Genomic DNA, 45,728 nt, shown 5'->3' with positions numbered 1-45,728 from the left:
AGCTCACCCACCGAGATCGATAGGTCTGATCGTAACAGGTTCTCACCGAAGTAATCGTAGAAGATCCGCCCGACTGGTGATTTAAGGAAGGCGATGCCGCCCGCATGGCCAGGGGTGTGCCAGGAATATTCATACACTTTGGCAAATTCCATCAGTGCTTTGGTTAGCGGAGGCGGCAGCTCATCACGGTAGCGGACGACCGCGGCATACACCCGCCCAGCGATGAAAATGGTGGTGTCTTCAAGCAGCCAGACCAGCTCATCCACGCTGTGCATGACTCCGACCTGGAAGTTGGAGGTGTCATCCCGTTGGATCAGCAGGAAGATGGGTACATTGATATTGCGCGAGCGAATTAGTTTGATCAATTTTTTCGCTTGCGTATGGTCGGTATCTTCATCACCGAAGGTCCAATCCAACAAGATCACCTGGCAGGATGGATCGGACAGGATCACCGAGCTTCCATCTTCAGGTGATGTTGCTTCGATGACTTCCATGTCCATATTGCGCAGCTCCTGGACTAAGGCGCGCAACGCCCGCCCGGTCACCGTCTGCGCTGCGAGCTCATCGTTGATGATGAGGGCTTTCATTGCAATGAAGTGTTCACCAGTAACCATACGTTAACTCCTTAGATCTCTCCCTGTATGTGGATGAAGAGTAAGTAATGAATTGATTTTATTGGCAATCTGACCAGGTAGTGAATTTTAACATAAGCATCTCGGTTCTTGGGAGATTGAGGGTTTTCCGAAGGAACCCGTTTTGGGAGGTTGAGCAAGGGGAGTCTCTTTCGAACCCAAGCGAGGTTGGGTTTTTAGTAAATGCGACACCATCAAGACCTACGACCCTTCAAATGTTTATAAATGATGAGGTGTCATTGCGTTCATCCCCGTGTTCTTAAGGGGAGAATCCCCGCTGGTTTTCGGGGAATCAGCATGGTTTTATCCCACGAAACAATCTCTGATTAAGCTCATCAGCCACCAGGAACGGGAGTATTGCTGCCCCGATGAGGAAGATAGCGTCGTCGCTTTGCTCCTCGCTATGACATCAGAAATGTTTTGAGTTTCGTAGAGTACACTTCAAAAACCCCGCTGTTTATCGGGGAAGGAGCATGGTATTTGTCCGACGAGACAATCTATGATTAAGCTTGGCAGCCACCAGGAACGGGAGAATTTGTACCCGGTGAGGAAGATGGCTTCGTTGCTTTGCTCCTGGCGATGACATCAGAAAGGTTTTGGGTTTCGCAGAGTACACCCACCCGACTTACACTGGTTTACCTTGCATTTTTGTAAGGTTGATTTGAGGAGGGCAAATGGATATAAGAAATCGCCTTCGGGTATGATTAACATCCGGCACGAAGCTTGCACAGATAGATACGACAGCAGGAAGAGACCTGCTGGTCCGAGTGACCTCATTCCAGCCTGGAGATTCATGGATGCCTAAAAAGCCGGTTTCAAACGATCAGGGGGGCTCCGCTGAAAAGCCTAAAGCGACCAATGTGAAGACCAATAACAGCGACTCAACGCTGGGGGTGCACTACCGCACGTTGGTTGAACAGGTGCCGGCGATCATCTATACCGACTCGGCTGAGAAAATCTTCCAGACGCTGTACATCAGCCCACAGCTTAAAACCATCACCGGTTATGAGCCTGAGGAGTGGATCAACGATGATACGTTGTGGGAGAACATGATCCACCCGGACGACCGGCAACGCGTGCTGGAAGAATATACGCGTACCTATGCATCCGATCAACCCTCCATCTCGGAATATCGGCTGATTACCCGCGATGGGCACACCATCTGGGTGAGCGATGAAACCCGCCTGGTGCGCGACCGCAAAGGCAAACCTTTGTTCTGGCAGGGGGTGATGGTGGATATCACTGCCCGCAAGCGCGCTGAGCAAATGCAGGCGGCGATCTATCGCATCTCGCAGGCGGTAGTCACCAGCACCGGCCTGGATGAGCTATTCCGCTCGATCCACCTGATCCTGGGTGAACAGATGCCGGTCCTGAACCTGTACATCGCCCTGTATGATCCGGTCAGCGACCTGATCAGCTACCCGTATTATGTAGACCAGTACGACATGCCTCCCCAGCCATCCAAACCCGAACACGGGCTGACGGAGTATGTGCTGCGCACCAGGAAACCCCTGTGGGCCACTGGCGAGGTGTTCACTCAGCTGGTGCTCAACGGGGATGCAGATGTCATCGGCACCGACTCGGTGGATTGGATCGGCGTGCCACTGGTGGTTGCCGAGCGGGTCATCGGGGTGATGGTCACTCAGAGCTACACACCGGGCATCGTCTACAACCAGGAGCAGTATGAGCTGATGCAGTTTGTCTCCACCCAGGTGGCAACCGCGATTGAGCGCAAGCTTGATCAGCAGAGCATCACCGATGCCCTCGAATACAACAAAACATTGATCGAGTCTTCCGCACTGGGGATCGGCACGTATGATGCAGCCGGGCGATGCATCCTGGTGAATGAAGCCTTCGCCCGGATCATGGGGATGCCGCGTGAGCAGCTGCTCAGTCAGAATTACAATGCGATCGAAACCTGGAAGACCTCGGGGCTGTTGGCCCTGGCCCTGGAAGCCACCACCAGTGGGAAGGAAGCCCGGGGTGAGATCCACACCACCAGCATGTTCGCCAAGGAGACCTGGCTGGACTGCCGGTTCACACCTTTTTATTCGAATGCTGAACCGCACCTGTTGCTTTACATTGATGACATCACCGAAGCCAAGCAAGCCGAAGTAAACCTCAAAATATATGCTGAGAAACTCGAGCAAAGCAACCGTGACCTGCAGGAGTTCGCCTATATCGCTTCACATGACCTGCAAGAACCGCTGCGTAAAGTGCTGGCATTCAGCGACCGGTTGGCAAACAAGTATGGCAGCGCATTAGACGAGACGGGTTTTGATTATCTAAAACGCATGCGTGAAGCCAGCCAGCGCATGCAAACCTTGATCAATGACCTGTTGACCTTTTCTCGGGTATCCACTCGAGCCCAGCCGTTCACCCGGTTGGACCTGAACCTGATCCTCCAGGACGTGATCTCCGACCTGGAGCACCAGCTTGAGCGCACGCGTGGCCGGGTAGAGGCAGGAGAGATGCCTGAGATCGACGCCGACCCAACCCAGATGCACCAGCTGTTGCAGAACCTGATCAATAACGGCCTGAAATTCCATCGCGAGCACGTGCCGCCTCAGATCCAGGTATCCTCTTATAACTCAGGAGGCAAGTGCCACATTTACGTGAAGGACAACGGGATCGGTTTCGAGCTGCAGTACCTCGACCGCATCTTTAAACCCTTCCAGCGCTTGCACAGCCGGCAAGAATACGAAGGCAGCGGCATGGGGTTGGCTATCTGCCGTCGCATCGTCGAGCGCCACAGCGGTGAGATCACCGCCACCAGCACACCCGGGATGGGATCCACTTTTATCATTGTCCTGCCCATCCATCAAACCAATGGAGAGACAAGCTATGAGTAAAAACCCGAAACCAGTTGTATTCCTGATGGCGGATGATGACCCGGATGACCGCCTGCTGATCAAGGAAGCTTTCGAAGAGAGCCTGATCCACAACAAAATCTACTTCGTCGAAGATGGGGTCGAGCTGATGGATTACCTGCGCTGGCAGGGAGAATTTTCAGACCCGACCTCGGCCCCCGTCCCTGACCTGATCCTGCTGGACCTTAACATGCCCCGCAAGGACGGCCGGGAAGCCCTGGCGGAGATCAAGAGCGACCCACGTCTGCGTTACATCCCTGTGGTGGTGCTGACCACCTCCAAGGCTGAAGAAGACATCATGCGTAGCTACGACATTGGGGCTGCCAGCTACATCACCAAACCTGTTACGTTCGACGGCCTGGTCGAAGCCATCCGTGGCCTCGGACAGTATTGGGTACAAATCGTCCGCCTGCCCATCAAGGAAAAAGCATAAATATATGACCAACCAGAGCCCAGTCATTACCATCCTCACCGCCGAAGACGATGCGGAATATCGTCTGTTGCTCCAGGAAGCGTTTAAGGCCTGCCTTCAGGAGAATCCAGTTTTCTTCGTGGATGATGGTATTGACCTTTTACAGTTCCTGCACCGCCAGGGCAAGTATGCCAATTCAAAAAATACTCCCCGACCAGACTTGATCCTGCTCGACTTGAACATGCCACGCAAGGATGGCCGGAGCACATTGATTGAGCTTAAAGCTGATCCGGAGCTGCGCGGCATCCCGGTGGTGATACTCACGGTCTCGGACGCTGAAGATGACATCCTGGAAACTTATAATCAAGGTGGGGCGGGTTACATCATCAAACCACAATCTTTCGAGGAGTTGGTTGAGGTGATCAAGGGCATCACACAGTATTGGTTCGATGTCGTCGAGCTGATCAATGGTGAAAGCCTGATCAATGTACATCACCGCCACCATCCGCTGCCTTACACACCTGAGGCGATTTAAAGTTATTCGTGACGAAATTAACCGGTTATCAGTCATGGAAATGTAAGGAGGCCGATAAACTTCATGGATCCTGAACCCAGTACCGTACGAGTATTGCTCATCGAAGATGATGAGGACGACTATATCCTGATCAGGGAATACCTGCGGGAAAGCGATAGCCCAAATACTTTTAGCACTGACTGGGTGCAGACCTATCAGGATGGCTTAAAGGAAATCGAGCGGGGTGAACACGATGTATACCTGATTGACCATTTCCTGGGGGCAGATTCTGGGCTGGAGTTATTGAAGGAGGCGGTGAAGGCCGGCTGCCAGGACCCGTTGATCATCATCACCGGCCAGTCCAGGCGAGAAATCGACCACGCGGCATTGAAAGCCGGGGCAATGGATTACCTGGAGAAAGGTAACCTGAACGGGCAGGTATTGGAACGCTCCATCCGTTATGCGCTGGAGCAAACCCGCTTGTTAAAACAGATCCACAATCTGGCCGTACGGGATGCACTGACTGGTCTGTTTAACCGGCGGGAGTTACACCGTTTTATAGATTATGAGATCATCAAAAGCAAGCGCTACCACCACTCATTTTCTATCTTGCTGATGGATGTGGACAATTTCAAGGAAATCAACGACCGGTTCGGTCACCGCACCGGAGACGAGGTATTGACCAGGGTAGCGGACGTGTTGAACACCAGCATGCGCGCCTGTGACCTGCCCTGCCGCTATGGGGGTGACGAGTTCATTGTCGTGCTACCGGAGACGCCCGCTTCACAGGCGATTTACGGTGCCGAGCGTCTGCGCAAGGCGGTCGAAATCCTGGATATTCATTCCCTCAATAATGAAATGCCCATTGAGAAGGTCACGGTCACGCTGAGCATCGGGATCGCTGGCTACCCGGAAGATTCCGAATTGAGCGACCGGCTGATCGAGCAAGCCGATAAGGCCCTTTACCAGGCCAAGCATCTGGGATGCAACCAGGTCGTGCAGTATACACCGTAGGAAAGGACCCACCGCCACCCTTATGGCTGCCAAGCAAATCCACGCCTTGCTGATCGAAGATGACCCGGATGATATCATGTTGCTTAAGGAAGCACTGGTGGATATCGGCCTGGGCAAGATCCGCCTGGATTGCGCTGACCGGCTATCCAGGGGCCTGATCCAGCTGGGTGCGCAGGAGTATGACGTGATCCTGCTTGATCTGAACTTACCCGATAGCCGGGGGTTGGATACGCTGACCACCACAGTTAAGCGCTTCCCGCGTATCCCCGTGGTAGTGCTGAGTGGCCTGGCGGACGATGCCATCACCGTTGAAGCTGTGCGGCGAGGTGCACAGGATTACATCGTGAAGGGCGATATCAGCGGACCGCTCGTGCTGCGGGTGGTGCGCTACGCCATCGAGCGCAAGCAGGTGGAAGCCGTCATCCGGGCCAGTGAGACACGCTACCGCACCCTGGTGGAGACTTCACCCAATGGCATCACGCTGTCGGACCTGGAAGGCAAGCTGCTGCTCTGCAACCAGCAGGCCGCCAACCTGTACGGTTATAACAGCCCGGAAGCCATGCTGGGCAGCAATTTCTTCAAGTTCGTATCACCCCCTGACCGGCAACCTGCTGCCCATAATATCCGCAAAACGTTGAATGAAGGCAAGGTGACCACGGGTGAATACACCCTGATGAGCAGAGATGGCCGGCAGTTCCCAGCTGAGATCAGCACGGCCGTGCAATGCAACACATCCGGGACGCCGGTGGGGTTCATCAGCGTCATCCATGATATCACCGAGCGCAAGAAAGCCGTGGATGCCGAGAGACAGGTGGTGATGCTCGAAAATGAGTTCCTTTCGAGCGTGGCGCGCGAGCTGCGCACCCCTTTGCTCAGTCTGCTGGGCTATTTTAAACAAGCGCACACTGCCAATCAGGGCAGCACGGATGCCCAGCTGGTAGGCTTTCAGCATGCCGGCAGGGACCTGGGAAACCTGCTGGACATGGTCAACCAGCTATCCGATTTTTCGCAGCTGGAGAGCGGTACATTGACCCTGGACCATGCCAGGGTGGATATGGCCAGGCTGATCAATGATGTGATCGCTTCCGTCCGCGAGCAAGCCGGCGGAAAACGAGTGGCACTGATGTGCGCCCCCATGGAAGCACTGGTCGCCGAAGTGGATGCCGACCGCATCCGGCGGGTGCTTACCAAGCTGGTGCAGAATGCCATCAATCACTCCGACCAGGGCGGGACGGTTTTAGTGACCGGCAAGACGTTGAAGAACAAAATTTTGATCAACGTGATCGATGAAGGGCGCGGCATTGATCCCGAGGACTGCGAGCATTTGTTTGAAAAGTATTACCAGGTCGACCATCCACTCAGCCGGACAGAATTAGGTATTAGTGTGGGGTTGTTCACTGCCCGGCAGATCGTAGAAGCGCATGGAGGCACGTTGACCATGAGCAGCCAGGTGCAGGGGGGCAACACGTTCAGCATGAGCCTGCCTGTGGAGAGGAAGAAGTAACCACGAAGGCCATGCAGGTGTTTTTGTCATTGTGAGCGAGCGTAGTTGTAGGTTGGGTTGAGAGTACTGTGCGAAACCCAACGACCACAGAAGGAGTGTTGGGTTCGGGCAAAAGCATCCCTCAACCGGTAAAGTGCATACCAGGTCACCCCAACCTACAAAACTCCCTAAAGACACTCTCAGCGGTTCTGGTTGGATAGCGCCATCCATACTCAATTCACAAGGCAAGCGTCGATCGCCTGCTGGCCAATCGCCTTCGCCACGGAGATGCGGTGGTGACCGTCGCGCACATAGTAGCTGGCGCCTACCTGCAGCAGCTCAACTGGAGGCATGCTGGAACCTCGCAGGATTGCGGTGAGGATGCTGATCCAGCGCGTTCGACAGTACTGCTTGAGCGGGTTGAAGTCCAGGTCGAAGTCGGTGCTGCGGCCCAATGTGCCCTTGATCTGGCGGATGGGGACGGAAACGATGCGGGAGGCAGACCGGTGACTTTCGACTGGTTGTGAAGCCAGCAACTCCAGCTGACGCGTGCGACCGATGAGCCTGGCCCACAGCTGGTCGCGCCGGCCACGGTTGTACGCCTGTTCGAAAGCCTTGCCCGCCAGGATGCTCGGGTCGATGGCGCCGAATGCCAGGTTTTCAATTCCGTTCAATGTTGTTCCCAGGTTCGCAATCATGGTCATCTCCTATCTCTCATCGTCGTTGATGATCACAGTTTACGAAACCCGCGTTTCGCTGCTGTATTCCTGGCAAGGTTAAAATGAGCCGGGCGCGTTTCGGTTCGCGTTTCGGTTTTTATCGTAATTAAAGCAGCCAGACCTGAAAATCTGATGAGTAGCTGAAACTTATCTTATAATTACCCTATGCACCCCTTGAAAATCGCCCTGCTCGGACCGCCCGAGATCAGCCTGGATAACGCCCAGGTGGTAACCGACCGGCACAAGGCCATCGCTTTGCTGGCATACCTGGCCGTGCAACCCAAACCTCAGCGACGCGATGCATTGGCTGCCCTGTTATGGCCCGATTATCCGCGTACTAGCGCCTTCGCCTACCTGAGGCGCACCTTGTGGGAGCTGAACCAGATGTTAGGCAAAGGCTGGGTGGGGGCCGATCGTGAGAAGGTATGGCTCGCGCAGCTACCCCAGCTACAGGTGGATGTGGTAGCCTTTGAGCGCGTGATTGGCTCACCCAAAGCTGACCTCGAAGCGCTGTCCAGTGCAGCCAGCCTGTACCGCGGCGATTTCCTGCAGGGCCTGGTAGTGGCTGACACAGCTCCATTCGAGGAATGGCAGCTGACCCAGGTTGAACATTACCGCCGGGAATTCGTCCAATTGCTCGAGAAGCTTGTGGAAGCCTTGGAGCGAAACAACGACTATGCGCAAGCTCTACCGTATGCCCAACGCTGGCTGGCGCTTGACCGCCTGGACGAAGCTGCCTACCGGGCAGTGATACGGCAATATTACGGCCTGGGAGACCGCAGTGCAGCACTGAAGGTCTATCAGGAATGCCAGGCGACCCTTCAGAATACGCTGGGTGTCGACCCCCAAGCAGAAACCCGCCTCTTGTATGAGGCAATCCTGAAGGGCGAAAAACCAGCCAGGGCAATCCCGGCTGTCCAGGCACCTGCCGTGCCAGGCAACCTGCCCACGCCAGCCACCCCCTTCATCGGGCGCAAGGAAGAGCTTGGACGGGTGTTGCAGCTGATGCAAGACCCGGCCGTGCGCTTGTTGACCCTCACTGGCCCGGGTGGGACGGGTAAAACACGCCTGTCGATCGAGGCGGCGGCAAAGCTTGACCGTTCTTTTTCCGATGGGATCTGGTTCATCCCGCTGGCTGCCGTGAGAACCTTGCAAGGCTTGGTTATGGCGATGGCCTCCAGCCTGGGATTCTCCTTCTACCAGGGGGAGGAGAATTTTAACCAACAGCTGCTGGACTACCTGCGCCATAAACGCATGCTAATCATCCTGGATAACTTTGAACAGATCGTTAGCAACAGCCGCGACCTGATCGTGGAAATCGTTCAATCAGCTCCGCAAGTAAAGCTGGTGGTTACTTCACGCGAGCGCATCAACCTGCAAGCCGAGCAGGTGCAGCAGGTGGTTGGTTTACGCAGCCCTGAGCTGCAAGCGATCACGGGGTTATCTGACCCGGCCACGTTGGACGAGGAGTACGAAGCACTCCAGTTGTTTTACGATCGCGCCAGGCGTGTGCGGCCAGGTTTCCAGCTCTCACGCCAGAACCTGGTGGATGCTGCCCGCATCTGCCAGCTGGTGGAAGGCTCTCCCTTGGGGATTGAGCTGGCAGCCGCCTGGTTGGAGGTGACGCCCCCAGCAGACATCGCCAGGGAGATCGAGCACAGCCTGGACTTTTTGGAAAGCGCGGCGGGTGACTTGCCTGACCGCCAACGCAGCTTGAGGGCGGTGTTTGAGACTTCATGGAGATTGCTGGAAGCCTCTGAGCAGCAAGCCTTCCAGCGCTTGTGTGTCTTTCGGGGGAGCTTTTCCAGGCAGGCCGCGGAAGCTGTGTGCGGCTGTAGCCTGCCAACCTTGCTGAGGTTGGTGCACCAATCCTGGCTACAGCAGCGGGATGATGGACGGTATCAGCTTCACGAGGTACTCAGGCAGTACGGGAAAGAGCGCTTGCAGGCCGACCAGCAGGAATGTCAACAGACGAGGGATCGCCATGCAGAATACTTCGCCGAATACCTGCACCAACATGCCCAGGCCCTGCAGACTTCCTCCCAGCGACAGGCCCTGGACGCCTTGAAACTGGATATCGACAGCAATATCCCTGAAGCCTTGGAACATCTGGTGGCTACGCAGAAATTCGACACGATCGTCGAAAAAATGCTGACGGGATTACTCCATTACTCGATGATCCGGGGTACCACAGAAGATATCATCCCTGTGTTGAGAGCCGCTCACCAATCGATTACCCCCCGGGATAACGGAAAAGCCCTGATCCAAGCGGCGATCCTGGAAACCGCGGAAATCTACTTCACCTTGAACCGGACGGATACCACCGGCAACCTTAATCAGCGTACACACAGGTTATTGGAGTTGGTCAATGAAGCCGGCATTCATGCGCAGATGGGTATGTGGTACACCGTGCTGGTCAGCCTCTACGGCTTCAATGTGAATTTTGAAGAAGGGTCGATGCAGTATCTCAGGATCATGCAAGGTATTGACGAGGCGACAAATACCTGGGAAGCCGGCTACGGCTACCTGGATGCCAGCCAATTCTGCGGGGTTGAGAACCGGGAACTGCGTCAAAGCTACCTGGAGAAAGCCCTGACCGCCTTCAAGGGCATCGGTGTGCTGCATGAGCAAGGGGTGACCCTGCTTGACCTGGGGATGCTGGCCGCCATGGAGATGGATTATTCGCGGGCGATCGAGTACACCCTGCAAGCCCAGGGTTATTTCGAAAAGGTCCAGAACCAGTGGGGGGTGGATCGTACCTGGATGAACCTGGCCGATTTTTATATCTACTCGGGGAAAATCGAGCAAGGCATCCATGCCTTTGATGAGACACGCCGTTTTAATGAAAAGTCAGGCAACCGGCACGCCCTGGGGATCGACCTTTCGTGGGAAAGCATGGCCGTGTCACGCTTCGGCAAGCTGGAAGATGCCCTCGAGCTACGCCGCAGGAGCCTGGAGGTAGCTCTTGAAGTAGGCAATCCGCATGATATCGCCTGGCACACCTGGGAGCTGGGCGAGATTTACCGCTTGATGCACGAGCTGCAACAAGCCAGGCAGTGTTACGATGAAGCCTTGTCACAATTCGAAGCGCTGAACGATATGCTGGGCCTTGCATTTTATGAGCGGGGTTATGGCGATCTGGCCATAATGCGTCAGGATTGGAGCGAAGCCAGGCTCCGGTTCATAAAAGCCCTGGAATACCAGGAGCAAGAACTTCGCCCATTCAGGGGTTGGGGGTTGATCTATTTCCATAGCAGGCTATCGACTGCATTGGTGAGATTGGGTGATCACCAGGCGGCAGCCCAGCAGCTTAATGAGGCCCTAAAGCTGGTGAACAGCTGGCCTTATCCGGATATGATGGCCATGATCCTGGCGGGAATCGCCGAATACCTGGCAGCCGGAGGTGAGGCTACGCAGGCAATTGAGATCGCCACCTGCGTGATGGAGCAACCCACCACCTGGAACGAGGTTAAAAACCAGGCGCGTCTGCCGTTGAGAAGCTGGCTGACAGCTTACCGCAAAGTGAGCACCAGGAAGCGCAGCAACGCGGCTCTACTGAGCAACCCGACCAGCTCATCCAGCGCTATCTAAACAGCCCGATCTTCAGCTAAGGCAGACAGCTTCTGTGGGCGTCCGATAAGGCAAAGTTATATATTTTCTCCTGGTGCCCGTTGTCCCTAAAAAACAGCGGTGATGACCACAAAGATATCATAGGAATAAGTAGCATTTCGGTGAAAGAGTATCATTCACCAGTTTGACAACTTAAAACCAAGGTCATATAATTCAAATTCAGATAACTTTTGTCCGTTTAATTGGGCCACACGCAGGCTGGGATGAGCACACCGATAGAATTCATGATTGAGGGATGGGGTATTGATGAATAATCCAGAGTATCAGGGAATTACACAGCCAAGCAAAGCGGTCATCAAATGGCTGCTCGATTCTGATCCTGCGATTCGCTGGCAGGTGATGCATGACCTGACCAGGGAACCACCTGAGCTAGTTCAAGCAGAGCGCCAGCGGGTCGGAACTGAAGGTTGGGGAGCCCAGCTGCTGGCCTACCAGGGGGCAGATGGCAGGTGGGATGGGAAACCCTTTATCGTGGAATGGGCCACAACGTTTTATGCCTTGCTGCTTTTAAAGGATATGGGGCTTGACCCGCAGAGCGAGCCCGCCCAGAAGGCAGTGGGTCTCGTTCGCCAGAAAGTCACCTGGGGTGAGGAATTTAATGATTCCCCATTCTTCGAAGGTGAGGTGGAGCCCTGTATCAACGGCAGGGTGCTTGCGCTGGGCGCGTATTTCGGTGGGGCAAGCGAGCGGCTGGTTGACCGGCTGCTCGGCGAGCAGCTTGAAGATGGGGGCTGGAATTGCGAAGCCCCACCCAGCGTGCGATCATCGTTTCATACGACCATTTGCGTGCTGGATGGCCTGCTGGCGTACGAGCAAGCTGGGGGTGCCAATCCTACGGTCACCCAGGCTCGCCTGCGAGCACAGGAGTATCTCCTGGAGCGCCATATGTTCCGCAGGCTATCCAACGGCAAGGTGGTCGACCCTAAGTGGCTGCGCTTTTCGTACCCGCCCACCTGGCACTACGATGTGCTGCGCGGACTGGATTACCTGCGCAGTGCCGGGGTCCAACCTGATTCGCGAGTGGCTGAGGCCGTGGGGCTGGTGGCGAAGAAGCAGCACCAAAATGGACGCTGGCCGCTGCAAAACCCTCACACCGACCAGGTAAACTTCGTCATGGAAGGCCCGGTAGGCACTGCCAGCCGGTGGAACACGCTGCGCGCCTTGCGCGTGTTGGGCTGGTATTACGGGGCAGACGGAACCTTATCCTAAGGGATAACCTGGGCAGCAAGTTAGGGGCGGGTCTTTGATTGGGATTCCAATATTGACGATACCAAGAGATGTAGGGATCATTAGCTGGATGACCACCAAGCGCCCCACCTCGTCCCCATCAACGGGACGGGGGATGGAAGGTGACGCTGAAGCATAGGGGCAATCTGCTTGAAGCTCTCCCACTGGTTTACCACCAGGCCCAGGGGTAGACCTCAGCCAGTCCGCGCATCACCTCCCAGCCAAGCTTTTTCCCGTTCTCGCCATTGGTCATCCAGACCACACCCTGCTCGCTTTCCAGGCAGCTCAGCATAAAGCTATGAAAGCCTTCATTCCAGCCCGGGTGCCCGAAGCGGGTCAGACCGTCCTGGATAACGACGTTAAATCCCAGCCCACCGATACTCTTTACGGGGGTCAGCATTTGGCGGGTCATCGGCGCGGATAGCACCCGGTTGAACTCATCCTTATATGAGCGAAGGACCTCAGCGACCAGGCACGCCAGGTCGGATGGCGTGGACCATAAGCTAGCAGGGGCTTGTTCGGGATAGGTGTGCCATTTCCCTGGCACCGGTTTACCTGTTCTGCGATGGGCTGTGGCTGCCCGTGGCAGGTATCCTTGCGGCAGGCAGGGATCGAATGTGCTGTTTAGCATCCCTAAATTGTCGAAAATGATTTCCTTTGCCAGAGCCGCCAATGGCTTGCCGGTGACATCTTCAATCAGTTGCTGGGTCACCATATACCCGCCACCTGAATATCGAAAAGCTTTTCCAGGCGCCTGCATCACTCGCACGGGCCTGGAGTTGGCGGGGGGCTCGCCATCCAGGATCTGCAGTAAGCGAGGTAGGTCTCTGCCGGCGAGATAACCGGTATAGCCACGAATATTTATCCCGGCGGTGTGCGAGAGCAGGCCACGCAGGGTGACCTTGCGGCATGTCCCATCGTGGCGCATCTGGGTGTATTTACTCGGCGGGACTTTCCAGGAGCGCAATCCATCGTTGATGTCCGCATCCAGATCCAGCACTCCCGCTTCAACCAGGCGCAGTGCGACCATGGCCGTGACCGGTTTACTGATCGAAGCGGCTTGAAAGATGGTATTTGGTGTGATTGGTTTTTCACTTCCTGCTTCCACAACGCCGTATCCCTTGGCAAAGGCATGCCCCTCCCGATCGATAAAAGCAATGCTAAACCCGGGTACGTTATGAAATGCCATGCGCTGATCCAGTTCCGCTTTCACCGGCGGGTGATCCCCGCCGGGGTCAGTCACCAATAAACCATGTTCAATTGCGTGTAATGCTTGCTCGAGATCAGCCATATTCGCCTCCTTAGATCAGAGACCATTATACAGGCAGCAAGATTGGTGGAGAGATTTTTATTTTAAATAATATTGTCCACCCTGGTACAAAGGAAATCGTCTGGCAAGCAAAAAAAAATGCCTATCGAACGGTGTGGTCATCAACAGCTGGGCTTAACGCCAGGTCAACAATCTGGTTATTCGGCTGTACCCATGAGGAGAGCAAGCCTCAGTCTTAAAAATATAAAATTATCTCGATAAATTAATACAAAGGGGCTGACTCATAGAAAAATGGGTCAGCCCCTTTTAAGGTCTGGTTCCTGCCTATCAGTTCTTATTTACAAATGGCAGGTAGATCGTTCGAATGTGTATTTCAGTACTTGCTGAAGCAGAGCTAGTTATGCCATTCCACCACAGGTCGGCGGAGTTGACCACCTGACCGCCTCGTGCAGTCACCCTGACATCGAAGGAAATTGTGACCGATGAGACGATTTCACCTTCCAGGCGAAACGAATAGTCTGAACCATAACTGTTAATGTTCCACCCAGGTAGCAAACCAAATCCTCCTCCCGGGTTGTTCTGTTGTGCAGCGACGCCCCACTTCGGTAGCGTGGTACCTTGCCAACCGTATTGACCGTAAGACGAGAAATTTAAAGAAGCGTAATACACCAACCACCAGTTCCCAGGTGGCAGGTTTATGGGAGTATTAAGGCTTAGAAGCACGCTGCGTTGATCAACTGAGCCCAGAACTACCTGAGGATCTGTAGGAGGTAGCGTGATGCTCCAGAATTCAGCCCCATCGCCGGGGACTCCTGCTGGTTTACCACCGGCATCTTCGTAGATAAACCAATGGATGGCTGTTGCGTTGTGCAGATCAACAGGGCTATTCCAACCCCCGGCAGTTAGAATTGCCTCAATACTCCATGACCCGGCGTTCTGGAAGTCATCCGCAGCATAAATATCGTAGTCATTAAATGCTGGTTCGAAATCTTGCGCAGCGAATACGGCACCGCCTGGTGAGTATTGATCCCACAGCAGATCCTGGGGAGCAACGGAAGGTTGGTAGGCAAGAGGAGCTGACCCACTTGCAGATAAACTGAAGGGAATATTTTCAGGCGGTACGTAGGTTGCTGGATTCGCCGTTGCCGGTGGATAGGATGCAAGCCCTGACGGACCAGCGAGGCTCCAATGGACTGCTTTGCTACCGGCGTTATAGCTGCACGTGCCGAGGTTGCAGGCCAGGTTACCTGCAAAGGTGAGACCGGTAGGTATGGTATCTGTCAATACCGCGGTCCCCACCATTTCAACTGGATCGATGTTGATCTCATAAGAGAATGTATCGCTCGTGAAGGCATCGGATGGAGCTTGCTTCCCCCAGCTATACACCGTCAGCGATGCCGGCAAACGAACACTGGGCTTTATGGGGGCGTTACTATTAATTACCAGGTTGCCGAAGTAGTTCCCCGTTGCCATACCAGCTGAGTCAAATTCTACTTCAATATCGGTACATTCACCTGGAGGAGTCATCCCGGATAGAGGGCTTTCACTCAACCAGGGGATGACATTGTAGCCCCAAAGGAGTGTGTTGGCGAAGATGCGACCAGCCTCCCAATCCCAATTATAAGAAATCTCGAGAGGTTGCCCGTAGGCAATAAACCATCCATCCCCGATGGGATACTCGACGATAGTTGGAAATCCTCCAGCTTGCTCTGAGGCAATCACGTGGGCGCTTGCGGGCAGGTTGGTAAAGTGCCCATGACTGGCGAAGCTGCCGTAGAATGGATTGGGCACACCCTGTACCACCGGATGAGCTGGATCATTAATCACGTTATAGTTCTCATAGATCAAGCCGGTCCAGGTCGTGCCACCCGGAAGCGGGGCAGACAATGTGCCTACATTCCATCCTCTATCACAGGAGAAGAAGTTCAGGAAACCACCTTGGGCGACGTAAGCTTCGAATTTTGCCACGTAGCTTGCGTAAGCGGTATAGAATGACGTTGGCTGATCGCCCGAGAAAACGATCATCCTGAATTGGTTGAAGTCTAGCGTGCCAAATTCAGCGGAGGTGTGGACTTCATAAGGGATGCCCATTGAAGTCAGGTAAGCCTCTGTCTCTGTGGTCCCCCAGGGATTCGCATCCTTAAATATCGCCACGCGATTGCCCAAAGAACTTATCCCGGCAGTCTGTGAAACTGTGAGACCAGGGGAGTAGCTATCTGGCGCAACGGCGGAATTACCCTGGCTGGGTGGGTTAACCGGCAAGTTCACACTTTGGATCCCTGCGAATTCCATAATTCCCCAGGTTAAATCCATTCCACCATTGTTACAGACTGAGAGTGGTACGGTGGTTTGGGTGTCGGTCGGTTGAATGGCATTCAGTGGAGGGCCAAGGACCTCTATACACGCCGGGCAGGTAAAAGTAGGCAGGCGCTCTGCTGAGGTGAGGAAGCTGCCATTATAACCAGCCACTGCATATAAGGTATCGGGGAGGCTGGCATAGGCATATGTCCTCCGTCCCTGGATCATCGTTTGAGCCAGAGGACTCCAAACACCCGCATATCCCTGGGTGGTATCGTACGCTTCACAGGTATTGAGGTATGAAGACCAACCGCCACCGCATACCACCAGCAGATCACCCCAAAGCATGGCACCGGGTGCGCCGCGGGGAGTATTCAGACTGGTCACCGTATGCCACAGGCCATCCGCAGGGTCATAAGCTTCGACATATGCAAAGTCAAGTACAGCGCTATCTCTCCCGCCTACGGCATATACTTTACCGTTCACAGCCACACCGCCCAGATAGGCACGGGCATACGACATGTTTGGTAAGGAAGTCCAGCGTGATCCGGCAGCTGCAGCTGGATCGTAAACATACGCTGTGTTGAAATATGAAGAAGCATTTGCACCACCAAAGACGTATAACTTGCCATCTACTGCAGCGCACCCCATTCCAAGTGTGGCTACCGGCAAGGGATCGGTTGTGATCGTTACCCAGGCATCCGTCGCAGTATGATAAACCTGGAGGGTATTCAGGTAGACTGATGATGCATCATACCCACCCGGGATATAGATGTCGGTACCGATGGCCGCTGCGCAAATATTACTGGCCGGCGTGGGCATCAAGCCTGCCATGGTGGTCCAATTTCCTGTAGCGGGGTTAAATTCTTCGACGGTATTTGCCCGTCCACCAGTGATCTCTCCACCCAGCACATACACTTTACCAGCTACAGCTGCACCTGCGGGTCGAGAGCGCCCTACGCCGTTTATGGGGGCGATACTTTCCCAAGCAGTAAAACCTCCATCTGTCTTCGATGTGGTCAATGTCGAGACATCCGTATAGCCATTTCCGCTGGCGGTGACCGTGCCCACATCACTCACACCATTGCAAGGAATCGATACCACCACATCAAAGTCAACCGAAGCCCCGTTGGCGACGGAGCGAGATGCAGGCCCGGAGATCGGCCATGCCGATGAATAGGATAGACTGAAGGTTCCATCGCTGCCGGTGTAGTTAGCCAATGACAAGGTATAGGTTACATCGCTATTCACGCAACCTTGATTCTCTACACTGTCAGGGCTAAGTATTATCCCGGTTGGAAAAAGGAATTTAACTGCGCTGTTATCGGTAATCGACGTTGCCGTATTGCAGGCATATGTCAGACCGTAATCAAGCCCAACATTGTCGCCTTCAATCCCGGTTGTTGACCCCGCGCCCTCTTCTGCCCCCGCATCCTGGAATTGGATAAGCACATTACCGTTCTCGTAAATTATTGCCTCCCAGGTACCGGCTGAGCCAGCAGCCCCGCCGTAGTGGGCGACATTATAGTACTCGACAATGGTGCATTTTCCAGTTCCAACTGGACAGGTTGGAAAAGTCTGGTAATAAGCATTACCGCTGGTATTGAAACTCAAATCATCCCACAACATGGCAATTAGGTTATTCGGTTGAGTTGTGTTGGGTAAAGGGCACTGGTTACTCAGGCTCGTGGAACCAGAACCAAATGTTAAATAGCCATTGCTAGCTGCGTAGAATTCAGTCCAAGGCGAGCCATATAAATTCAAGGTAAAACCAAGTGGTATAGGCCCGATAAAGTTATCGTCGGTCAAACCTACGATGGGAGTGCCAGTTGTGGTGATATTTACCCAGTTAAAAGCAGCAGTCTGACCAGTGTATCCGAATCCATCTGGACCAGGCCAGAGCGCACAAGGTGAGGCACCGACGCCTGTCTCATCAGGTTGGAGTCCTTGATCAGAATTGACATCTGTGGAGGAGGTTTCTTTTTGTTGATAGGTATTATCGGCTGCAAGTGTAATTCCCACCAGTGCAAGTGATAGGAGCAAAACCACAATAAACATTACTAAACGCGTATTCTTCATCTTAGTGCCTCCAAATATTCTCAGAACATGAGGTGAATTTTAATCAGAGACATGAAGGAGAACTTACACAGTCCATCCTGGTATTTTCCCTCCTTTCAAAAAAACATACTCCCATTCCAGTCCAGTCCACTTTTCCCCATGAGATATGAACTACCAGATAGTACTATACTAATTTATCTATGTTATGCTCAGGCATTATAAAATTAGCATTATTATGGATTAAAGTCAAGCGAGAATGATAGGTATTCGCATGGGAGATAATTGGAGTACCATAATATGAAATTTGATATGTCTAAATAAAAGATGAAACCCACCCATCCGTGAATGATCTAGCACCCCCGGGTTATCCAAGGGCTGCTTAAGCGACGCCAATCTGCGACTTCTATTAGGTACAAACAGGATTGCGAAATTCGCATTCTATTCAATTAATATGGGAAATTCTATATTTCACTGGTAAAAATATTCATAATTAATGTATAATTAATATGATTTACACATGGGATAAGCACACCGTTTTTCAACCAACAATCGAGTAAGGAGGTCTAATGTCTCGCACTTCACAGTTTTCTCAGATGCTACGAATTGCGTTCGTATTGCTGTTCATGTTCACCTTTGCAATCCAGCCATCATCGGTGGGCAGCGCTCAAACGCCCGGAGATGAACCCCCGGTCGATTTAACCGAACCGGGTCCAACTCCGGTTATTGAAGATGCAGCCCCCTCGACCTGGCCGACCGCCAGTGGCCCTGAGGATATGCACGATTATTCCATCCTGGATGAAAATGGGCAGCCATACCTGCCACCGGCGATCCCGGAGGTGTCTGCGGAACCTGGCGCCGTGTATACGGTTACCACACAACTAACAACGGATGGCTCGCTCGATAGCACGTTGCCTGTCGCCCCCGACCTTGCCGCCATACCCTTTGCGGTCACCCCGGACGAAGCACTGCTATCAGTGCCCGAGGTGCTCGATCCAGCCCTGGACGCAAGCTTAACCACTGCAGGGGAGATTTACCAAAACCCTGACGAGGTGAACCTGCCCGCCTCTACCCCCGGCAACCTGGATGACTTCAACCGGCCGAATGGCAGCCTGGGTGCAAGCTGGAGCCCGGTGAACGGTACCATTTCAATCGCCAGCAACCGTGCTCAAACCACATCTGGCTATACTACAACAGCACTGGCAGTTTACAGCGGCATCGGGGTCAATAACATGGAAGCGGATATCTCCACCCAGGGGACCACGGTCCAATATTCGGCGTTGGTTTTGAATTACGGCGCAGGTGTGAATAATCTGTTCATAAAAATCCAGGATAATTCCCACGATGGTCGTTTCGATACAGGTGGTTGTTACCTTGGTAATAATGGCGCCGGATTTGGATTGGGTTTTTTTGGCCTGTCCTCATCCTTCACTTCTGCACACCTGAGCGTCAAGGTCAGCGCAGCCCGGGTGGTCACCATAAAGCTATCGCACATTGATGGCGGCACAGGCACCCAGACCTATGTATGCAGTGGCGCTCCAGCCTTCGAAGGTTCTAGCGTCGGGATCGGATCGTATGGTGGCGGGCGCATCGATAACCTGTCGACCTCCCCGGCAACACCGGTCAGCAAAGACAATTTTAATATTCAAAATGGACCACTTGGCGCAAACTGGCGGATGCGCCTGGGGAGCATGATGATTAAGGGTAGTAAGGCCGTGTCTTCTACCTTTGCAAACAACGTGGCCTTGTATAATGGCCTGGGCAGTAACCGGGTGGAAGCTGATATCTCGCTCACCCCGGGCGGGGGCCTCCAGTACGCTGCCCTGATGTTGAACTATGACGAAGGCGTCGACAACCTGTTCATCAAGTTCCAGGATAATGACGGAAACGGGAATTTTGAGAAGCTTGGTTGTTACAGAGGGAATAACTCGGGTTCGTTTGACGGATTTCGCGACGTCACACCTTTCATCAGCGCACATATGAAGATCGACGTCGGGGCAACGCGCCTGGTAAGTGTCTGGCTCACGAAGATTGACGGAGGCACAGACTCAGCTCACTATCTTTGCAATACTGCGCCTGGCCCGGAGGGGTATGGTGTGGGTATGGCCAGCTACGGCGGGGGGCGGGTGGATAACTTCCAGGTCATCAACAACTTCGAGGATAACTTCTCACGCGCCAATGGTCCCCTTGGCTCCAACTGGGTGATTAGAGACGGCGAATTTACTATTGTCAACGGCGTAGCCCAAGGATACAACGTATTGGCGTTAGCGACTTACAATGGCCTGGCGACCAGTGAAATCGAGGGGGATATCTCTTTGAAACCCGGTGGCGGTGTCCAGTACACGGGTTTCGTCCTCAACTATCAAGCCGGTGTGACTGACCTTTTCCTTAAAGCCCAGGATAATGTTGGTAACGGCCAATTTACTCATTTTGGCTGTTATATAGGTAATAACGGTGGTCCTTTTGGTCCAGGATTTTTCAGCCTTTCGTCACCGTTCACTACCGCCCACCTGCACGTGAGCGTGAACCCCGCCCGCGTGGTAACCATCGTGCTCTCACGGATTAACGGCGGGGCTGGGGTCCAGGTATATACCTGTGCTGGCGCCCCGGTAGCCGAGGGCGATCTGGCGGGTATCGTGGGCTACGGTGGTGGCCAGATGGATAATGTACGTATTAACCGCACCGTCCTGCTGGACCAGTTTAACCACGTGGACGGCCCCTTAGGCCCAACCTGGAGCTACCGGGCAGCGAACTATACCGTGGTGAACCAGATCGCGGTTGGTAGCCTGGGTATAACCGACGCGGCCATAACAAGTTTTAATAGCGTCACTGCGAAAGTGATGGAAGGCGACATTTCGCTCACCCCAGGTGGAGGGACTCAATATTCCGGTTTTACCCTGAATTACGATCCTGGAAGTGATTTTATATTTGTAAAAATCCAGGATAATGATGGAAATGGAACGTTCGACTCTGGTGCATGCTACCAGCACAATAATGCATCACCGTTCGGGTTGGGATTTTTCGGCCTCTCCGGAGTCTTTGTTAATGCCCATCTCCGCGTCTCGGTCGATGTGAATAACAACGTGACCATCCTGCTGACCAAGATCAACGGCGGCACGGGCACGCAAGTGTATACCTGTACGGGTGCACCCGTGGCGCGAGACACAGGCATCGGTATGGACGGCTACAATGGCGGCCGAATTGACAACGTGCAAGTGAGCAGGTATCAGTGGGGCGAGCCAGCTTTCTTGCCATGGTCGAGAAAGTAAATTAACTTCAATCGGGCTGCCCGGTAAGAAAGTGGGCAGCCCGAATGTTTTAAAAAACCCTACGCCCGTATCACTTTGGTTGGGGCGAAGCATTTCCGATTGAGAGTTGTAGGGGCGGGTCACCAGTGAGTGAGCGAGATATTGATAACAAAATGTGATGACCCCTTCATTATCGGAAGACCCGTCAAAGACCCGCCCCTACGACAGGATGGAACGGAGGATGAAAATTCAACGTTGCTATAGATGGGCGATCAGCCTGTTTCACCCTTTCGTGTAAGACAGCCTCTCATGGATCAAACCATCCTGCACGCGGCAGATATCGACACCGCGCAGGTGAGCCTGTCGGCCGTCAGGCTCATCCCAGTCGTGGCGCCAGAGCAGGATGCAATGGTAGCCAAAACCGAATGATTCTTCGATCTTGAGGTGCGACTGCGGCAACCGGGCGAAGAGCTCCTGGTAGTATTGAGCGAGTGCCGGTTTGCCCACCAGGCGCTTGCCATCCGGTGCGGGAGTGCTGTCTTCGAAGACGCACGACTCGTTGACCAGGGCCAGCATACCGGGCAGGTCGCGGTGGTTGAAGGCCTCGGTGAAGGCGATCAGCGTGCGCACACCCGCTTCGAGGCGTTCCATGCGGACAGGGCTCATGGGAAGATGGCCTCCTTTAGCGAAGTTAATACACTGCAAAATAGCTGTTGATATGTCATACCATTGTCAGTGATCGATATCTGATGTCCGACAGGTCGAGCGTATAAATGATCCAGCGATAATTTTATAACATATTAACCATAAAACGCATGGTTGGGGCGAAGCATTCGGATATGAAGAAATACAGTTATACCGAAATTCATCCGAATGCTTCGACCTTACATCAAGTCGGTGGGAACGAGCGGAATGGGCTGTAGCTGGAATGCGATGGATCTATACTGATGAGCTCTCGGATCGTAAGATATCCGGCCTTATATTTAGGGATTTATGGGAGGCTCATTGGCTCATTTTTGCACGTATGCCCGGTTGACCTCCGGATAGCGCTCACCATGGGGGCGAATGCGATCAAGGTCACCCAGGTCAGCAGGAGTTAGGGTAATCTCTGCCGTGGCCAGGTTTTCTTCAAGGTAGCGCAAGTGCTTGGTGCCAGGGATGGGGATCAGGTCGGTCCCCTGCTTGAGCACCCAGGCCAGGGCAACCTGAGCGGGGGTGGCATGCTGCCTGTCGGCGATGCGCTGGATGACAGGCAGGATCTTCAGGTTCTCCTGGAAGTTCTCACCCTGGAAGCGAGGATTCCGGCGGCGGAAGTCGTTCTCGCTGAGTTGATCGATGTCGGTGACGGTGCCGGTCAGGAAACCACGCCCAAGGGGTGAGTAAGGCACAAAGACGATGCCCAGCTCACGGCAGGTGGGCAGGATCTCTGCTTCCACGTGGCGCGTCCACAGTGAATATTCAGACTGCAGGGCAGTGATGGTGTGGACCTTGACTGCACGCCGAATGGTATCGGCAGAAGCTTCGCTCAGCCCCAGGTAGCGAACTTTGCCTTCACGCACCAGGTCAGCCATGGCACCCATCGTATCTTCAATGGGGACCTGCGGGTCCACCCGGTGAAGATAGTAGAGGTCGATCACATCCACTCCCAGGCGCTGCAAGCTCAGGTCGATGCACTTGTGGATATATGCTGGCGTGCCATCAACGATCCAACCGGCATTCGCCTGCACCTGATCCTGGTGGGTGGTGAGGTTGCGGTCATATACATTCCCAACCTTGGTAGCCAGGAAGACCGACTGGCGGTGCTTTTTCAAGGCCTTGCCTACCAGCAGCTCATTTTTACCCGCACCGTATACATCGGCCGTGTCCCAAAAATTACAGCCCAGCTCCACGGCACGATCGAGCACGCGCAACGATTCGTTATCATCACTGGGGCCGTAAGACTGGCTCATGCCCATGCAGCCCAGACCAATCTCGCCTACCAAAGTACCATTAATCTTACGCTGTTTCATATAATTCCTCCTTTGTTCTGTAGGATTATCCCATTGATACTGAACCGAAAGGTTAATAATTTGGGAATAATCATTTAGAAAAAACTCACATGCAAGTGCCTGTGAACCACCAGCCGCAGAAATCATATGTCCATCCCAGATCTGACTCAGGTATGTTTTTGAATCAGGCCCATCAGGCATCTTCGTGAGCCAGGGTATTCCCAACCAGATCAAAAATTCATATTAAAAACATCTTGACAGACAAAGTACCGTATGATATTATATCGGCATACGTTATATCGTATCTCGCTATATCACAAACCGCTATAGCGTCTAACGGTATAAACAATTCTGACCGGAGCAAGATATGGACAAACCCTACAACTATAAAAAATATATTCCCCTGACAGAAAGCACCTATTACATCCTGCTAGCGCTTACTGAACCCCTGCATGGTTACGGCATTATGCAAAAAGTAGACCGTCTCAGTGAGGGTAGCGTAGAAATCGGCCCTGGTACCCTTTATGGAGCGCTGCAGGCCTTGGAGAAGGAAGCCCTAATTATTAAGATTGGCGAAGAGGAACGTCGAAAGATCTACGCACTGACCGAAAAGGGACGCGAAATTTTGAAGCAACAGGTCAAGCGCCTATCAATCATGGTCCGCAGTGGATCCGTGTTGGAATAAGGCAAATAAAAGGAGGAAAGATGGACGCATTAACAATCAAACGGACCAAATGGTTCTGGCCATGGCAAGATGAAAAAGAAGAAACCTGGCTGGAGGAGATGTCATCGGAAGGCCTGCATCTCAATTCAGTGCATCTGCCCTGCATATACACGTTCGAGCGAGGCGAACCCCGGCGGTATACCTACCGATTAGACTATATGCCTCTCAATCGGGCGGATAAAATCCAGGAATACCAGCAGATCTTTACTGATGCAGGATGGCAGTATATTGGTGAGATGTCTAACTGGCGATACTGGCGTACCTTTAACAGTAACAATAACGCCTCGGAGATATTCACTGACCGTGAATCGAAGATCCGTAAATACCAGCGCCTGCTCGGTTATATGGCCTTCTTCCTGTTTTTTTTGGTGTTCATTGCATTTAGGGTTTTTCCGAAGCAACCATTGTCATCATCAGGTACTCTGGAAATTGTCAACGCTTTTTACTTATTCGCCAAGCTGTGCTATATGATCCTGATACCGATTTACGTGGTAGTTGTCATCCAATTGTTGCGCCGAATCAACCAGCTCAGGCACGCAAAGTTGTAGGAATCGGTCGGATATCAGGAGGGAACTTTTCACCGGGGGAAGTAAACCCCTAAAAAATTCAACCAGGAAACCATCAGCGCTTTACCCTTCATACTCTCCCCCGGCTGGAGGACCACCCCGGGGGAGTTTTTTTGGGGATCAGCTCACCAATAAAAGATCACAAGGCACGCCCATGTTGATAAACCAGGCCACACGCTTGAAAATAAGGCGCTTAAGCAGTGTTTTCGCTGAGGCAAGCGGAGGCTATGCCCGCGTGTGACTTCTTCTGGAAAAGACAGCCAGGGTTACCACCAGGAGGATTATAAGAATCGAGCAAGCAGCCCCCAGGATGATGATGGTCGACAGCCCCCGGCCGAGGAAATCGGCTGTCTCTGGCTGGACCACAGCGGAAGGTGAAGGGCTGGGGGGCAGCGGAGAAAGAGAAGGGGACGAGAGCGGGGAAGGTGTAACGCTGGGCTGAGGAGTGGAGGTCTGTGTAGGGGTAAAGGTGATCGCGGCTGCCTGGGTTTGTTTGGCTTCGGCGGTGCTGGAAGCCGCGAAATTAGCTGTGGCGGTGATCGAGTTAAAGTAATAGCTCAGGGCATCATCGCCGATCCGGCTGGGCAAGCCACCCTCTTCTGCCAGGCTAGGGTTTTGGGCTTCCAGTTCACGGGCGATTTGCATCTGATCATAGAAAAACTGCATCATCTCGGCGGGGGCGTTGGCCTCTGCCACGTATTGGGAGAGGCTGAGCAACGCCAGACCAATATGAGGGGTGGGATGCTCTGGTAAAAGCTGGGAGGCCGTCTGATACGCTTCCAGGCCTGCGGGCAGGTAGCTCTGGCTGAAGATTGATGGGCGGTAGAGCCAACGGGTGGCTAGAGAATGATAAATGCCTGCCAGCTCCAGCCAGGCCTGCCCATCCTGCGGGTCAGCCTGCACGGCGGATTGAGCTACCTCAAGCTCATTCCACAGCGCGGGGTCAACCAGCCACACCGCAAAATCATCCTGGGGGGTGGGCTCAAAATCCGTCCAGGTCCAGCGCGCCTGGTTGCCTTGCGTCACTGCCTGAGATGGGATGACTGACCCGGGGTAAGACATGGGGTAGGGGATGCTCAGCTTCTGGGGATTTACGCGCTGCAGGGTGGCTTCTGAAGCGGGGTAAGGCAGGTCCAGCACCAGCTCGGCCTTGTGGATGGGTCCGTCCCAACCCGCCCCAGTCTGGAAGACATAGTACAGGGCATACTCGCTGCTTTTAATGGCCTGGGTGAGCGGCACCAGGTAGCTGACCCGAATCTGCGTGGCCTCACCGGGAGCATAGGCGACGGGGAAGCTGGCCCACGGCAGGTCGGGTTTATCAGCCCCTTTTGGGTTGGGCAGCTCGGCCACCGAGAAATCCTCAGGGCTACCGTTCACGGCCACCTGGAAGCTGGCGATGCGCGGCACGCTCTCGTCAGGGTTGAGCTCCCAATCAACGCCTTCCAGGGCGGAAGCCAGGGGGAACCAGGTGGTGAGCTCGATGGTGCTGGTGGTGGGGTTAAGCATGCTGAAATTTGCCTGGACCTCGGCAACCAGCGGGTACCAGACGGGGTACAGGTCCAGCCCATAAGCCTGCGGGTTCAGCTGCAGGATGGCATTATCGTCCGGAGTGGCCAGGCGCACCGTCAGCGCGACGATCTCCGCCTCCATCTGAACAGGGGTATCTCCTTCAGGCTGGAGGCTGCTGCCACCAGGGAGCACGGGGTGCACACCTACATCGGCCCGGGCGACTCCGGAAATCACCAGGAGAAAGATGATAGCGGTCAGAAGTGGGCAGAGAGCCAGGAACACAAAAGAAAGTCTTTTATTCGTCTTCATACAGCCTCCTCTTGTCATCATGGGGAAGACGAAAATATAACCCACACAGTTCCGTTCAAACCGGGTGGGAATGAAGTTAGCTAGATTATATAGCTATTCGAAAGCACAGCCGATGGAATCGATAGAAAAATCCCTTCAAAACGCTGCAAGAAAAGTATTACCGACTTATTTACCCTTGTTTATAATTTCACTTGGGAGAGCTAAGCAAGTATAATCCTGGAACAGCTATAAAACAAACCGCTATGCAAACAATCGCACCCCCCTCACACATTTCATACCGAACCACATTTTTAGGATACTTCATTTTCTCCCACCAAGGCCACACAGGCCGTTAAAGACACTGCATTTTACCCGCAGTCAGCGTCGCTCCCCTCGGCGGTGAAGCATAAATAATGGCCTGGACTGCATCGATCGCATGATACTCATCAAGCAGACCGTTGAAGTATCGCCCCTGGATGATGGTTTACATAAAGAAAGGATTCTGGCTTCGGTCGTCGGATGGTATTAGGATCACGACCTTAGCCAGAATCCGGCTTAAAAATACAGGCTATTCTTTCTGTTACTTCACCATCGAAATAAGAATTACCCCGATATCAAGGATCACTCCTTTGATAACTATCTATTTGCCATTTATTTCCGTATCATAGGCGTATAAATATTATTGTTGTCATCATCTAAAATAGTCAATACTGCTGACGATGGTGAACCTAAGATGGCATTGATAGGAGATGAGAGAGTTATATTGATCGTTTCAGTAGATTCATGTTTATCGTCGGAGAGAATCGTCACCGTGAAGACTTTGCTGGTTTCGCCCGCGGGAAATGTCAATGTTCCCGATGCAGCTGTATAGTCTGTTCCTGCAGTTGCCGTACCATCGGATGTGGCGAAGTCCACTTGAATGGTAACTAACCGGGGACTTGTGAGGGTTACTGTGATCGTAGCTGTTGTGTCTGATTCGCCTATCGTGTAGGAGGCAGAACTAAAACTGATCGCCACGTTATAATACGCAAACACCATCCCTTCAGAGAATTCACCATTCGAATATAACCTGGCGGGCACGATAATATCATCCATGCCATCACCATTGACATCCAGAGCGCTCGCATTATCCCGCCCCAGGTTCGCATCAGCCTGATCACTGTAACCAGACCGGTCACTGTTTTGTGGGGTGCCATTATCGCCGAGTCCTGCCTCCGAGCCGGTCCACACAAACCAGGCGCCACCCCCGGTGTAACTACTTGCGGTCACAAGTAAATCGTCATACCCATCTCCGTTCACATCCCCAGCCGGGACCACCGCATAGCCTAACACAGCGCTTACGACGTTCGACTCGGCAGTCCAGTCGGCATTGGAAGGGGTGCCGTTGGCCCCCAGCCCTGTACTGGAACCATACCAAACAAAGACTTTTCCTTCGTTAACCTCTGGATTGTCGTACGCGTAAGCACCTACAGCCAGGTCATCATAGCCATCATCATTTAGATCTCCAACGCCATCTGATCCATAACCAAAATAGGCGCTGGCCTGCTCGCCGACAGCCATCCAGTCGGCGTTGGCGGTTGTTCCGGTGAGTCCCAGCCCGGTGTCAGAGCCGTAGTACACAAAAACTGCACCTTGATTAGTGGGGCCATCATACAGATGCGCCCCAACCAGCACATCGTCATAGCCATCGCCGTTCACATCGCCGATCCCGCGTACTTGATAGGCGAAACCAATCGAAAATGTACTATCCGTAGCAGTCCAATCGGCATTAATGGGCAAACCGCTGGCACCTAAACCACTTGCGCTACCGTACCAGACGTATGCGGCAGTGACTCCGGCGTAATCATTGCCATTCGCGCCGACGATAATATCATCATACCCATCCCCGGTGATATCGCCAGCACTGTCTACCGATACACCAAAATGGGCATAGGTGTTGTTGCCACGCGCCATCCAATCGTAGGTTGTATCCGGAGTATCGGAGCCCATATAGACGTAGACAGCACCCTCATCAGATGCTGTGCTGTCGTAATTGTCCATGGAGATGATCAGGTCATCATAACCATCCCCATTAACATCCCCGGCACACTTCGCCTGTTCACCAAAAAAGCCATACTGGTCTGTGTAGGGAGGGCTGAAAGTAAGGCTGGGGGAAGCAGGCAATCCGCTGGCGCTGCCCAGGAAAAGCCAGGCAATCCCATTATCAAGGGCCAGGCTGTTGTAATCACGCTTCCCGACGATCAGATCATCATAGCCATCATCATTAACATCACACTTGTCTCCAACAGTCAGGGCGCGGTGATCTAAAGGTGAGGTATCACCTGCCTGGTTCGTTTCAAAATACCAATCGATATCATTTGGGATATTGGGGGATGAATTAATGGAAAATATTCGGTCGATTTGCGCAGATGCCTGGCCAGAGCCAAGCAGGGCGAAAATCCCACATAACAATAAGAGTGTTTTTATGATTTTCATGATTATCCTCCTGTGTTTTATGGAAATCAGTCGCTCGTTCTCTTATCGGGGGTTTTTCAAATGTGGGGGCTAATTTTCTTCGAAGGCTATGTCCTTTCTGATGAAGTCGTTGTTCGAATCACGGGCTGGCAATGCTATACCTTGGTGTCGTCAATATATAGTGATAAGCAATCGGAAATGATATTGTTTGTGAGACCTGGTATTGGTGAATAATAGCACATATTGTTATAAGTTGTGTGATTTTCTGGACTGACATTCTTTAAGCATCATTCTTATCCGAAAATGTGCAGGATGTAGTTGATTTTCGGAAAAAAATCTGTATAATCATTGTTAATGGGGGCATTCTGCCTGACGTGGGAACTCCCTGCAACAAAAGCCCGTTAATCTCAATAGCATAGTAAGTTCCTTTTTCTGGGTAATATACGAAAGGATAATCATATGAAATCCAAGCGGGGTCTACTAGCCAGTGTTTGCTTGTGCCTGGGGCTGACGGTTGCATTCACACTGCTCATTTTATTAGGGCAACAAGCCAGCCGTGCCCTGGCGTTCAGCTCGAGCGGTAATACATCCAGTACACTCCAGGCATCCCTTCCAGAAATGCGCTCGTCCGCCCTGGAAGATATCGACCTGGACGTCACCTTTATCAATCGCAGTCCGCTATACCAGGCCTACTGTGTCGAGTATCCGTGGGACGTCCCCGGCCAGCCAGGCATACCCTTTTTATGCCCTGGTACAGAAGAAGACCAGCGCTGGCCTGAGCAGGGAGAGATCGTAACCTTCACAGCTCACATCATCAACAAGGGAACCGCTCCAAGCCCGACGTTCGATTACGCCTGGTATATTGATTCCGTTGAGGTCGCCAGTGGTAGCCTGCCGGGCTTAGCCCCTGCGCAGGAGATCACCACGACCTACAAGTGGCCCTGGGGACATGAGATGTCTGCCGACGGGCAGCAGGCGCTGGGCGATCATAATGTAGCCTTCAGCGCCGATCCGGACGACCTGATCTCAGAGAGCTTTGAGAGTAACAACACTCTGGAAGACCCGACCAACGCCATGAGCTTCCACTTCTTCTTCACACCGGCAATGTACACCGCTTACAACGAACCGGTCGACCCGCAGTGGCCGAGGTCGGCGGAGGACTGGATCCAGAAACAAATGACGATGATGAACTGGGATTTCAAATATTCAACCTACCCGGTGGCACCCGATGGAGCGACGCTACGGGTGCGGATCGACAAGATCGCCTTAAGCAACGCGTACCCCACGATCCCTGGGCCAGACGGGGGATGGTTTATCAACGCCGACTACCGGCACGGGGCGAGTGGCTGGTATGACCCCGCCACGGATATTGACTGGGCTTTGATCCACGAGATGAGCCACCAGGTGGCGATCATCGACCTGTACGCCATCGGTGCTGAGCCTTCGGCGTTAAAGGTTAACGATCACCTGGGCAACCCGGTCAACTTCAGTTTCGCCTGGCCACGCCCCGACCTGATGGGCGGGGGTGATATCTGGCCGCATACGGAGTGGTACCGGTACTCGAGCCATGTGGTGGGAGGCGCATCCACCTATAAGGGTTACCGTAACGGTTATTACGGTGCTTACCTGTTTGACATCCCACTCGAGAACTATTTCCTGGTGCTGGATAACCAGGGCAACCCGGCCCAGGATGTGAAGGTGAAGCTCTGGCAGCGCAACGGCACGCCCGATTGGACAGGCCAATCCGCCTTTGATGACCCGCCGGATATCAACGGCACCACGGATAGCTCAGGCCGTTTTCTACTCACCAACAGGACGGTTAATGGCGGAACCACCACCGCCAACGGGCATGTGCTTCACGACAATCCCTTTGGGGTGGTGGATATCATCGGCAGCCAGAACCTGTTCCTGGTGAGCCTGAAACAGGAAGACCACGAGGAGTTTCGCTGGCTGGATATCACGGAATTCAACCTGGCTTATTGGATGGGTGACACGATCAGTCACACATTTGTGATTAGCAGCCATGTACCACCCCTTCTGGCACCCCAGGCACCGCGGGTGAGCAACCCGCAGGTACAGGGCGATGGAGCAAAAATATGCTGGCAACCCGGCACACCTCCGGTGCCTTCCAGCTACCGGGTGTACCGTGCTTCAGCGCCAATGTTCGCCTACGAGCAGATCGCTCAGGTGACGGATAGCATGTGCTTCGAGGATAACTACCCAGCCGGCTCATACGGCAGCAAGGTGTACGCTGTGACCGCGGTCAGCTCCACAGGCACCGAAAGCGGCTTCAGCAACTTTGCCTGGGCACCCACCCTTACCAACCCTACCTCCGTGGCAATCACATCCGATGGAGGGCGCTACATCCTTGACCCGCGCAACGGTTATGCACTGATCCGCCAGGATGGAGGCGGTACCTTCCAAAAGTATGTCGGCTCGGTCCACTTTCACCTGGAGTACTCGCAGTACATGGCGATGACGGCCAGCAACCACCTGCTGTTCAGCCACCCCGGCGACGTGTACACTGACACCCACTCCGTAAGGACAGCTGAGCTTGACGGAACACCGCTGCTGGAATTTGGTGAGCAGGGTTCCGGCCCGGGCCAATTTGAGACCCCCAGCGGCGTGGCAGGTTGGGGGGAGGCATGCAGCTTTGGCGGTCCTTATGAAGACGATGAGCATACCTCGCTGTTGCTCCATTTTGACGGTTCTTATAACGGTGAACAAGGAGAACCTGGAGCGCATCAAGGCACTAGCTTTGACACAGGCCGGTACGGCCAGGGGGTGCTGATCGATGACACGGATACCCTGACCTACTTAGTTGAGGGAAACATAAACCACCAACAGGGCGCGATCGAATTCTGGATTCAACCCATCTGGGATGGTGATGATGGCGGCAATCATACGCTATTTTGGTGGGGAGAAGGCGATAATATCTTTCACCTGCGCAAGGACCCGATCAGCAACCTGGTATTCGACCGGTTTTTTGGTGGCGGAAGCTGCGGTGCTCCACATAACGTGGCAGACTGGCGAAATGGTGAATGGCACCACCTGGCCATCACCTGGGACGGGCCTGAGATGGCACTCTTCGAAGACGGACTCCAGGTGGCGCAAACTGTATGTGGAGGGACTGCGAATCCAACGGGAGATAGCTTTGCAATTGGCACGGATCTTAGCAGCGAGCAGACTATCGATGCGATCATTGATGAGTTCCGCATCAGCGACACGCCTCGCCTGGGTGACAGCCTGAGCTGCGGACGCATCCTGGTGGCTGACAGTGGTAACAACCGCCTGCAGGCATTCAACAGCCAGGGAGACTTCCTTTCTGAGTTCGGCACCTACGGCAATGGCGCGGGCCAATTCAACGACCCGCAGGGCCTGGCAGTAGACCAGAGTGGCCGAGTTTTCGTGGTCGATCGGGGTAATAACCGCCTGGTGATCCTTGGCTTTAATGGGGAAACGTTCAGCTACCTCGGCTCGATTACCTCGGGATTCAACGCTCCCACCAGCGTTTCGTTTGGCCCACCGGGAATCCTGGCTGTAGCGGATACTGGCAATAACCGCATTGTCGTGCTTGACCTGGATGGCAACTTCCTGGCTGCGTATGACCAGCCGAATGATGGTTACTCGGGATTTTTTAACGCCCCACGTGGCGTGGCAGTTGACCAGGATGGCGACCTGGTGATTGCCGACACTGGCAATGGGCGGGTGGTTACGGTGCGTAGCATAAAGTACATCTGGCTTCCGGCAGTGCTCAGGATGAATAAGTAGGGACCACGCGCGGAAACAGCCTGTTGCTCAAGTACATAAGGGGTGAGGCTGCGAGTGCGACCGCTGCTGAGCAGGCTGGATGCACGAAGGGATGGTCAGCGTTCAGGGTAGGTTGGGCTTTTTAGCTCACCCCTATTCCTCCGACGCGCCGATCACTTTAGATCATTGGTTGTATTCCAACAGCTCGATGCCTCCGGAACCATTCGCCAGGACAACATACGCGCTGGTTTCAATGATCGGAACGGTAAAGTTTTCACTTTGAGCGATATCCATTACTTCCACCTGTTGCGGGTGGACAGGATCGCTGACCTCATACACCCGTAGCTGGGCCGCTCCATAATCACCCCCGACGACAATCCAGGCTAAATCCCCAATCAGGGCTAAACCCACGCCATGATCGGGGTAAGTCGTTTGTGATAGCTCTCTCAACGGCCCTGGCTCGAGCATCGAGAGGTAGTCCTCGCTTAAAAAACTACGGGTGCCTGTCACGGCAAGCGAGCCTTCACTGGCTGCCAGATGGTGGATATAGTCTTCCAACATGAGCGATTCACGCAATTCCAGGCTTTGCCCATCAAAATCAAGCGTGTAGATCGTATCGAATTTTGAGTGATAGCTTCCATCCAGACGGACGGACAAATGGGTTCCTTCCCAAATAATTTGCTGGGAATCGCCTTGATCGAGAATAACCGGATCGCCCAGCTTGATCGGGTTTTGCCAATCGGATAGGTCAACCAGCGTAAGCACACTTAAATCATCTTCGGCTTGCTGGGCAGCAACCAGCAATCGCTGGCCACCCCTCAGCATGGCTGCGATTGCGGTAATCGCTCCCTGGCCAATATCCACTTTGCCCAGCAACACCGGCTGGGGAGCGCGGATGTCATACACCCATAAGGCCTGCTCTTCTGCAAGGTAGATCCTATCGCCTTCAAGCGCTATGCCAACGTAGCGGTACCAGCTGGCCAGCTCCGTCTTCACCTGCCCGAGGGGGGTGAGATCGGCCAGGCTGAAAGCCCGTAATGTCACGGGGCTATTGCTGGCTCCCAGCCCGTTGTCAACCACGTACACTGCCTGGTCGTTCGCAGTGGCATCGATGGCGTGGATTATCGGCGCCTGGTACGTGCCCAGAAGCTGCAAGGGGGATGTGCCAGAGTCAGCATAGATCTCAAGGTCATTGTAGGCAACCAGGAAATTTCCATTATGGATAGCCGTGACAGATACCGTTTCTCCCACCGCGTCACCCAGGATGGGCTGTGGCAAGCTAGCAACATCCTGAACATACTCGCTCAGGATAGTCCAGCCGAAGTAGTAGGCCTTATCTCCCACAAAACTGAAGCCCGCCACCACGTCTCCCCCTGAAGAAACTGTCCAGATCTTCGCAGGTTCCTCCGGGTTGGTAACGTCATAGGCCCGGATATCGCGGTAGCATAGATATAAGCGCTCACCGATCACGCGCAGGCTGAGCGGTTGTAGCGGTTCTTCAGGGGTCGAAGCGATCACCTGGTTAGGGATAGACATCTCACCAGTGCCACTTACCGGGACGTAGTACAGGCCGCCCAGTTCTCCTTCTGCACCGGCATATAAACCCTGGCTGCCCAGGGCGATGCTCATGGGCCACTCGGGCATGGTAACTGAATTGAGCACGGTAAACTGGTTCTCCGGGGAAAGTTTAGCAGCCGCGATAAGCCCAGTGTAGGCTGATTGGCGCTGGTAGATCGACTGACCGGCATATAGGATGCGACTTTCTTCATCCCACGCCATGGCCGTGATGGCTCCCTCAAGGGCGAGCTGGGCGAGCGGCCGTAATTCGGCCCGGGGAGAAGCATTCATCACCAGCAAGAACTTGCCGGCGTTGATCAATAAAGTATCTTCCGAGATTTGCAGGACCTGGGTGACCAGGCCCGGTAGCGCTTCGCTTTGCCGCATTAATATTGGCTGCTCTGGCTGGCTGATATCGATCTCCGCCAGGCGTGGGCCCATCCCGACGTAGGCCACATCACCCGCAATGCTGATGCCTTTAATGCTGCCTCCCAGCTGGGCAAAGCGGGTGAGGTTGAAAGAAATTTCAGGGATAGGCGCAGGAGTCTCCATGGGAGATGGCGAACTGGTCTGGGTAGATGGGCTTATGGGTGTCTGGGTGTAAGGCTGAGTTGAAGCCCGGGGCGCGGTTGCACTGGCAGCACCCGGAGTGCTGCTGGCTGGTATGCCAACAGTCGTCGTTGGCGTGCAGGCTGCCAGTAGAAATCCAAGGGTGATTACGGCGCAGAAGGTTTTGCCCATTGGCTTCACCTCATCGACAATTTCCACACTTGGCTTGCATCACGATGCAGACATGCCGCGGGAATTTAAGGGTATGTTTTATGACCACGACAGTGTTATTCTGCATAGGTGGCTGCATCGCTATTTGCATGGGTCAGGGTAGTTAATCGGGGCAAGCGCTTTTTCGATCTCACCATTCTGGCTTAATGCATTCCATAATCCTTCAGATTCCTCGGTATCCCAGGTCCACAACAGCCAGCCGTCAAAGCCATACTGGCAAGATTGGATCTGCCAGTTTTGCAGGAATTGCGCCGCACTGACCGCCGAATCAAAGTCGCTCGTCCATACACCGAACTCCCCCATCAATACTGGCTTGGAGGTGTTCGCCTCAATCCCATAATATTCAGCATATTCCATCAAGTCATACCCTTTTCCAGGATAAGGATGCAGCTCAATGAAGTCGGCCTGCGATCCAGCGATGACCGCCCCGGTTACGCTGACATACGAATCATCAAGCCGCGATGGAATGGGTGCCAGGGGGGAGAAAAAGCTGGCTTCCACCAGGGCAGTTGGGTCCAACTGGAGGATGGCCTGGCGCAGGTTGTCGATCCAGTAGATCAAGTTATCGCTGGCCATACGTACCTGTTCGTCCGGTTCCGCCATGTCATAGGTTTTACCATTTCCGGTTGTCACCAGGCCGGCTGATAAAGTAAATGGGGGCTCAAAGGTATCAAAATGGACTTCGTTGGTCAGGTCATAGGCGAAGATGGCGTCCATGGGTGCCTGGAGCTCGATCAGGGCCCTGATAAAATCGACTTCGAACTCCAGCTTAGCTTCCAATCCACCCCTGGTCAGGTAGCGGGGATTATTCCCGCTAATCTGAGGGGTATACGCCCTCCACAGGGCGTCATTATAGCCACCGTAAGCAGGCGTCCCATCCGTGATCAGGATCACGTAGATGTGGTGCTGTTTGGCATGCTTCAGGAAATCGACCACCTTCTCCATGTAGCTATGGGATAGTCCATGCAGGGTGCTGCCGACCTGCTGACCAGCAGCGGAGCAGCAGTCGAAAAAGACGCGCACCACATTGTAACCGTCCGCTTCCATTTGATGGAGCGCCCGGTCGATTTCGTCCGGATCATAGAGGGCAGGGTCAAACGTCGAGTGCCAGTGATTGCCGTTAACGATGTGGTCCACACGGGCATAATTCATGCCGCGCGGCACAAACTTCGCATTGTCTAGCCTGTCATAAAACTCACCCAACCCATCCACGTAACGGACACCGATGCGGTGTTCCGCGATCGGCACGGGCGAAGGCGTGGGAGTCGGCGAGGAATTGATCGTGGGTTCACTGGTGAGGGTCGGGGCAGGTGTGGCTGTGAGTTCAATGGTGGGACTGCGTGGAGGAAGCAGGGTTGGTAATGAGGTCGATGTGGGGCCAGAAATGGCCGATGAAGTGCAGGCAGACAGCAACGTTGCGAGCCCAACGAGTATTAATATCTGGTGTTTCATTTCTCCTTACCTTACCAAGACTGTTAGCTCCGCGATAGAAATTGATTTATTCTCATTTTTATCCAGGCAATATTGAATCCTGTTGGGTGGAAAAAATCTTAATGAGCAGGGTATCAATCATGTCTTGCGAGAAAAAAATTTCCGACGAGGTAACTATGGGGTTACGCTCAGGGATGAATGCCAACCCAGGTAAAACCGCACTCGCCGTACTCCAGTTTCGTTTCGAGCTGGCTAGCTACCTGGCGCGCGGATGACTCTCCCACCTGCCAGAGGTACAGGCTCTTCCCATCCTGGTATGCCAGGACGCTGGAAGCTGGATCCCAGTTAAGGCAGCGAATCACAGAGTTGCTCAAGGTTACCAGGGGTTTCCCATCGCCCGTGAACATGCGCAGACCAGCAATTTTTTCATAAGGTCCGTAGGCAGCCAGAAACCTGGCATCCGGGGAGGCCAGAAAATAATGATTGCCTTCGTCGAACAAGGTTAACTCACCGATCAGCGAGACACTGTAAGAGCCGCCTGTTTGAGGGTCGCCAAAGATGCCTGTGCTGGGTGCACCGCCAACATAACTAAAGGGCTCCGCACCCACGTACGACACGTTCCAGCCAACTGACTCAGAAAGATGCAGGGGAGCCTCAGTGCCGGTCAGCACCAAGTAGAGCCCGGGGGGTTGTCCGCTGCTGGGTTGGGAGCTGGTGAGCATGTAGCTGGATAGGTCCGGTGCGATCGCAAGATCAGCGAAAGAACCTTCCCAGAGCATGGTTTGCTCGCCAGTACTGGCTGATACCAGAACCAGCTCGAAATAAGAATCACCCGAATCGGTAAAGCGACTGAATAACATCATGTCTGGAGCGAACCACTCCCTGAAGTAGCCGATGTCTTCAACCGTCCGGATTATTGTCCCCAGGCGGTCCAGCACATCGGTGGTAATGTGCGTCCCCTGGGTCTGGTACAGGGTGGTTTCAAGGACGATCGCGGCGGAATCAGGCGCCCAGGTGAGGTTAAACACGTGGCGCGGTTCGGAAGATGCGCGCCATGAATTACCCTGTGCCGGGTCGTAATAATACATATCCGAGGTGGGACCCGGGTCTTGCGATGCATATGCCAGCAGGCTGCCATCTGGCGACCAGGCTACGCTGCGAATTTTCCCCAGCATTGTTCGCTGCATGGTGTAATACATATTATCCAACATAGCCTGGCGGTCAGGCTCATCCATCCAATACTCTTCCGTCGTCATTTCGACGATCGGTTTCAGGTTTTGGGGAAAATCCGGGCTGAGAAGCAGCGTCGAAAAGATGACCTTCTGACTTTCCAGGTCCAGGACGCGCATTACAAAATTGGACGGCTCGGCAACCAGCTGATCATACATCTCAAGCCTGGCGCCTTCGTAATATACAAAGTACCGGGCGTCGGGGGAAAGACCTGCCAGGAAAGGCGTGGCGAATATTGCTCCGGTTGGGAATCTGAATTCCTTCGAGGTGCCATCGGATGGATTTAGAAAGACCAGGCGTTGTTCAGAGGCGACACGGTGTTCGTATGCAATCAGAGGCATACCTTGAGGTAGCGGCTGGGTTGGAGAGGGTATCGGCGTGGCTGTGGCGGGCGTGAGCGTGTTCGTTGATGTTGGAAGTGCAATGGTCGGTGTAGCAGGCAAGCTGGTAGGGCTGGCCATCACGACCGGGCTGCTGGCGGCTGGCTCCTGTGGCTGGTTGGAGGGTAACGGTGAGGGTTGGTTAGCTGAGCAAGCCGCCAGGATCAGGCTAACCAGGAGAATCAATATTAGGGTTTTTCTCATTCATTCTCCTCTCGCTCAAACGCAGATACGTTATATCCACCCTGCTTAACTCATTATACAAAATGATAGTAAAAACTACTAATTAATATCCAGGGTATTGTTTGGTGCACTTCAAGTTGGGTTGATCAGCCGGCTAGAAGGCGGCTATATAAACTGAAAGGTCAGCGCCAAAATCGGGGGATGAGAAACGGGGTGCGCTGCTTGTAAGCCAGGTAGTCCTGTCCAAACCGGATTTCCATTTCCTTCTCTTCCACGCGCTTTATATAAGTTATGAGACTGACTGCGAATACCACCACAAGTAGCACCGCGCCGAGGGAGTGAAAAAGCAAACCTACCCCCAGGTAGAGCACAAATGACCCCAAGGCCATGGGATTGCGGCAGTAATTGTAAGGAGGTTGGACGATCAGCTGCTGGGTGGCCATGAGCGGGACGGGTGTGCCCCTCCCGATGGTATACTGGCTGTAATTCGCCCAGATGGCAAACAACCACCCTGAGAAGATCATCAGCCAGCCGATGATCAGATTGTATGGATAACTCAAAACACTTGGCAATCCCAGCCATTGGTCGAGTTTTGCGCCCAGCCTGACCTGCAGAAAGGGCAAAATGAATAGGAAAATAGGGGCCAGGCAGATGAGGAAAATCAGGCGCTGGTTAGGGTTATACTCACGGCGGGCTTGCTTGAGGAATCCTTTTTTCATCGTGTTCGCCATATCCCGGGTACAAGACGATAGCGCACGCGCTGGGCATATGCTGGATATCCCGGCAGCTCTGCCTGCAAAGTTCGGTCTTCAAGGGCGGTGCGCAGGATGAACAAAATAGCACATATTCCACCAATGATGATCGCCGGCCAGGAAGCAAGTAAGGTGGATAAGGCCAACTCAAAGAAGACCATTCCCAGGTAAGATGGATGGCGCACAACCTTATATGGCCCACCCGTTGCGACCGTGTGGCCGCGGTCTGCTTGGATGCGCACAACCTGGGAGAAAAAGGTGTTGGAGGCCATGGCTCACACATACAGGGCAGTACATAAGAGGCACACCACGAACGCAACAATTTGAGCAGCTGGATGAAAGCCTTGCGTCCAGCCGGTACGCAAGTCGAACCCGGCCAGGATGTAACGTGCCAGCTCCAGCAGGCGGATGATACTTAGCAGGGTCCTATCCCAGTTTTTGGCCTGCTTGGGAGGTGCCAGTCGTTCAAGAAGCAGGTCGGGGTTGGATCGCAGGATGACGATATCCACTGCGGTGAACCACACCAGCCAGACGAGGATGACTGCCCAGGCAGCCCACCAGTCAATCCGCCCGGCGGGCCAGAACATGGCCACCCCCGCTACGACGATGCTCAGGAGCTGACCGAGGATATAGAGAGTTACAAGCTTTTTATAGGTCACCCCATTATGACAATCTGCATCTGTTAGCGGGATTTGGTGGTATTCGGCAAGAATATCCGATGGTCTGCTATCAGGTCGAAATAGTGGAGTTTAATCTCCGCTTCCGTTATGGTTCCCACGCCTTTCGATTGGCAACCCAGCAATGACTTACGCAGGTTGTTATTATTATCCGGGTTCATAAAAGTCTGGCTGGGAGCGCACGGGTACATCACATGCTTGCACATCCAATAGTCCAGCGTCACCGGGTCGACACATAATCCGACCCATTGTGAGCCACATAAACATCGACCATCGCAGCCTGAGATTGAGATATTCCATTTTGTAGCCTTGACTTTCGGCCTAGCACTGGAATGGCAGCGGTGAAAACTGCCAGTGTTTTCTGGAAACCATTGCTAGTGATAGTCGCTATTATTTTGCGCCTTTCTGGATATTATAGCTCATCAGACAATTGCAAATACACCATGTGGAGGCAGCCGCGGCGCTGAGTAGCTGACCGAAGAAATCCCCTTTTAATACCCAATTCAGGGCATGTTTTTTTTGGCAGGTTGTTTTATTATGGGACTGTCGTAAAAGAGCTGACCCAAAACTAAAGAGGGGTAATGTTAAAAAACCTAAAGACATACCAACATACTAAGGATCGGGCTGGTGGAAGATCGCAGAATTCATTCCGATATTCCATAAGGCTGCAAGACCTTGAATGGTGGTGGATAGGAGGGATGATGTCATACAAAAAGATAAATGAAATTACTATAAATCATTGGCAGCCGCGCGCACTCGTCAATAAGCCCTTGTGGTACGACAATGCGGATTTATTCACCGTCAGCAGCTATTTAGAGCACACTTCACATCAGAAAATTTCTTTATTTATAAGGGAGATAGGAACATGAAAGAAACAATCATCAAAGTATTCTGGGGAATCATCCTGATCTGCATGGGCGGCCTGGTACTGGCAGCCAAGCTGGAATCGATTGACCTGGATGTTATGTCCGACCAGATGTGGTCAGCCATCTTTGCTGGCTTCAGCCTGGCATTTTTCGTCAGTTATTTTGTTAGCGGAATCAGGCGCTGGGGTTGGCTATTCCCCGCCTTGACCTGCGCAGCCCTGGCGTTGGTATTTGTGCTTAACCTTATCCCAGGGGCCAGCCCCTATATCGCATCTGTAGTTTTAGCAAGCATTGCAATTCCATTCTATGTGGGTTACCTGGTTGACCGCCGTCATTGGGGATTACTCATCCCTGCCTGGATCCTGACGGTGGTTTGCTTCATCCCCACCTTATCCGAGCTCATCGATGAGAATGTGATCGGGAGCATATTCCTTTACGGGATTGCTTTACCATTCCTGGTGGTCTTCGGAATCAACCGCACACGGAAATGGGCACTCATCACGGGTTCAGTACTGGCGATTATCGGTACACTGCCTCTGATCGAGTATTTACAGGCAGGCGAGATCCAGGGCTCCATCGTGATGTTTCTGTTCACCATACCATTCTTGGTGACATTCTTTATGTCACCCAAGGCTTGGTGGGCGTTGATCCCGGCTGGCTGTTTCGCGAGCATTGGAGTTGTGGCGATAGCGGTCTCATTACTCCCCCCCGATACCTTCTTCATGATCGGCGGACTCTCATTCGGTAGCTACTCCAGCATCCTTATGCTGGGGATCGCCATCACTTTTGGTATCTTATGGATGCTGCGATCCAGCCGCCCTACCGGCTGGGCCATCTATCCAGCCGTAGGCTTTTTGATCATCGCCCTGGTAACTTCGATCCTCAGTCGTCGATTTGACGAATTTATACCAGCATTGATCCTGACGATCAGCGGTGCAGCGCTTATCCTGGCAGGATTGCTGAAGCCGCGGGGAAGACGACCCGTGGAACCGTAGACCAACCCCCTCATCCTGCCTGAACTATCTCAGGTACAACATAGATAGTCAGGCAGGATGACATCTATGGGGGAAATAGAACCGAAAATTCCAGGATCAGAGTGAATTCTATTGATGATCCTTAGAAATCTTCAGGCTGGCTGATGTGCAACCTTTTTTGACCAGCCAGAAGCGATTTGCCCATCTGGTCATCAACAAGCTGGAAAAGTAAAGTAGAATAAAGATAAACAGTTATCCAGTCTGATATAAATAGCACATATCGTTGAACCGCCATTCTATTGTGTGGAGAATTCACTGATCACGGTAAGGATGGTACGATCATGAGCCTCGATTCTCACCCAACGCTGCCCGAATTTGATTACATCAGCCCAACCACCCTGCTGGAAGCCAGCCAGTTTTTAGCCCAGCATGCCGAGCAGGCCCGACCCTTCCTGGGGGGTACGGATGTGCTCGTGCGTATGCGGGACGGTTTCCTGAAGCCCAGGTTCCTCGTAGATGTAAAGAACCTGCCCGGGATGCGAGAACTGGCCTTCAATCCTGCGCAAGGCCTGACGATCGGGTCAGCAGTGACAATGAACCAGCTGATCGCCTCCCCGGCAGTGCAGAAGCACTACCCACTCCTGGCGGAGGCCTGCCAATCGGTAGCGAGCTACCAGCTGCGCAACCGGGCGACCGTGGCAGGCAATATCTGTAATGCTTCCCCGGCGGGAGACACGCTCGGAGCCTGCCTGGCTTTGGATGCCAGGCTGCAGATCTACGGCCTCCATGGCAAACGCTTTGAAGCCCTCAGCTCATTCTTCCTGGGGCCGGGCAAGACCTCCCTTGCCCATGGAGACCTGGTTACGGCAATCCACCTGCCGCCGCCCAAAAAGGGAGCGGTGGGCAGGTATCTCAAGCTGGGGCGTAACAAGCTCAGCGACCTGGCCATCGTCGCTGTGACCGTGCTGGGCTGGCCGGAGGTTGAGCTCCCTTCGAGCATGCGCATACGGGTAGCCCTCTCCTCCGTCGCCCCAACACCTCTCCTGTTATTAAACGTTGAAAACTACCTGGCTGAGCGAACCATCACGAGCACATCGGTGCTGGAAGCCGCTGCAATGGCAGCTGAGGCATGCGCACCGATTGACGATATACGCAGCAGCGCCCGCTATCGCAAAGGGATGGTCAAAAATTTGACCATCAGAGCGTTGCACGAAGTATTAGAAAAGCTCGGCAAACCAGCACTGTAAGCCCACGGCGAGTAGAGGATCAGATGAATTATCACAAGATAAGCTTAACCGTCAACGGCAGCCAGGAAGATGTCATCGTTCCGTCCAACATGACCCTGATGCGCATGCTGCGTGAGACCCTGGCACTCACGGGCACGAAGAATGGCTGCTCAGCAGGCGAGTGCGGGGCTTGCACGGTGCTGATGAACGGGGAACCTATCAACAGCTGCATGGTGCTGGCAGTGGAATGTGACGGCGCGACGCTGCTGACCGTGGAGGGGTTGGCACAGGATGGTCACCTGGCACCCATCCAAGCAGCCTTGATCGAGGCGGGCGGCGTGCAGTGTGGGTTCTGTACACCCGGCGTACTGATCTCCGCCGTAGCACTGCTTAGGCGCAACCCTGACCCGGATGAAGCTGAGATTCGTGAAGCACTGGTCGGGAATTTATGCCGCTGCACTGGCTACGAGAGGATCATCGAATCCGTGAAGGTAGCTGCTAAAAAGCAGGCGGCATTGGCGTTTACTACCGCTTGATCTGCGTTCATGAAGGAAGCAACCTATGGCAAAGGGCAACAGCGAACATACCCATCCAATCGGTGAAAGCACAAAACGGGTCGATGCACCGGATAAGGTGACCGGCGCGGCACTCTATGCAGATGATATCCAGTTTGGCAACGCCCTGCTCCACGCCCGCGTCAAACGCAGCCCCCACCCACACGCCCTGATCAAGCGGATCAATATTGAGAAAGCACGCGCCCTGCCAGGCGTGAAAGCCGTCGTTACCGGGGAGGATTTTCCTGGTCACATCGGCCTGTACCTGCAGGACCGCTACATCTTCTGCCGCGACCGCGTGCGCTACGTGGGTGACCCCGTTGCCGGCGTAGCGGCAACGCGGGTTGAGATCGCCGAGGCAGCCCTGGACCTCATCGAGGTGGAATATGAAGTGCTGCCGCCAGTGCTGGACCCCGAATTTGGGGCCAGCCCAACCGCCCCGATTATCCACCCGGAGCTCGGTCAATATGTGGTGGCGAATTTCATCATGCCGGTAGCGGGCACGAACATCTCAAACCATTTCAAGATCCGCAAAGGAAACATGACCGAAGCATGGGGGCAGTGTGCGGCCATCATCGAGCGCAAATACCGCATCCCGCACATTCAGCACGTACCGCTCGAGCCGCATGTGGCCATCGCAAAAGTGGATGCCTCGGGTGAGGTGACCCTGTGGGACAGCTCGCAGTCACCCTTCGCCCAGCGCGACCTGATCGCCCAAACATTGGGGATCAACCAGAGCAGCATGCGGGTGGTGGCTCCGGTGGTGGGAGGTGGTTTCGGTGGTAAGGCCGGCGTGAGCATGGAATCGCTGGCAGTGGCCATCGCCACCAAGGTGAGGGGCCACCCGGTGAAGCTACTCCTGACGCGTGAGGAGGAGTTCTATACCGCCTTCGTACGCCAGGGCCTGATCTCTTATTTCAAGATCGGCTGCGATGCGAGCGGTAAGATCCTCGCCATGGAGAACACCTTCTATTGGGACGGCGGTGCCTATACCGAATATGGGGTGAATATCACGCGTGCGGCGGGTTACAGCTGCACCGGGCCGTACGAAGTGCCTAATGTGAAAACCGACAGCTACTGTGTGTACACCAACCACCCGGTGGGCGGCCCGATGCGCGGCTTCGGCATGCCCGAGATGCACGCCGGGTTGGAGCAGTGCATCGATGACCTGGCGTACCAGATCAGGATGGATCCGGTCGAGCTGCGGCGCAGGAACTGCCTGACGGAGCACAGCATATTAGCGACAGGCGGGAAAATGCACCCAACTGGCCTGGCGGAGTGCCTTGAGAAAGCGGCCCAGGCGATCGGGTGGGGGAAGGTAGCCCCACCCAGCAGCCCGAACAAGCGCCGCGGTAAAGGCCTGGCCTTGATGTGGAAGGCACCTGCCATGCCCCCCAATGCCGGATCAAGCGCCTGGATCGAGTTATCGGAGGACGGGATGATCACGCTGGGGATCGGCTGCCAGGATATTGGGCAGGGCGCCTTCACCGTGGCGGCCCAAATGGCAGCCGCGGCCTTCGGGGTGCCCTTCGAAAGCGTCAGGCTGGCAACCCCGGTTGACACGCGCTACAGCCCCTACGAATGGCAGACCGTTGCCAGCCGCATCACCTGGAGCACCGGCAATGCGATCATCAATGCGGCGAACGATGCTCGAACACAGGTGCTGGAACTGGTGGCCAACGCTTGGGAAGAAAATATCGATGACCTGGATATCATCGACGGAAGCGTGGTCTCGTTCAAGACCGAAAAAGAAATCTCACTGAAAAAGCTCGTTGTATACGGTCTGCCCAAACCGGACGGCTCGGGCTGGCTGGGGGGTCCGATCATCGGACGGGGCAGCTTCATGCCTACGTATGTCACTGGCCTGGACCCCGAAACCGGGCAGGGCGAGCAAGCTGTGGTGCACTTCACCACTGGTGCCCAGGCGATCGAGCTCGAAGTGGACCTGGATAGCGGGAAGATCGAGATCCTCAAGGGTGTGGCAGCCTTTGACGTCGGCAAGGCGATCAACCCCGAGATGGTGAAAGCGCAGATGGAGGGCGGGCTGGTGCAGGGGATCAGCTCGGCATTATTCGAACAGCTGCAATTAAAAGGCGGCGTGGTGCAAAATGCCAGTTTTGTGGATTACCGGATTGCCACGACCGCCGATGCCCCACTGAAAATGCAATCCATCATCGTCGAGGTGCCCCAGGCGGATGGGCCGTGGGGGGCGCGCGGCATCGGCGAACACTCGATGGTGCCAACCGTGCCGGCCATCGCCAACGCCATCTACGATGCCATCGGCATTAGATTTGATGGCCCACCCTTCACTGCCGAAAAAGTCTATCTGGCCATGCTGGATGCCGGAATCGTGAAGGAATGAAAATGGTCGTTCGAACCCTGATCAAACCTGCTGAATATCATGACTCGGTCAGCCTGATGCTGGCAGCGCGTGAGCTTACGAATTTTGAAGGCGTGCACGACGCGG

General features: G+C 53.9%; 31 protein-coding genes and 1 pseudogene (2 of these 32 cut by a window edge). 17 read left to right on the top strand and 15 right to left on the bottom strand.

The annotated features are described in order from the left end of the window. Positions 1-587 (bottom strand): annotated as a pseudogene (locus C3F13_18470) (arginine decarboxylase); it reaches 1,690 nt to the left of the window's first position. An 842-nt stretch (positions 588-1,429) separates the two neighbouring features. On the opposite strand from C3F13_18470, the gene C3F13_18465 reads away from it, so the two are divergent. The 5 genes from C3F13_18465 to C3F13_18445 all read left to right on the top strand — a co-directional run bounded on the left by C3F13_18465 (position 1,430) and on the right by C3F13_18445 (position 6,946). After that, positions 1,430-3,484, top strand: a complete 2,055-nt coding sequence (locus tag C3F13_18465) for a hypothetical protein (protein PWB49823.1) — start codon at positions 1,430-1,432, stop codon at positions 3,482-3,484. Continuing rightward, a complete protein-coding gene (locus C3F13_18460) occupies positions 3,477-3,935 on the top strand; it encodes a two-component system response regulator (protein PWB49822.1) in 459 nt (152 codons plus the stop codon). Before C3F13_18465 ends, C3F13_18460 begins: the two co-directional genes overlap by 8 nt. A 4-nt stretch (positions 3,936-3,939) precedes the next feature. Continuing rightward, positions 3,940-4,449: a two-component system response regulator gene (locus C3F13_18455; protein ID PWB49821.1), complete on the top strand. Its 510-nt coding sequence runs from the start codon at positions 3,940-3,942 to the stop codon at positions 4,447-4,449. A gap of 63 nt (positions 4,450-4,512) precedes the next feature. Then, positions 4,513-5,442 carry a hypothetical protein gene (locus C3F13_18450; protein PWB49820.1) on the top strand — a complete coding sequence of 310 codons (930 nt, stop codon included), beginning with the start codon at positions 4,513-4,515 and terminating at the stop codon, positions 5,440-5,442. Positions 5,443-5,464: 22 nt separating this feature from the next. Further along, entirely contained in the window at positions 5,465-6,946 is a 1,482-nt protein-coding gene (locus C3F13_18445) for a hypothetical protein (GenBank protein ID PWB49819.1), read from the top strand. Between the two features lie 212 nt (positions 6,947-7,158). On the opposite strand, the gene C3F13_18440 is transcribed toward C3F13_18445, so the two are convergent. Beyond that, positions 7,159-7,623: a hypothetical protein gene (locus C3F13_18440; protein ID PWB49818.1), complete on the bottom strand. Its 465-nt coding sequence runs from the start codon at positions 7,621-7,623 to the stop codon at positions 7,159-7,161. 186 nt (positions 7,624-7,809) lie between these two features. Here C3F13_18440 and C3F13_18435 point away from each other — a divergent pair, with 186 nt between their 5' ends. Next, positions 7,810-11,235 (top strand): hypothetical protein, encoded by a 3,426-nt coding sequence (locus C3F13_18435; GenBank protein PWB49817.1) that lies wholly within the window; start codon positions 7,810-7,812, stop codon positions 11,233-11,235. A gap of 285 nt (positions 11,236-11,520) precedes the next feature. Continuing rightward, the gene (locus C3F13_18430) at positions 11,521-12,483 is read left to right on the top strand and encodes a hypothetical protein (protein PWB49816.1); all 963 of its coding nucleotides are present in this window, start codon (positions 11,521-11,523) and stop codon (positions 12,481-12,483) included. Between the two features lie 187 nt (positions 12,484-12,670). Here C3F13_18430 and C3F13_18425 read toward each other — a convergent pair whose 3' ends face one another. Together C3F13_18425 and C3F13_18420 are read right to left on the bottom strand one after the other, a co-directional pair. Beyond that, on the bottom strand, positions 12,671-13,792 hold the full coding sequence (locus C3F13_18425; GenBank protein PWB49815.1) for a hypothetical protein: 1,122 nt from the start codon (positions 13,790-13,792) through the stop codon (positions 12,671-12,673). Positions 13,793-14,098: 306 nt separating this feature from the next. Further along, positions 14,099-18,148 (bottom strand): hypothetical protein, encoded by a 4,050-nt coding sequence (locus tag C3F13_18420; protein ID PWB49814.1) that lies wholly within the window; start codon positions 18,146-18,148, stop codon positions 14,099-14,101. Positions 18,149-18,693: 545 nt separating this feature from the next. On the opposite strand from C3F13_18420, the gene C3F13_18415 reads away from it, so the two are divergent. Next, entirely contained in the window at positions 18,694-21,393 is a 2,700-nt protein-coding gene (locus C3F13_18415) for a hypothetical protein (protein PWB49813.1), read from the top strand. A 261-nt stretch (positions 21,394-21,654) separates the two neighbouring features. Here the strand turns inward: C3F13_18415 and C3F13_18410 are convergent, their stop codons facing one another. Together C3F13_18410 and C3F13_18405 are read right to left on the bottom strand one after the other, a co-directional pair. Further along, positions 21,655-22,038 carry a nuclear transport factor 2 family protein gene (locus tag C3F13_18410; GenBank protein PWB49812.1) on the bottom strand — a complete coding sequence of 128 codons (384 nt, stop codon included), beginning with the start codon at positions 22,036-22,038 and terminating at the stop codon, positions 21,655-21,657. 344 nt (positions 22,039-22,382) lie between these two features. Then, positions 22,383-23,381, bottom strand: a complete 999-nt coding sequence (locus C3F13_18405) for an aldo/keto reductase (GenBank protein PWB49811.1) — start codon at positions 23,379-23,381, stop codon at positions 22,383-22,385. Between the two features lie 346 nt (positions 23,382-23,727). Between C3F13_18405 and C3F13_18400 the strand changes: the two genes are divergently transcribed. Both C3F13_18400 and C3F13_18395 read left to right on the top strand, forming a co-directional pair. Further along, on the top strand, positions 23,728-24,045 hold the full coding sequence (locus C3F13_18400; protein PWB49810.1) for a PadR family transcriptional regulator: 318 nt from the start codon (positions 23,728-23,730) through the stop codon (positions 24,043-24,045). A 20-nt stretch (positions 24,046-24,065) separates the two neighbouring features. Continuing rightward, positions 24,066-24,632, top strand: coding sequence for a hypothetical protein (locus C3F13_18395; GenBank protein ID PWB49809.1), 567 nt, complete (start codon positions 24,066-24,068; stop codon positions 24,630-24,632). A gap of 243 nt (positions 24,633-24,875) precedes the next feature. Here C3F13_18395 and C3F13_18390 read toward each other — a convergent pair whose 3' ends face one another. Continuing rightward, a complete protein-coding gene (locus tag C3F13_18390; protein PWB49808.1) occupies positions 24,876-26,468 on the bottom strand; it encodes a hypothetical protein in 1,593 nt (530 codons plus the stop codon). Between the two features lie 630 nt (positions 26,469-27,098). After that, a complete protein-coding gene (locus tag C3F13_18385; GenBank protein PWB49807.1) occupies positions 27,099-28,922 on the bottom strand; it encodes a hypothetical protein in 1,824 nt (607 codons plus the stop codon). 438 nt (positions 28,923-29,360) lie between these two features. Between C3F13_18385 and C3F13_18380 the strand changes: the two genes are divergently transcribed. After that, on the top strand, positions 29,361-32,672 hold the full coding sequence (locus C3F13_18380) for a hypothetical protein (protein ID PWB49806.1): 3,312 nt from the start codon (positions 29,361-29,363) through the stop codon (positions 32,670-32,672). Between the two features lie 162 nt (positions 32,673-32,834). On the opposite strand, the gene C3F13_18375 is transcribed toward C3F13_18380, so the two are convergent. The 7 genes from C3F13_18375 to C3F13_18345 all read right to left on the bottom strand — a co-directional run bounded on the left by C3F13_18375 (position 32,835) and on the right by C3F13_18345 (position 39,832). Continuing rightward, positions 32,835-34,949, bottom strand: a complete 2,115-nt coding sequence (locus C3F13_18375) for a hypothetical protein (GenBank protein ID PWB49805.1) — start codon at positions 34,947-34,949, stop codon at positions 32,835-32,837. Positions 34,950-35,069: 120 nt separating this feature from the next. Beyond that, positions 35,070-36,440: a hypothetical protein gene (locus C3F13_18370; GenBank protein ID PWB49804.1), complete on the bottom strand. Its 1,371-nt coding sequence runs from the start codon at positions 36,438-36,440 to the stop codon at positions 35,070-35,072. Between the two features lie 167 nt (positions 36,441-36,607). Beyond that, the gene (locus C3F13_18365; GenBank protein PWB49803.1) at positions 36,608-38,233 is read right to left on the bottom strand and encodes a hypothetical protein; all 1,626 of its coding nucleotides are present in this window, start codon (positions 38,231-38,233) and stop codon (positions 36,608-36,610) included. Between the two features lie 161 nt (positions 38,234-38,394). After that, a complete protein-coding gene (locus tag C3F13_18360) occupies positions 38,395-38,943 on the bottom strand; it encodes a hypothetical protein (GenBank protein PWB49802.1) in 549 nt (182 codons plus the stop codon). After that, positions 38,928-39,236 (bottom strand): hypothetical protein, encoded by a 309-nt coding sequence (locus C3F13_18355; GenBank protein PWB49801.1) that lies wholly within the window; start codon positions 39,234-39,236, stop codon positions 38,928-38,930. Before C3F13_18355 ends, C3F13_18360 begins: the two co-directional genes overlap by 16 nt. A gap of 3 nt (positions 39,237-39,239) precedes the next feature. Further along, complete coding sequence (locus C3F13_18350) at positions 39,240-39,623, bottom strand: hypothetical protein (GenBank protein ID PWB49800.1); 384 nt, start codon at positions 39,621-39,623, stop codon at positions 39,240-39,242. A gap of 23 nt (positions 39,624-39,646) precedes the next feature. Beyond that, complete coding sequence (locus C3F13_18345) at positions 39,647-39,832, bottom strand: hypothetical protein (protein ID PWB49799.1); 186 nt, start codon at positions 39,830-39,832, stop codon at positions 39,647-39,649. A gap of 390 nt (positions 39,833-40,222) precedes the next feature. On the opposite strand from C3F13_18345, the gene C3F13_18340 reads away from it, so the two are divergent. The 6 genes from C3F13_18340 to C3F13_18315 form a co-directional block, all read left to right on the top strand. After that, positions 40,223-40,510 (top strand): hypothetical protein, encoded by a 288-nt coding sequence (locus tag C3F13_18340; protein PWB49798.1) that lies wholly within the window; start codon positions 40,223-40,225, stop codon positions 40,508-40,510. Then, on the top strand, positions 40,507-41,502 hold the full coding sequence (locus C3F13_18335) for a hypothetical protein (protein ID PWB49797.1): 996 nt from the start codon (positions 40,507-40,509) through the stop codon (positions 41,500-41,502). Before C3F13_18340 ends, C3F13_18335 begins: the two co-directional genes overlap by 4 nt. A gap of 320 nt (positions 41,503-41,822) precedes the next feature. Then, complete coding sequence (locus tag C3F13_18330) at positions 41,823-42,728, top strand: dehydrogenase (protein PWB49796.1); 906 nt, start codon at positions 41,823-41,825, stop codon at positions 42,726-42,728. Between the two features lie 23 nt (positions 42,729-42,751). Then, positions 42,752-43,243, top strand: a complete 492-nt coding sequence (locus C3F13_18325; GenBank protein PWB49795.1) for a (2Fe-2S)-binding protein — start codon at positions 42,752-42,754, stop codon at positions 43,241-43,243. A 25-nt stretch (positions 43,244-43,268) separates the two neighbouring features. Further along, positions 43,269-45,623 carry a dehydrogenase gene (locus tag C3F13_18320; protein ID PWB49794.1) on the top strand — a complete coding sequence of 785 codons (2,355 nt, stop codon included), beginning with the start codon at positions 43,269-43,271 and terminating at the stop codon, positions 45,621-45,623. After that, on the top strand, positions 45,620-45,728 hold the 5' end (the start) of the coding sequence (locus C3F13_18315; GenBank protein PWB49793.1) for an FdrA family protein. Its footprint extends 1,463 nt past the window's final position; the window shows 109 of its 1,572 coding nt (coding positions 1-109); the start codon lies at positions 45,620-45,622; the stop codon falls past the right edge of the window. The genes C3F13_18320 and C3F13_18315 overlap by 4 nt, the downstream gene beginning before the upstream one ends.

The organism is Anaerolineales bacterium, from assembly GCA_003105035.1.
Taxonomy (GTDB): Bacteria; Chloroflexota; Anaerolineae; order Anaerolineales; family UBA4823; genus FEB-25.
This window is presented reverse-complemented; position numbering and strand designations above follow the sequence as displayed.

Excerpts from the sequence above, each read along its gene's own strand:
- C3F13_18465 (PWB49823.1), top strand. The coding sequence starts at position 1,430 with ATGCCTAAAAAGCCGGTTTCAAACGATCAGGGGGGCTCCGCTGAAAAG.
- C3F13_18460 (PWB49822.1), top strand. The coding sequence starts at position 3,477 with ATGAGTAAAAACCCGAAACCAGTTGTATTCCTGATGGCGGATGATGAC.
- C3F13_18455 (PWB49821.1), top strand. The coding sequence starts at position 3,940 with ATGACCAACCAGAGCCCAGTCATTACCATCCTCACCGCCGAAGACGAT.
- C3F13_18450 (PWB49820.1), top strand. The coding sequence starts at position 4,513 with ATGGATCCTGAACCCAGTACCGTACGAGTATTGCTCATCGAAGATGAT.
- C3F13_18445 (PWB49819.1), top strand. The coding sequence starts at position 5,465 with ATGGCTGCCAAGCAAATCCACGCCTTGCTGATCGAAGATGACCCGGAT.
- C3F13_18440 (PWB49818.1), bottom strand. The coding sequence starts at position 7,623 with ATGATTGCGAACCTGGGAACAACATTGAACGGAATTGAAAACCTGGCA.
- C3F13_18435 (PWB49817.1), top strand. The coding sequence starts at position 7,810 with ATGCACCCCTTGAAAATCGCCCTGCTCGGACCGCCCGAGATCAGCCTG.
- C3F13_18430 (PWB49816.1), top strand. The coding sequence starts at position 11,521 with ATGAATAATCCAGAGTATCAGGGAATTACACAGCCAAGCAAAGCGGTC.
- C3F13_18425 (PWB49815.1), bottom strand. The coding sequence starts at position 13,792 with ATGGCTGATCTCGAGCAAGCATTACACGCAATTGAACATGGTTTATTG.
- C3F13_18420 (PWB49814.1), bottom strand. The coding sequence starts at position 18,148 with ATGAAGAATACGCGTTTAGTAATGTTTATTGTGGTTTTGCTCCTATCA.
- C3F13_18415 (PWB49813.1), top strand. The coding sequence starts at position 18,694 with ATGTCTCGCACTTCACAGTTTTCTCAGATGCTACGAATTGCGTTCGTA.
- C3F13_18410 (PWB49812.1), bottom strand. The coding sequence starts at position 22,038 with ATGAGCCCTGTCCGCATGGAACGCCTCGAAGCGGGTGTGCGCACGCTG.
- C3F13_18405 (PWB49811.1), bottom strand. The coding sequence starts at position 23,381 with ATGAAACAGCGTAAGATTAATGGTACTTTGGTAGGCGAGATTGGTCTG.
- C3F13_18400 (PWB49810.1), top strand. The coding sequence starts at position 23,728 with ATGGACAAACCCTACAACTATAAAAAATATATTCCCCTGACAGAAAGC.
- C3F13_18395 (PWB49809.1), top strand. The coding sequence starts at position 24,066 with ATGGACGCATTAACAATCAAACGGACCAAATGGTTCTGGCCATGGCAA.
- C3F13_18390 (PWB49808.1), bottom strand. The coding sequence starts at position 26,468 with ATGAAGACGAATAAAAGACTTTCTTTTGTGTTCCTGGCTCTCTGCCCA.
- C3F13_18385 (PWB49807.1), bottom strand. The coding sequence starts at position 28,922 with ATGAAAATCATAAAAACACTCTTATTGTTATGTGGGATTTTCGCCCTG.
- C3F13_18380 (PWB49806.1), top strand. The coding sequence starts at position 29,361 with ATGAAATCCAAGCGGGGTCTACTAGCCAGTGTTTGCTTGTGCCTGGGG.
- C3F13_18375 (PWB49805.1), bottom strand. The coding sequence starts at position 34,949 with ATGGGCAAAACCTTCTGCGCCGTAATCACCCTTGGATTTCTACTGGCA.
- C3F13_18370 (PWB49804.1), bottom strand. The coding sequence starts at position 36,440 with ATGAAACACCAGATATTAATACTCGTTGGGCTCGCAACGTTGCTGTCT.
- C3F13_18365 (PWB49803.1), bottom strand. The coding sequence starts at position 38,233 with ATGAGAAAAACCCTAATATTGATTCTCCTGGTTAGCCTGATCCTGGCG.
- C3F13_18360 (PWB49802.1), bottom strand. The coding sequence starts at position 38,943 with ATGGCGAACACGATGAAAAAAGGATTCCTCAAGCAAGCCCGCCGTGAG.
- C3F13_18355 (PWB49801.1), bottom strand. The coding sequence starts at position 39,236 with ATGGCCTCCAACACCTTTTTCTCCCAGGTTGTGCGCATCCAAGCAGAC.
- C3F13_18345 (PWB49799.1), bottom strand. The coding sequence starts at position 39,832 with ATGTACCCGTGCGCTCCCAGCCAGACTTTTATGAACCCGGATAATAAT.
- C3F13_18340 (PWB49798.1), top strand. The coding sequence starts at position 40,223 with ATGTTAAAAAACCTAAAGACATACCAACATACTAAGGATCGGGCTGGT.
- C3F13_18335 (PWB49797.1), top strand. The coding sequence starts at position 40,507 with ATGAAAGAAACAATCATCAAAGTATTCTGGGGAATCATCCTGATCTGC.
- C3F13_18330 (PWB49796.1), top strand. The coding sequence starts at position 41,823 with ATGAGCCTCGATTCTCACCCAACGCTGCCCGAATTTGATTACATCAGC.
- C3F13_18325 (PWB49795.1), top strand. The coding sequence starts at position 42,752 with ATGAATTATCACAAGATAAGCTTAACCGTCAACGGCAGCCAGGAAGAT.
- C3F13_18320 (PWB49794.1), top strand. The coding sequence starts at position 43,269 with ATGGCAAAGGGCAACAGCGAACATACCCATCCAATCGGTGAAAGCACA.